Below are 57671 nucleotides of genomic sequence, written 5' to 3' on the forward strand. Positions count from 1 at the left end.
GGCCGCGGGGGTCGCGGAGCTGGTGGACGACCTGCGGCGGGCCGGCGCCGGCGTGTCCGTGGTGGCCTGCGACGTCGCCGACCGCGAGGCCGTCGCGGCGATGCTGGCCCAGATACCGGAGCGGTATCCGCTGCGCGGCGTGGTGCACGCCGCGGGAATCCTCGACGACGGATTGATCGCGTCGCTGACGCCCGCGCGGGTGGCTGCGGTGTTGCGGGCCAAGGTCGACGGGGCGTGGCACCTGCACGAGCTGACGCGGGAGAAGGATCTGTCGGCGTTCGTGGTGTTCTCCTCGATGGCGGGCATCGTCGGCACGCCGGGTCAGGCCAATTACGCGGCGGCCAACAGCTTCCTCGACGGTCTGGTCGAATACCGCCGGGCACATGGGCTTTCGGGGCTGTCGCTGGCCTGGGGGCTCTGGGAGCAGGCTTCGGCGATGACGGCCCACCTCGGCGAGCGCGACAAGGCCCGGATGACCAGGATCGGCATCGCCCCCTTGTCGACCGAGCAGGCGCTGGACAGCTTCGACGCCGGCATGCTCGTCGACGCCCCGGTGTTGATGGCCGCCCGACTGGATCGGGTTGCCCTGTCCGACAACGCCGCCGGGCTGCCGCCGCTGTTGAGCGAGCTGGCCGCCCGCACCATCCGCCGCGTCATCGACGACGCCGATACGACCGCCCTGACGTCCGGTCTCGCCGCACGCCTGCAGGGGTTGACCGCCGAGGCGCGACAGCGCGAGCTGGTCGACCTGGTTCGCGGCAACGCGGCGACCGTGCTGGGGCTGCCCAACCCCGCGGACATCAACGCGGACCGCGCGTTCGGCGACCTCGGCTTCGACTCGCTGACCGCCGTCGAGCTGCGCAACCGGCTCAAAACCGCCACGGGTCTTACGCTTTCGCCCACGCTGATCTTCGACTACCCGACACCGGTCGTGCTGGCCGGGCATCTGGACGGTCAGCTGGCCGGCGCGCCTTCCGGCGACCGGCCCGACCTGATGGCCCGTTTCACCGACATCACCCGCGAATTGCAGGCGCTGCTCGACCAATCCTGGGACGACGGCGAGAAATCGGCGCTGAGGGCCCGCCTGCACGGCCTGCTCGCCACGCTCGGCTCCACCGATCCCCTCGACCCCGAAGGCCTCGACGCCGACCTCGATGCCGCCACCGAAAGCCAATTGTTTGCCATCCTCGACGAAGAACTCGGCCGCTGAGACCGCGATGCCGGACACCACACAGCACGTCGATTACCTGAAACGCCTGACGGCGGACCTCCGTCGGGCGCGCCGGCGCGTCTCGGAGCTGGAGGGCCGGCTGTCCGAACCGATCGCGGTGGTGGGCATGGCCTGCCGCTACGCGGGCGGCGTCGATTCGCCGGAAACCCTGTGGGAACTGGTGAATGACGGCCGCGACACCGTGTCCGACTTCCCGGCGGATCGCGGCTGGGACGTCGAGGGCATGTACGACCCGGACCCCGACGCGGCGGGCAAGATGTACACCCGGCAGGGCAGCTTCCTGCGCGACGCCGGGGACTTCGACGCGGGATTCTTCGGCGTCGGCCCCAGCGAGGCCCTCGCGATGGATCCCCAGCAGCGGTTGATGCTGGAGATCTCCTGGGAAGCGTTGGAGCGGGCTGGAATTGACCCGCTCGCGCTGCGGGGCTCGGCGACCGGCGTGTTCGCCGGGGTCATCCACGCCGGTTACGGCGGGGAGGTGAAGGGCGAGCTGGAGGGCTACGGGCTGACCGGGTCGACCCTGAGTGTGGCCTCGGGCCGGGTGTCGTACGTGTTGGGCCTGGAGGGTCCGGCCGTCTCGGTGGACACGGCCTGTTCGTCGTCGTTGGTGGCCATGCACCTGGCGGCGCAGTCGCTGCGCTCCGGGGAGTGCGACCTCGCGCTGGCCGGCGGCGTGACCGTGATGGCCACCGCCGCCGCGTTCGTCGAGTTCAGCCGGCAGCGGGCGCTGGCCCCGGACGGCCGGTGCAAGGTGTACGCCGGCGCGGCCGACGGGACGTCGTGGTCGGAGGGCGCGGGCGTGCTGGTGCTGGAGCGGCTGGCCGACGCGCGCCGGCTGGGGCATCCCGTCCTCGCGGTGTTCCGGGGTTCGGCGGTCAATCAGGACGGGGCGTCCAACGGTTTGACCGCCCCCAACGGGCCGTCCCAGCAGCGGGTGATCCGGGCGGCGCTGGCCAACGCCGGACTGACCGCGGCGGACGTCGACGCGGTCGAGGGCCACGGCACTGGAACGGTTCTCGGCGATCCCATCGAGGCGCAGGCCCTGCTGGCGACCTACGGGCAGGACCGGCCGGCGGACCGCCCGCTGTGGCTGGGGTCGATCAAATCCAACATCGGCCACACGTCGGCCGCCGCCGGGGTGGCCGGGGTGATCAAGATGATCCAGGCGATGCGGCACGGCGTGCTGCCCAAGACGCTGCACGTGGATGTGCCGTCGCCGCACGTGGATTGGTCGGCGGGCGCGGTGTCGCTGCTGACGGAGCCCCAGCCGTGGCCGGCGCGCGACGGCCAGCGCCGGGCCGGGGTGTCGTCATTCGGGATCAGCGGGACGAACGCCCACGTCATCGTCGAGCAGCCGCCTGCGGAGCCGGAAACCGTGGCAGCGCAAAGTGATTCGCTCGTCAATTCGCTCGCGTGGGTGGTGTCGGCCCGGTCGGCCGTCGCGTTGGCCGCGCAGGCCGGGCGGCTGTCGGCCCACCTGGAGGCGGAGCCGGGCCTGCGCGCCGTGGACGTGGGGTGGTCGCTGGCCACCACCCGGGCGGCGTTGGAACATCGCGCGGTGGTGGTGGGCGCCGATCCCGACACCCTGCTGGCGGGGCTGGCGGCGGTCCGGGCCGGCGAGCCCGCCGCGGGTGTGGCCGTCGGGCGCGCCCGGCCCCTCGGCAAGCGGGTGTTCGTGTTCCCCGGCCAGGGCTCGCAGCGACTCGGCATGGGAAGCGAACTGCACCAACGCTTTCCGGCGTTCGCCGCGGCCTTCGACGAGGCCGTGGCGGCGTTGGACGCCCACGCCCGGCTGCCGCTGCGCGACGTGATGTGGGGCGCCGACCCGGAGTTGTTGCAGAGCACCGAATTCGCCCAGCCCGCGTTGTTCGTGCTCGAGGTCGCCCTGGCGGCGCTGTGGCGCTCGTGGGGCGTGACACCCGACGTGGTGATCGGCCACTCGGTGGGCGAGATCTCCGCGGCCTGCGTGGCCGGGGTGCTGTCGTTGCCGGACGCGGCGCGGATCGTGGCGGCCCGGGGCCGGCTGATGGCGGCGCTGCCGGCGGGCGGGGTGATGGTCGCGGTGACCGCGACCGAGGCCGAGGTCGCGCCGTTGCTGACCGAAGGGGTGGCCCTCGCGGCGGTCAACGGCCCCGACGCGGTGGTGCTGTCGGGGGAGCGGGCCGCGGTGAGCGCGGCGGCGGAGCGGCTGGCCGATTGCGGCAGGCGGGTGCGGCAGCTGGACGTCTCGCACGCCTTCCACTCGCCGCTGATGGAGCCCATGATCGAGGAGTTCTCGGCGGTGGTGGCCGGGGTGTCACCGGCCGCGCCGCGAATCGACCTGGTGTCCAACGTGACCGGGCAATTGGCCGGACCGGGCTACGGGTCCGCCGACTACTGGGTGGAGCACGTGCGCCGCCCGGTGCGGTTCGCCGACGGCGTGCGGCTGGCCGAATCGCTCGGCGCCGGCGCGTTCCTGGAGGTGGGGCCGGGCGCGGCGCTGACGGCCGCGGCGGAACGATCCCTGGAGAGCGAGCCGGTGGTCGCGGCGGTGTCGATGGCCAAGGGCCGTCCGGAGGTCGACTCGGTGCTGCTGGCCGCCGGGCAGCTGTTCGCCTCCGGCGCGGAGTTGGACTGGGCCGCGACGTTCGCCGGCCTCGACGCCCACCGGGTCGACCTGCCCACGTATGCCTTTCAGCGGCGCAGGTTCTGGCTGTCGGCCGAGTCGATGGGCACCCGCGACACCGCCAGCCTCGGGTTGGCCGGCGCCGAGCACGCGCTGCTGGGCGCGGTGGTCGAGCGGCCGGACTCGGGCGGCGTGGTGTTGGCCGGCCGGTTGTCGACGGCCGCCCAGCCGTGGCTGGCCGATCACGCGGTGACCGGGACCGTGCTGTTCCCGGGCGCCGGGTTCGTCGAGCTGGTGCTCCGGGCCGGCGACGAGGTGGGCTGTCCGGTGATCGAGGAGCTGACGCTGTCGGCGCCGCTGCCGCTGCCGGGTGCCGGCGCGGTGCGCGTTCAGGTGGTGGTGGACGGCGCCGGCGAGGGCGGCATCCGGGGCGTCGCGGTGTATTCGCAGGCCGGCCCGGAATGGACGCTGCACGCCCAGGGCGTGCTGAGCGAGGGCTCGCCCGCGCCGGAAGCGGACCTGTCCGTGTGGCCGCCGGTCGGGGCCGCGGCGCTCGACGTGACGGGCGCCTACGACGACCTGGCGGTGCGCGGCTACGGGTATGGCCCGGCCTTCCGCGGCCTGCGCAAGGTGTGGCGGCGGGGCACCGAGACCTTCGCCGAGGTGGAGGCCCCCCAGGATGCCGGTGTGACGGTGGGCGGCTTCGGGATTCACCCGGTGGTGCTGGATGCGGCCCTGCATGCGCTCGGGGTGGCCGACGAGCACGCCGAGACCGTGTTGCCGTTCTCCTGGCAAGGGGTGTGCCTGTACGCGGCCGGCGCATCGCGGGTCCGGGTGCGGCTCGCCCCCGTCGGGACGGGCGCGGTGTCGGTCGAGGTGGCCGACTCCTCGGGCGTGCCGGTGCTGTCCGTGCGCGAGCTGGTGACGCGTCCGGTCTCGGCCGCGCAGCTGTCGGCGGCCGCCGCGGTGCGTTCCGGCGGCGGCGAACTCCTGGAGGCGGTGTGGTCCCCGGTTTCGTTGGCGGACAACGGGATCGGCGTCGAGCCCGAGGTCTGGCGGCCGGCTCCGAACGCCGACGGCGTGGTCGAAGCGGTCTACGCCGCGACCCACGAGGCGTTGAGCGCGTTGCAGGCGCGGGGTGATGGCGACGGGCCGTTGGTGGTGCTGACCCGCGGCGCGGTCGCGCTGCCCGGCGAGGACGTCTCCGACCTCGCCGGCGCGGCCGTGTGGGGGCTGGTGCGGTCGGCGCAGGCCGAACAGCCCGGCCGGGCGGTGCTGGTCGACTCCGATGGCTCAATCGACGTCGGGGCGCTGATCGGCTGCGGTGAACCGCAATTGGCGGTGCGCGACGGCGTCGCCTACGCCCCCCGGCTGAAGCCCATCAAGGCGCACCCGGTGTTGCCGCTGCCCGAGCCGCCTTCGGTGTGGCGGCTGGCGGCAGGCGAGGGCGGGACGCTGGAGGACCTGGCGGTGCAGGCCGGCCCGCCCGCCGAACTGGCCGCCGGCCAGGTGCGGGTGGCGGTGGCCGCGGTCGGGGTGAACTTCCGCGACGTGCTGGTGGCTTTGGGCATGTATCCGGGCGCCGCCCAGTTGGGCGCCGAGGGCGCCGGGGTGGTGACCGAGATCGGCGCGGGTGTGGGGGATTTGGCGGTCGGCGACGCGGTGATGGGCATCGTGGGCCTGACGGGCTCGGAGGCGACCGTCGACCGGCGGCTGGTGACGCCGGTGCCGCCGGGCTGGTCGTTCGCCGAGGCCGCGGGCGTCCCGGTGGTGTTCCTGACCGCCTACTACGGGTTGTCGGTGCTGGGCGGTCTGCGCTCCGGCGAGCGCGTGCTGGTGCACGCCGCCGCCGGTGGGGTGGGCATGGCGGCCGTGCAGCTGGCACGGCATTGGGGCGCCGAGGTTTTCGCGACCGCCAGCCGCGGCAAGTGGGACACCCTGCGCGCCATGGGCTTTGACGACGACCACATCGCGGATTCGCGAACGCTGGACTTCGAGCGGAAGTTCTCCTCGGTTACCGGCGGCGCCGGCATGGACGTCGTGCTGAACTCGCTGGCCGGCGAGTTCACCGACGCGTCGCTGCGGCTGCTGGGCCCCGGCGGGCGCTTCATCGAGATGGGCAAGACCGACCTGCGCGACCCTGCGGCCCACCCCGACATCTACTACCGCGCGTTCGACCTGATGGAGGCCGGGCCGGACCACATCGCCGAGATGTTCGCCGAATTGATGCGGTTGTTCGCCGCGCGGGCGTTGACGCCGTTGCCGGTCAAGGCATTCGACGTGCGGCGCGCCGTGGACGCCTACCGGTTCGTCAGCCAGGCCCGCCATATCGGCAAGGTCGTGCTGACCATGCCCGACGGGCCCGCCGGCCTGTCCGGCGGCACCGCGCTGATCACCGGCGGGACCGGCATGGCGGGGTCGGCGGTGGCGCGCCACCTGGTCGACCGCTACCGGGTGCCGCACCTCATGCTGGTCAGCCGCAGCGGCGAACGGGCCGACGGGATGGCCGATCTGGTGGCCGAGCTGCGCGAGGCCGGGGCCCGGGTGTCCGTGGTGGCCTGCGATGTCGGTGACCGGGACGCCGTGGCGGGATTGCTGGCCCAGGTGCCGGCGCGCTTCCCACTGCGCGGGGTCTTCCACGCGGCGGGCGTGCTGGACGACGCGGTGATCACGTCGCTGACCCCCGAGCGCATCGACACCGTGCTGCGCTCCAAGGTCGACGGGGCGTGGCACCTGCACGAGCTGACCGGCGAGCTGAATCTGGCCGCTTTCGTGGTGTTTTCGTCGATGGCGGGCATCGTGGGCGCCCCCGGGCAGGGTAACTACGCCGCCGCCAACAGCTTCCTGGACGCCCTGGCCGCCTACCGGCGCGCTCACCGCCTGCCGGGCCTGTCGATCGCCTGGGGGATGTGGGAACAGGCCTCGGCGATGACCCGGCACCTCGGCGAGCGCGACAGGGCGCGGATGAGCCGCGCCGGCCTGGCCGCGCTGTCCACCCGGCAGGCGCTCGACCTGCTCGACGCCGCGCTGCTGGCCGAGCCCCCCGTCGTGGTGGCCACCCGCCTCGATGCCACCGCGCTGGCCCACGCCGGCGCCGCGCTGCCGCCGCTGTTGAGCCAGTTGGCCGCCCGGCCCGCGCGACGGGTCCTGGACCCCACCGACATGGTGTCGCTGACGGGCCTGCGCGCGCGCCTGGAGGGCGTCGCCCCCGAACAGCGGCGGCGCGAGCTGGTGGAGCTGGTGTGCACCAACGCCGCCACGGTGTTGGGCCACAGCACCGCGGACGTCGACGCCGACCAGGCCTTCGGAGATCTCGGGTTCGACTCGCTGACCGCCGTGGAGTTGCGCAACCGGCTCAAAATCGCGACGGGGCTGACCCTTTCGCCGACGCTGATCTTCGATCACCCGACGCCGGCGGCGCTGGCCGAGCACCTCGACGCGCAGCTGGCGGGCGGGGCGAGCGCCGAGCCCCCGGACCGGATGGCCCGCTTCAACGACGTCGCCCGCGAAATGCAGGCGCTCGTCGGCCAATCCGACTGGAGCCCCAGCGACCGGGCGCAGTTGGTCACCCGGCTGCAGGGCATGCTGGACGGCCTGACCGGGCCGGCGGACGGCCCCTATCCGGAACACCCCGGCGACCCGTTCGACGACGACATCGCCACCGCCACCGAGAGCCAGCTCTTCGCCATCCTCGACGAAGAGATCGGCCCCTAGCATGCCCGACGTCGCGGTCGTCGGCCTCGCCTGCCGATTCCCCGGCGCGGCCAACCCACGCGAATTCTGGGAGCTCATCCGCGACAGCCGCGAAGCCACACAATTGCCCTGGGACGTCGCGGAGTTCGACGCCGACTTCTTCAACCTGTCGCCGCGCGAGGCATCCGCGATGGACCCCCGCCAGCGGCTGGCGCTCGAACTGGCCTGGGAGGCCTTCGAAGACGCGTTCGTGGTGCCGGAAACGATGCGGGGCGCCGCGGTTTCGGTGTACGTCGGGGCGATGGCCGACGATTACGCCGTCCTCACGCTGCGCGACATCGCCGACAACCTCGACCACCACTCCTTCGCCGGGATCAGCCGCGGGATGATCGCCAACAGGATCTCGTACGCGTTGGGGTTGCGCGGACCCAGCCTGACCGTCGACTCCGGGCAGTCGTCGTCGCTGCTCGCCGTGCACCTCGCCTGCGAGAGCCTGCGCGCCGGCGAGTCGGCGCTCGCGCTCGCCGGCGGCGTCCACCTCAACCTGGCCGACGAAACGGCAATGCTGGAGCGCGAATTCGGCGCGCTGTCGTCGTCGGGCCACACCTACGCGTTCGATCGGCGCGCCGACGGCTACGTGCGCGGCGAGGGCGGGGGCCTGGTGCTGCTGAAGCCGCTGCCGGCCGCCCTGCGCGACGGCGACCGCATCCACGCCGTCATCCGCGCAAGCGCCGCCGGTAACGCCGGGCACAGCGCCGCGGGCCAGACGGTGCCGTCGGTTTCCGGCGAGGCGGACGTGATCCGGCGGGCGCTCGACGCCGCCGGCCTGGGCGCCGGCGACGTCGACTACATCGAGGCGCATGGCACCGGCACGAGAATCGGCGACGAGGTGGAGGCCCGCGCGCTGGGGGAGGTGTTCGCCGAGCGCGGGCAACCGGTGAACGTGGGCTCGGTCAAGACGAACATCGGCCACGCCGGCGCCGCCGCTGGGATCGCGGGGCTGCTGAAGGCCTTACTGGCCGTGCGGAATTCGGTGCTTCCGCCGAGCCTGCACCACGCCGACGCGAATCCCGGGCTCGAGCACTTGCGGGTCAACACCGCCGCGTCGCCCTGGGCTGCAACCGAGCGCCCGCGCCGCGCCGGGGTGTCGTCGTTCGGCATGGGTGGCACGAACGCGCATGTCATCGTGGAACAGGCTCCCGCGCAACCGAATACGACCGCGGGCGCGCGCGACGACGAAGCGGGAGCGGTGTGGGTGCTGTCGGCCCGCTCGGAGCGGGCCCTGGCCAACCAGGCGGCCCGGCTGGCGGAACACCTGGCCGACTCGGGGCCCAGCGCGGCGGACGTCGGGTGGTCGTTGTCGACGACGCGATCGGTGTTCGAGCAGCGGGCGGTGCTGGTGGGCGCGGATCGCGACGCGTTGACGCGCGGCCTGGCCGGCCTGGCTGCGGGGAAGCCGGCGCCCGGCGTGGTGGTCGGCCGGGCCGGGCCGCCGGGGCAGACGGCGTTCGTGTTCACCGGCCAGGGCTCGCAGTGGTTGGGGATGGGACGCCAACTCCACGAACGGTTTCCGGCCTTCGCGCGCGCGTTCGACGAGGCCGCGGCGGCGGTGGACGCCCAGCTGCGGGCGCCGCTGCGCGCGGTGCTGTGGGGCACCGACAGGGAGTCGTTGCAGAACACGGAATTCGCGCAGCCGGCGCTGTTCGTCCTCGAGATCGCCCTGACCGCGCTGTGGCGGTCCCTGGGCGTGACGCCCGACGTGGTGCTGGGCCATTCGGTCGGGGAGATCACCGCCGCGTGTGTCGCGGGCGTGCTGTCGCTGGACGATGCGGCGCGCATCGTGGCGGCCCGGGGTCGGCTGATGGCCGGCTTGCCGTCCGGCGGGGTGATGGTGGCGGTGGGCGCCGGCGAGGCCGAGGTGGCCCCCCTGCTGGGCGGCGGCGCGAGCATCGCGGCGGTCAACGGGCCCAACGCCGTGGTCCTTTCCGGTGAGCGGGCCGCCGTGGGCGCCGTCGTTGACCGGTTGGCGGGCCGGCGCACGCATCCGCTTGCGGTCTCGCACGCGTTTCATTCGGCGCTGATGGAGCCGATGCTCGACGAGTTCGCCCAACAGGTGGCCGGCATTCAACCGAAGCCGGCGCGAATGTGCTTGGTATCCAACGTTTCCGGTGAGCCCACCGGGCCGGGGTACGGGTCCGCCGACTACTGGGTCGAGCACGTGCGCCGCCCCGTGCGCTTCCTCGACGGCGTGCGCGCCGCCGAGGCCCGGGGGGTCACGGCCTTCGTCGAGGTGGGCCCGGGCGGGGGGTTGAGCGCGGCGGTGGACCAATCGCTGATTACCGACCTGCCGATCTCGGCGGTCACCATGACCAAGGACGGTCCCGAGGTCGCGTCGCTGCTGACCGCGGCCGGCCGGCTGTTCACCGCGGGCGTCGCCGTCGATTGGCCGGCCGTGTTCGCCGGCTCGGGGGCGCAGCGGGTCGACCTACCGACGTATGGCTTTGCCCGCCAACGGTTCTGGCTCGGCGATGCGCGGGATGCGCTGCCCGCCAAGCCGACCCGATCGCCGGACCTGGCCGAACAGTTGCACGCCCTGCAGCCGGGTGAGCAGCGCCGGCGGCTGGTCGAGCTGGTCTGCGAGCACGCGGCCGCCGTGTCGGGGCATCCGGACGGCCGGGCCATCGACCGCGATCGCGCCTTCGCCGACCTGGGTTTCGATTCGCTCACCGGCGTTGAACTGCGCAACCGGCTGACCACCGCGACCGGGCTTGCGCTGTCGCGGACCCTGATCTTCGACTACCCCTCTCCCGCGGAGCTGGCCGAGCATCTGCGCCAGCAGCTCTTCCGCGGCGACCTCGGCGAATCCGACGAGGAGAAGCTGTGGTCGGCGCTGCGCAAGATCCCGATCGCGGAGCTGCGACGAACCGGACTGCTCGACAAACTCCTGCTGCTCGCCGGCCAGCCGGAAGACGTTGGCGCCGTGCCGGTCACCGACATGATCGACTCGTTGAGCCCCGAGGCGTTGATCGCGATGGCCCTTGACGCCGGCGATGACGAGGACGCAAAACGATGAAATGCCAACGCAATAAGACACATGTCGAATACGGCGAATTTTTGCCGGATCACCGGGAACCGCCTAGACTTCGAAAATTAGCGAAAGTCCCGTGTGAGCTGGGATGTAAGCAAAAGGGTTGGGCATGAGCGTCATCGCGGGCGTATTCGGGGCGTTGCCGCCGCACCGCTACAGTCAGGCCGAAATCACCGACCAGCTCGTCGAATTCCCCGCGCTGAAGGAGCACGAGGAAATCGTTCGGCGGCTGCACGCCGCCGCCAAGGTCAACAGCCGCCACCTGGTTCTGCCGCTGGAGCGCTACGCGTCGCTCACCGATTTCGGCGAGGCCAACGAGGTCTTCATCGAACACGCCGTCGAACTCGGCTGCCGGGCGTTGCTCGACGCGCTCGACGAGGCGGGCCTGCAGCCGCAGGACATCGACATGATCGCCACCACCACGGTCACCGGCGTGGCGGTGCCGTCGCTGGACGCGCGCATCGCCGGGCGGCTCGGCCTGCGCCCGGACGTGCGCCGGGTGCCGCTGTTCGGGCTAGGCTGCGCGGCCGGCGCGGCGGGGGTGGGCCGGCTGCACGACTACCTGCGCGGCGCGCCGGACGGCGTCGCGGTCCTGGTGTCGGTCGAGCTGTGCTCGCTCACCTTCCCGTCGGTCAAGCCGACAGTGTCGGGCCTGGTGGGCACCGCCATGTTCGGCGACGGGGCCGCGGCCGTGGTCGCCGTCGGCGACCGCCGCGCCGAGCGGCTGAGCCCCAGCGGGCCGGACATCGTCGATTCGCGCAGCCGTCTCTACCCCGAATCGCTGCACATCATGGCCTGGAACGTCGATACGACCGGGCTGCACCTGGTGATGTCGCCGGAGCTGACGAACCTCATCGACCGCCATCTGGCCGACGACGTCAGTCGGCTCCTCGGCGCCCACGGGTTGACGAAGGACGACATCGGCGCCTGGGTGGCGCACCCGGGTGGCCCCAAGGTCATCACCGCGATCGGCAACAGCCTCGAGCTGCCCCCGGAGGCCCTCGAGCTCACCTGGCGCTCGCTGGGCGAGATCGCGAACCTGTCCTCGGCGTCGGTGCTGCACATCCTGCGGGACACCATCGCCAAGCCGCCACCGGGCGGCAGCCCCGGGCTGATGGTCGCGTTGGGGCCCGGGTTCGGCTCCGAGCTCGTCTTATTGCGCTGGCGCTAGACGACTAACCACGTCGACGGTCAGCCCCGGCTTGGGGGACAGGGCCGCAAGGTTGGCCGCGCGGATCCGCTGCTCGGGCATGCGCAGCGTGGTCCGGGCGATCAGGCGGGCCAGCATGACGGTCATCTCGGTGGTGGCCATGGCCGCGCCGATGCAGCGGTGCAGGCCCCCGCTGAACGGGATGAACTCGTGGGGGGCGGGCTTGCGGTAACCCGGGGCGTCGGAATCCCACCGCTGCGGACGGAATTGCGTTGGCTCCGGCCAGATTTCGGCGATCCGATGCGTGACGTACGGGCTGAAGATCAGCAATCGGCCCGCCGGGATGCGGTGGCCGTCGAAGGACAGGTCGCGGATCACCCGGCGCGCCGAGATCACCCCGGGCGGGTACAGCCGCAGGGTTTCGTGGACGACGCCGCCCAGGTAGGTCAGCGCCGTCAGGTCGGCCGCGGCCGGGGGACGTCCGTCGAGCACGCGCGCCACCTCGCCCGCGGCGGTGTCCCACGCGCCCGGCTGGGACAGCAGCGCGTAGATCGCCCACGCCAGCGCGCCGCTGGTGGTCTCGTAGCCGGCGGTGATCAGCGAAATGACGGCGTCGCGGATCTCGTTGTCGCTCAACGCATAACCTTCGTCGCCGCGGCCGTTGATCAGCATCGTCAGCATGTGGTCGTCGGGGGAGGGCTCGGCGCGCGCGGCGGCGATCTGCGCGTCGATCAGGTCGTCGATGCGGCGACGGGCGGCCACCGCCCGCCGCCAGGCCGGGGCGTTGAGTCGTTGTTGTAACGCAACCGCCTGCGGCAGTTGGTGAGTCAGGTCCAGCAGCGGTTGCAGTTGCCGCCCCAGGAAGTCCGAATGGGCGGCCAGGCGCGGCCCGAACAGGCTCTCGGCGGTGCTGCGCCGCACCGCGGAACGGCACTCCCGGTAGATGTCCAGCCGCTGCCCGGGCCGCCAGCCGTCGATCACGGCGTCGATGTTGGACACCATGGTGGCGACGTAGTCCTGGATCTGCCGGTGCCGCAGCCCGGGCGCCACGACGCTGCGCCGGCGCCGGTGGTCGTCGCCGTCGCTGACGATCAGGGCGGTGGGCCCGTCGACGATGGCGAGGTTCTGAAACGTCAACCGCCAGCTGAACGCGTCGGCGTTGGCGAACACGAACTTGTTCGCCTCGGCGCCCAGCAGGTAGGTGTAGCCGTACCGGCCGACCCCGGCGTCGATCACCGCGCCGCGCCGCCGGTACAACGCCAGCAGCGCCTCACCGGGCCGGTAGGTCACCGGTTTCATTCCAGCGCCTCCGACAGATCCAGCCAGCGGCTCTCCGTCGAGGCGACCTCGTCCTCGAGCGCCCGCAATTCCTGGGTGAGCCGGTTGATGCCGACGTGGTCCGACTGATCGTGCTCGGCCAGTTCGTGGTGTTTGTCGGCGATCCGGTCGGCCAGGCGGGCGAGCTGGCGGTCGACGCCGGCCAGCTCCTTCTCCGCGGCCCGGCGCCGGGCCCCGGACATGGCATTCTCAGGAGTCGAATCCCGCTTCGCCGCCGGCGCCGCGGTCCGCTCGGCCGCCAGCCGCAGGTACTCGTCGATCCCGCCGGGGAGGTGCCGCAACCGGCCGTCGAGGATGGCGTACTGCTGATCGGTGATCCGCTCCAGCAGGTAGCGGTCGTGGGAGACGACGATCAGGGTGCCCGGCCACGAGTCGAGCAGGTCCTCGGTGGCGGTCAGCATGTCGGTGTCGACGTCGTTGGTCGGCTCGTCCAGGAGCAACACGTTGGGCTCGGACAGCAGCGTGAGCATCAGCTGCAGCCGCCGCCGCTGGCCGCCGGAGAGCTCGCCGATCCGGGCGGAGAGCTGGCCGCCGGCGAATCCCAGCCGCTCCAGCAGCTGGGCCGGCGTCACCTCGCGCCCCTCGACCTCGTACCCGCCCCGCAGCCGGCCCAGCACGTCGGCGATGCGGTCGTCGGCGAGTCCGGCCAGGGCGTCGCCCTGCTGGTCGAGCACGGCCAGCCGCACCGTCTTGCCGCGCTTGACGCGCCCGGTGTCCGGGGTGATGCTGCCCGCGATCAGCCCCAGCAGCGTCGACTTCCCGGCGCCGTTGGCGCCGACGATGCCGGTGCGTTCGCCCGGGGCGATCCGCCACTCGACGTCGCGCAGCACCGGGCGCCCCGCGAAGGCGACCGACACGTCGAGCAGGTCGATGACGTCCTTGCCGAGCCGGGCCGTCGCCAGCTTGGCCAGCTCGACGGTGTTGCGCAGCGGCGGCACGTCCGCGATCAGCTGGTTGGCCGCCTCGATGCGGAATTTCGGCTTCGACGTCCGCGCCGGCGCGCCGCGGCGCAACCAGGCCAGCTCCTTGCGCATCAGGTTCTGCCGCTTGGCCTCCGCCGTGGCGGCCAGCCGGTCGCGCTCGACACGCTGCAACACGTAGGCCGCGTAGCCGCCCTCGAACGGCTCCACGATCCCGTCGTGCACCTCCCACGTCGTGGTGGCGACCTCGTCGAGGAACCAGCGGTCGTGCGTCACCAGCAGCAGCCCGCCGGTGTTGCGGGCCCAGCGCTGGCGGAGATGCTCGGCCAGCCAGGTGATGCCCTCGATGTCCAGGTGGTTGGTGGGCTCGTCGAGCGCGATGACGTCCCAGTCGCCCACCAGCAGCCGGGCCAGCTGGACCCGCCTGCGCTGGCCGCCGCTGAGCGTGGAGATCTGTGCGTTCCAATCGATGTCGGACGCCAGGCCGCCGACCACGTCGCGGACCCGCGCGTCGCCCGCCCACTGGTGTTCGGCCGCGTCGCCCACCAGCGTCCAGCCCACCGTGCCGGCCGGGTCCAGGGTGTCCGCCTGGCTCAGCGCGCCGACCCGCACGCCGCTGCGCCGGGTCACGCGGCCCGAATCCGGCCGCAGCTCGCCGGTCAGCAGCCGCAGCAGGCTGGACTTGCCGTCGCCGTTGCGCCCGACGATCCCGATGCGCGCGCCGTCGTTCACGCCCAGCGTGACCGATTCGAATACCAGCTGGGTCGGATATTCGAGGCGGATGGCCTCGGCTCCCAATAGGTGCGCCACTGGCCCGACCCTACTGCGGCTATCCCAGGGTCAGCAGCGCCCGGTCGATCGCGCTCTGCGTCTCCGCCGACGCCGTGCTGGCCACCGCGTCCAGGAAGCGGCTGGCGAGGTCGCGCACCTTCAGGTTGGTTTCCTGGGAACGCCACACCAGGATGTCGAACGCCCGCTCCGCGGTGATCCCGTAGGCGGCCATCAGCACGCCCTTCGCCTGTTCGATCCGGGCGCGCGCGTCGGCCACCGCCGACAGGACGTCGGTGATGTCGGAGTGCAAGGAGTCGGTGACGTCGACGTAGAACCCGGACGTGCCGATCACGGTGCCGTGGTCGTCGACCGTCCGGTCGCCCGCGACGACGACGCAGTGGGTGTGCCCGTCGGCGTCGATGATGCGGTGCCGGCTGCTGAACGGCTTGCCCCGCAGCACCCGGTCCAGGACGGCGGCGACGTGCTCGCGGTCGTCGGGGTGCTTGTGCTTCAGGAACAGGTCCGTGGTGGGCTCGACCTGGCCCGGCCGGTACCCGTGCATCCGGGCGACCGCGTCCGACCACTCCCAGCGGTGGTCGGCCAGGAAGAACCGGAAGCGGCCGACGCTCTGCGGGTCGCCGAGGCCCAACACCAGGTCGACCGCGTTGAGGTCTTCCCGTTCGACCGCGTCGGACATGAGCGCCTCGCACGCGCCCGCGTCGCGGGCGGCCTCGCCGTTGCGCCGTTGAATGGCTTCATCTTCAAAGTTCACGTTCATCACGCGTGGCCTTTCAGATGCGTAACTATGTCCTCGGGGTATCAATGCCCACTTTTCCGCGAAGCCATTCATCTATCAGGCTTTTATCAGGCTTTCCGGTACGGCTCGGCGTCGGCGTGTTTGAACTCGAGGCCCAGGCCGGGCCGGCATTGATCCGGACGCAACGCGCCGCCGTCGGGGGCCAGCGCTCCGTCGAACAGCATGTGCTCGATGCGGTGGTGGTCGTGGAAGTACTCCAGGTGCCGCAGGTTGGGGATCGCGGACGCCACGTGCGCGTGCAGGTTCGGGGCGCAGTGCCCCGACACGTCGACGTTGTGGGCGGCCGCCACGGCCGCGGCGCGCAGCCAGTCGGTGATGCCGCCGCACCGCGTCACGTCGATTTGCAGGCAGTCGACCGCGCCCGTGGCGAGCATCCGGTTGAAGTAGGCCAGGTCGTAGCCGTACTCGCCGGCGGCGACGTCCGGCGTCACCTGGTCGCGCACCTCCCGTAACCCGGCGAGGTCGTCGGAGGACACCGGCTCCTCGAACCAGGTGACGTCGTGGTCGGCCATCGCGTGGGCCATCCGGATCGCCTGCTTGCGCCGGTAACCGCCGTTGGCGTCGACGTACAGTTCGACGTCCGACCCGATCGCCTTGCGCGACAGGGCGATTCGATCGAGGTCGCGACGCTCGTCGGAGCCCCACGACTCGCCGATCTTGATCTTGACGCGCGGGATGTTCCACTCGTCGACCCAGCGCTCCAGCTGGGCGCGGGTGGTGCCCTCGTCATAGGTGGTGAAGCCGCCGCTGCCGTAGATCGGCACCGCGTCGTGCGCCATGCCGAGCAGCCGGCACACGGGAAGGCCCAGCAGCTTCCCCTTGAGGTCCCACAGCGCGGCGTCGACGGCCGAGATCGCGCACGACACCAGCCCGGGGCGCCCGTTGTTGCGCATCGCCCGCACCATCGCCTGCCACCGCCCTGGGACGTCGAGGGCGCCATGCCCGGTGATCTCGCCGGCGAGCGGCCCGTTGATCAGGGGTGCGCACGCGCCGTCGGCGTAGGTGTAGCCGATCCCGCGCCGGCCGCCCGCCGCCACCTCGGCCAGCACCAGGGTGGTCGACGACCAGGACAGCGTGCCGTCGGCTTCCGGTGCGTCGGTCGGGATTTCGTAGACCCGCGCGCTGACCTCGTCGATGCGGGCGTCGACGCTCATCGGGTCCACCGGCGCGCCGCGAGCCACGCGCCCAGCCCGGCCGCGCCGAGCGCGCCGGCGCCGCTGACGGCCGGGTGCTGCGACGCCCACAACTGCGGGCTCAGCGCGTGGGAGTTGGCGTCGAACCCGCCGTGGGCGCCGTGGTCGCTGCCCGGCTCTTCGTCTTGCGGCTGCCACAGGTTGTGCGGCCGCCCCGCGCCGACGGGCTGGTCGGTCTGCTGCGAGTCGTATCCGGTGCGGCCCAGGTAGCGGTCCAGCAGCGGCGCGACGAACTTCTGCGCCAGCAGCGTCACCATGGTGCTGTCGCCGACCCAATACTGTTTGCGCCCAGGATGATCGGCGGCGTACAGGACGCCGCGGGCGGCCACCTCGGGCTGATAGATCGGCGGCACGGGCTGGGGGTGGCGCGGCAACCGGGACAGCACCCAGGAGAACTGCGGGGTGTTGACCGCGGGCATCTGGGCCACGGTGATCCGCACCTTCGAACCCTCGTGCAGCAGCTCGCAGCGCACCGATTCGGTGAACCCGTTGATGGCGTGCTTGGCGCCGCAGTAGGCCGACTGCAGCGGGATGGACCGCTGGCTGAGCGCCGAGCCGACCTGCACGATGGTGCCGCGGTTGCGCGGGCGCATCTTGGCCAGCGCCGCCATGGTGCCGTGCACGTAGCCCAGATAGGACACCTCGGTCACGCGTTTGAACTCCTCGGCGCTGATCTCGCTGAACGGTGCGAACACGGACGTGAAGGCGACATTGACCCACACGTCGATGGGGCCGAAGGCGGACTCGGTCTCGTCGGCGGCGGCGACAACGGCCGCGTGGTCGGCCACGTCGGTGGGGATGGTCAGCGCCTTGCCGCCACCGGATTCGACGTCGCGGGCGGCGCCGTCGAGACCGGCGGATCCGCGGGCCAGCAGGGCGACGTTCGCCCCCCGCTGCCCGAACAATTGGGCGGTGGCGCGGCCGATTCCCGCGCTGGCCCCGGTGATAACCACTGTCTGCGTCACTGCAAATCCCCTTTCCGATCAGTCATGGTGGACGCGGTCGTCGGCGAGGGTGGCCGTGCATTCGAGCATCAGCGCGTGCGCGAATGCCTGGGGGAGGTTGCCGCGCAGCTGGCGCTGCCGGACGTCGTATTCCTCGCAGAACAGTCCGGGCGGCCCGCAGGCGGCGCGGTTGCGTTCGAACCAGCGCACCGCGCAATGCGCGTGTCCCAGTTGGTGTTCGGCGAGCGCCATCATGAATCCGCAGAGCAGAAACGCCCCCTCGGCGTCGCCCAGGTCGCGCTCGTCGTGCCGGAAGCGGTACACGAACCCGTCGTCGGTGAGTTGCGTGCGCACGGCGTCCAGGGTCGCGCGGGTGCGCGCGTCGTCGGCGGGCACGGCGCCGCGCACGGGCGCCAGCAGCAGCGACGCGTCGACCCCGGCCAGCCGCGGGCTGCGTTGCCAGTAACCGCCCTGCGGGTGCAGGCCGGTGGCGGCGGTCTCGGCCAGGATGGCGTCGGCCAGCGAGGCGCAGGCGGCCACCTCGTGGCCGCCGCCCGCCACCTTGGCGATGGCGCGCAGCCCGGCCACGCAGGCCAGGCGGGACTGCGTCCAGTGCTCGTCGTCGATCTCCCAGATGCCGGCATCCGGTTCGCGCCAGCGCTTTTCGATCGCCCCGATGGCGGTCTGCGCGGCCCGCCAGCCCTCCGGGTCGAGCCGGCCGGCGTCACCCGCCCGGGCCAGCAGCTGCAGCGCCTCCCCGAACACATCGAGCTGGAATTGCTGATTCACCCAGTTGCCCACCTTGTCGCTGCCGCCCGGGTAGCCGGGCAGGTCGAGGGTTTCCTCGGCCGGCACGCTCTGCCCGGTGACGGTGTACGCGGGCTTGAGGTCGGGCCCGTGTTCGAGCAACCGGGCACCCACGAATCCGACCGCCCCGTCCAGCAATTCGGTCGCCCCGACGGTCGCGGCGGCGACGCCGGCGTAGACCTGGTCCCGGATCCACGCGTAGCGGTAGTCGTAGTTCCGGTTGGAGTGCGCGCGTTCGGGCAGGCTCATCGTGGCCGCGGCGACCATGCCGCCACCACTGCTGGTCAGCCCGCGCAGCACCGCGTAGGAGTGCCGCCCGTCGCGGGGGGCGATGGTGCAGTTCAGCTCCGGCATGCTGCGGTGCCACGCGGCCTCCGTTGCGTCCCAGGCGATGTCGGGGTCCTGCGGCCGCTCGGGCAGCGCGCGCTCGGAGAGCTCCAGCACCAAATCGTGCTGACCGCCCTCGTCGACGGTGATCTCGCAGGTGAGCAGTTCGCCGCGGCCGTGGCCCTTGACCGCGCGCGCGTCGCAACCGCCGAGCCAGCGCCACCGCAACCGTCCCGACTTCCCGCTCCACACCCCGTCGTCGACGCTCAGGTCACCGGCGCCGTGCCGGCCGAACCCCGCGCTCGGCTGCAGCACCACCCGCACGCGAGCGGTCCCGCGGCAGCCCAGCAGGCGGCGCAGCAGCACCACCCGGTCCGGGTCGCCCGGAAAGGCCAGCGCCTCACGGCATTCCACGATGCCGTCGCGGGTGATCCAGCGATTGCGCCAGATCAGGCTGCCCGGCTCGTAATAGCCGCCCCAGACGTGCCGCACGTCGGTCGGCGTGACCGCGTACACCCCGCCGCCACCGATGAGGTTGGAGAAGACGGCGTCGGAATCCCAGCGCGGCGCGCACATCCATGCGACGTCGCCCTGGGGGCCGACCAGGGCGCCGCGCTCGCCGTCGGCGAGCAGCGCGTACTCGCGCAACACCCGGGGCGAGTAGGTCGCCTCCATGTCGATCGTGCGGTCAGCCACGGACCCCGGCCTCCGAGGGCCGCCTCGCCGGGGCGTCGCTGCGGATCTTCCCGGTCGCCATCCGTTCGGCCAGCCGCGAGGCCAACGCCATGATGGTCAACGCGGGGTTCGCCGAGCCCTGCGTCGGGCACACCGAGCCGTCGGCGAGGAACACGTTGGGAACGCCCCACACCCGGTGATCGGCGTCGACCACCGAGTTGTCCGGGCGGGTGCCCATGCGGGCCCCGCCGATCAGGTGGGCGAACCGCTCGATGGTCAGCACGTCCTGGGCGCCGGCCGCGTGCAGGATGTCGCCGATCACCTTGGTGGAGTAGGCCATGTTGGCCTTGTCGTTGTCGCACAGCGTGTAGTCGAATCGCGCCACCGGAAGGCCGTAGTGGTCGGTCTCGTCCGCGAGCGTGACGCGGTTGTCCGGCTGCGGCAACAGCTCGTTCAGCACGCCGATGGTGGCCCAGTGGTTGTAGTCGCGCATGTACTCCCGCAACGCCCGGCCCCAATGCCCGTCGGCGAGAACGTGTTCGGCCCAGCCTATCGGCATCGGGGACACGGTCTGGATGGCGAAGCCGCGGGCGAACCCCCGCGACGCGTCGGTCTCGTAGAACTGCTCCGAGGACACCTCCGGCGGTGGGGCCTTGTACATCCGGACCTCTTCGGACCATCGGCCCGCGGACTGCGTGGCGCCCTGCACCATGACGTAGCGGCCGACCTGATCGTCGTTGTTGCCCAAACCGTTTGGGAACCGCTCGCTGGCCGAGTTGAGCAGCAGGCGCGGGGTCTCGATGGAATACCCGGCGATCGCGACGACCTTGGCCCGCTGCAGCCGTTCGGTGCCGCCGGCCTCGTCGTAGTAGACCACCCCGCGCGCGGCGCCGGTCTCGTCGAGCTCGACCCGGGCGGCCATGCAGTTGGCGCGGATCTCCACCGAGTGCGCCAGCGCATCGGGCAGGTGCGTGACGTACGGGCTGGCCTTGGCGTTGACCTTGCAGCCCTGCAGGCAGTAGCCGCGGTAGATGCAGTGCGGGCGGTTACCGAAGGTGCCGTTGACGATGCCGACGGGCCCGACCCGCATCTCGATGCCGAGCTGCATGGCGCCCCGCCACAGCTTTGCCGCGGCGCCCGAAATCGGATGGGGCGAGAAGGAATACCGATGGGGATAACCCCAGGGCCAGTTCTGCCCGGCCACCGGCAACTCCAGCTCGATGCGCTCGTAGTGCGGGCGGATGTCCTCGTAATCGATCGGCCAATCCGCCCCCACCCCGTCGAGGGTGTAGGTCTGCAGGTCGCTGGGATGGAAGCGCGGGGTGTAGCCCGCGTAGTGGACCATCGAACCGCCCACGCCCCGCCCGGAGTTGTTCTTGCCCAGTTCGATTGGGTCGTCGCCGCCGATGATGCGCTTTTGCGTCCAGTAGAGGGCGTGGGAGCCCGCCTCGTCGGAGACCCAGTCCTCGTCCGGGTGCCAGAACGGGCCCGCTTCGAGGATCACCACCCGCCAGCCCGCGCGCGCCAGCCGTTGGGCGAGCACCGATCCGCCGGCACCCGCGCCGACGACCACCAGGTCGACCTCGTCGTCGTCGGCGTAGCGCCGCATGGTCTTTTCACCCGGCAGGTCGCGCGAATGCACGTCGAGCAGGAACCGCGAATCGTTGTCCTTCGGCTCGACCGCTCCTCTGAGCAGCCCGCGTAGTCGATCGCCCATCACAGCTCACCGCGCTGCACGACGCGAACCGGGTCTTCGTCCGTGGCGCCCCGGGTCTCGAACGGTTCGCGCGCGGCGGCGGGACCGGTCGCGCCGCCGAGGCGCATGAAGCCGCGCGGGTAGGCGGGACCGCCGAACCCGATCTCGTTCCAGGCCCAGGGGTGGGAGTAGAAGCCGGACAACACCATTCGCATGCACACCGACCACGCGCGTTTGACGTTCAGGCGCGCCCAGGCACCGCCGTCCAGGTCGCCGTGGGAGAACTTATCGACGATCTCCTCGCGCGTCTCGGGGTCGGCGTCGGCGAACGACGCCCGGCCGTAGCGGCTGGAGGCGGTCTCGTCGAGACCGCGCAGCACCAGCCGCCACGTGTCGCGGTCGTCGGGCATGTCGGCGTACTGGTAACCGTCGAGCCGCCCGTCGGCGAGCTTGGAGTCGACGGACTCGGGCACCGGCACGCGCGGCTCGCGGTCCTGCGCCAGCGCCGTGTCGCAGAACGCGCGCAGGCACGGCTCCTCTTCGGCGGTGAAGAACCGCAGCGGGCCCGGCGGTTCCAGCCGGGCCAGCACCACCTTCTTGGTGGCTTGGTCCCACGTGTCGATGGTCTCCAGCACGTCGTAATCCGGGTAGCGCCCGATCATCTGGGGCGTGACACCCCGGCGCTGCTTGGGGAGCCAGGACGGGTGCGGGGGTTTGCGATCCGCGCGCAGGTTGGGCAGGTGATCGGGGCGCGACGTGTCGGCCATCGCGCTCAGCCCCGGAACCGTTCGCGCCGCAGGATGGAGGCCAGCAGCCCCATCGCCCCGACCATGCACATCAACCCCGGCGCCACGATCGGTGGGCCCATGGGCACGTTGTAGGACGCGTTCTTCCACCCGCCGGGTTTGCGGGCCACGCCCCGGGCGTGCAGGTATTCGCCCAGCAGGCCGTTGGCGGTGTAGATGCCCGCCGTGATCGGCAGCCAGAGTTTGGCCCAGCGGCGCGAGAAGACCCCGCCGATCCCGGCCACCACGACGGGCGGCGTCACCACGATCGGGCTCCACATCCACTTGTTGCCGAAACTCGCCTTGTAGTGCTCGAAATAGATTTCCGCCGTCGTGACCGCGGCCGCAATGGCCGTCAGCCCGGACAGCGAGCGTTCGAAGCGACCGTGCGCGACGTTGTAGAACGCCCGCTCGGTGAGGTGTTCGGCCTCGCCTGCGCGCCGTCCGCCGTTGCCTAACAACAACATCTGGATTCCTTCCTGACGGGTCAGTTACTGGAGTCGCCGATGACCGTGCGAAATAGGTTGCAAAAGAAGAAGTTTCGGGTGCCGAGCCTGGCGAGTTGCCCTATTGCCCATGCGTCACCTCACGTGGAGAAACGAAACACGCCCGAGCGGCCACCGCGCGATGACGACTCGCGATGACCGGCCCAGAAAGCTGGCACGCCCAGCTGTGTGTTTCAACCGAAGTGGTCCCGACGGCGCGTCGTGACCGAGGCGCACCGGGTGCGTACCCGATCCCCGATGTTGTAAACAGTCCGCTCGGTGTCGGATGGTGGCGTGTTGTCGGGCCGCCCGTGTAGTATCGAACACATGTTCGAACAATGGCAAGCGTCGCGTCCACCGCCGGAGCCGGCGGTCCTACTGGGTCGCATGCGGGACGCCGGGCGGGCGGAGGGGGGGGCGGCCGCGGAACGTTTGGTGGCGGTCGCGGACTTGCTGGTGCTCCGCTGCCGGGAGTCGGGGGAGCGGGCGGACTGGGCGGCCGACGCGTGGGATGCGGTGGCCGCGGAGGTGGGCGCGGCGTTGGGCTGCAGTCTGGCGATGGCGCACAGCTATCTGCGGTATGCGATGGCGATGCGTGAGCGGCTGCCGCAGGTGGGCAAGGCGTTCCAGGCCGGGGACATCGACTATCGGGCGTTTCAGACGATCGTCTTCCGCACCGACCTGGTCACCGATGCCGGGGTGTTGGAGCGGGTGGACGCGCGTGTCGCGGCGCTGCTATCGCGGCGGCCGTCACTGACCCGCGGCGGGTTGGGCGCGGCGGTCGACCGGGTGGTGGCGCTGGTGGACGCCGACGCGGTGCGCCGGGCCAAGGAGGCGATCGACGATCGCTTTGTCGACGTGCAAGCCAATGAGTCGGGGATGGCGTGGCTGACGGGCAGCGTGTTCGGCGCCGACGGGCATGCCCTGGATCGGCGGCTGGACGAGTTGGCCGCCGGCGTGTGTGGCGCCGATCCGCGCACCCAGCGGCAGCGGCGGGCCGATGCGCTCGGGGCGCTGGCCGCCGGTGCGGATCGGTTGGGCTGTCAGTGCGGGACGCCGGGCTGCGACGCCGGTGGGCGCACCGCGACCAATGTGGTGATCCATGTGGTCGCCGAGCAGGCCACGGTCGGTGGCCGCGGCGCGGCCCCGGGTGTGCTGCCCGGCGTTGAGGGGCTCGTGCCGGCCGAGGTGATCGCTGAACTGGCGCGCACGGCCAAACTGGTGCCGCTGAGCGCCCCGGCGCAGGCCGAGCCGCGCTACATTCCCTCGGCCAAGCTGGCCGACTTCGTGCGGTGCCGGGACCTGACCTGCCGGGCGCCCGGATGCGATCGCCCGGCCGTCGACTGCGACATCGACCATACGGTCCCGTACGCCGAGGGTGGGGCGACGCATCCGTCGAACCTGAAATGTCTGTGCCGCCAACATCATTTGCTGAAAACGTTCTGGGGCTGGCGCGATCAGCAGCTGCCCGACGGCACGATGATCTGGCGGTTGCCCGGCGGGCACACCTACGTCACCACCCCGGGCAGCGCGCTGTTGTTCCCCGGCCTGTGCGCGCCAACCGGCGACGCCCCGGTCCACCCGGCCGTAGAGCGCTGCGGCGAGCGCACCGCAATGATGCCGCGGCGCAACCGAACCCGCGCCCAGAACCGCGCCCACCGGGTCGCCGTCGAGCGCCGACACAACCGCGACGCCCGGCTGGCACGAAAAACCAACGCCGCCAGCGGAATTGGACCTGCCCCACCCGACGACGACCCGCCGCCCTTCTAGCCAGAAGCGACGGCGAAAAGCCGCCACTCACCCGGCACGCCCTTGAGCTGGTGCGTACCGCGGTCCTCGAACTGCAGGCCGGAGCCGATCACCAGGTCGCGAAAAGTTGGGGTCTGCGACGCTCGTCAGGCGCCGCAGTAGCGGCTGGGGCCATACTTGCCGCACCAGATGTCACCTGCGTTCGCATCGCTGAGTTGGGCGTCGTTGTCGGCTAGGTGGAGGACGGTGACCCCGTCTGGAGACACGACGAGCTCGGCTTTCCACGCGGTCCGCTCGTTGAGGGTGCCGTTCATTCCGTCGCCCCAGACACCGATGCGCTGGTCCAACTTGATCGCCAGACCTATGCCCTCGCCCTGTGTCCAGCGCATGGTCCACTTCTCGCCGTCGCGGGCGCTGGAGCCGAGCAGGATCGTCCCGGTGCCGTCGGGCGCGATCGTCATCATGCTTTCGTGCCTCTGCCACTTTCCGACGTAGTCGCCGCGCGCGGTCTGCATCGGCGTGTTATCCGCCGGATCGGCGATGGCGACCGCGGCACTCGCAATGAGGGCGGCCGCCGCTGAAATGAGGGCCACGATAGAGCGGCCAGCAATTTTCGGCATGGTGAATGTCCCTTCTGGGGTATTTGCTCGCACCAAGAACGCTACGACAGTTCGATCTGCAAGTAACTTGATCAGCCAACCTGGTAGGTCTCCCGTGACACCAGGAAGAAGTGCCCGGTGCTGGAGTCGGTGCACCTCATGCCTGCGCTCTCGCTATCGCACGTGATCGTGCCGGCAGTGCGCGATGACCGTAGTTGAGCGTCGGTGAGCCGTCGGGAAATTGGTGATCTGAATGCCAGACACCAGCGACCGGTGCACTGCCTGCACCGAGGACGAAGATGTTGCCCCGCCCACCCATCTGGTAGTCCGGGGGGCGCGGAATGAACCATGTGTAGTTCAGGACCTCGCACGAGGCTCCGTGTGTATTCAACGAACAGCCGATGTTCCCCGACGGGGACTGAAAGTCGTAGCTGTCATCTGCATGTGCGGCGCCCGCCATGCCGATGGTTGCCGCAACGGTCGCCGAGGCGATCGCCGCGAGCTTCGTGATTGTCATCGCCCGTTGGAGACACGCAATCGTGGTCATGTAGGTGTCCTTTCCGTATGCACAGCTTTGGGTCTGGGTGCGCCGTGCCAGGAGCGGATGGTTCGGGTGCCCGCCTGTGACGGCCGTTTGTGGAAAGAATCTGGCAGCTGCCTTGCGTCATCCTTGCGCGGTCCTTGCGCCGCCTCGCCAGTACGAGCGGTCGGCGTATCTCGACTGAAGTGTTAGCCAGTCGGCACCAGCATTTGCTGGGGCGGGCGCTTTCTACAGCTGCCCGACGGCACGCCGATCTGGCGGCTGCCCGACGGACGCACCTACGTCGGCGAGCCCCGGTCTAATCGGCCGTTGAGAGCTGCGGCGAGCGCACCGGATGCTGCTGCGGCGCAAGCGAACCCGCACGCACCGCACCGCCGGACGACGCAGGCCGTTCGGGACGAACACGATGTCGCGAGCACCGGGCGGCGACGCGCGATAGGCGACGCGCAAGTCCCCGTTCATCGCGTAGCGCGTCTCCGAGAACATTGCGGAAGTCTAAGCCGGGGAACGTGCCACGGTCAGACGGATTTGGTGACGCCGACGTAGGAGAGCACCACGTCGGATTCGTCCGTCTGCTGAGTCAGGGTGGCGTAGGACCGGATGAACGACTGACCCACGCAGCCATCGATTTTGACGTGGAAGCCGGTGATGATGACCCGGGGATGTGGGCCCTTGAATTCCTTCCTGGTTACCGGCACGACGAGGATCACGCCGGGTTTGAGGCCGACGGTGATCACCCCGTTGAACGGCGTGGTCACCAGCGGGATGAGACCCCCGGCCAACGGGAAGCCGATGCCCGGGTTGATGCCGGCGCTGCCCGCCATGGTGACGCCGTTGGACGTGCTCATGTCGATCCCGCAGCCGATCTCGTAACCCACCTCGAGGACGCCGGCGGGATTTTCGAGCCCTTCCAGCGAAGCGGCGAATGTTCCGCGGGACAGATATTCGCGAGAGGAGACCGCGGTCGTCAGCGGCGCTATCGGAGTCTGCGACTCATCCTTCGCCCCGAGGGCCAAGACCCAGCCCTCGGGCGTCGTGAAGGTCACCGGGTCGGACGAGGGAATCCGCCCTTCATCGGATGTCGTGGCGGAGGTGGCGGCGGCGTCTTCGGCGTCGGGGTCGGCCAGCGTCCGCGGCGCCATGATCGCCGACATGACGACGCACAGCGCGAGGATCGCGGCGCGACGAACGACCACGGCTACCGGCCACACGTCGACACCGTAGGTACGGCCGGACCACGGTCGCGAAATTTGCTGGCCGTCTCACCGAAGTCGTTGTGTGTTCGTGACCGTTATGGGACCGGAAATCCCGCATCCACCCTGTTCGCCGCGCCGGTAGAATCGTCAGTTTGAAGCCAGGGGACGACAGGAGTGCGGCGATGAAAACTCAGGCCTGCGCCCGGGGACTGCTGCTGGCCGCGGCGGTGGGCGTGATGACGCTGATCGGCAACGCCGGCGTCGCGCGCGCGGATTCGGATGTCTTCGGGGCGCCGGGGCCGTCACTCCTCGACCAACTGGTGACCTCGACCCCCGCGCTGACGGTCGATCCGTCCGACGAAGCCAAGCCCTCGAAGGGGTCGAACGCCGTCGGCATGTATTGCGAGAATCGATTCGCGCACTGCCACTAGACCCCGCGCCCGGGCAAATCGCCTGGCCAGGCCCACCATGGTCGCCGGTGTGCCATGATGTCGGAGCTGTCAAGACATAGGGGAGCGGGCCGTGGATCTCAACTTGTCGATCGTTACGCGACCGGTCGAGCGCCTGATCGCTACGGCGCAGAACGGGCTGGAGGTCGTCCGGCTGGGCGGCTTGGAAACAGGTACCGTCCCGTCGCCGTCGCAGATCGTCGAGAGCGTACCGATGTACAAGCTCCGACGTTACTTCCCGCCGGACAGCCGGCCGGACAAACCGCCGGTGGGCCCGCCGGTGCTGATGGTGCACCCGATGATGATGTCGGCGGACATGTGGGACGTCACCCGCGAGGACGGCGCGGTCGGCATCCTGCACGCCAACGGGCTCGATCCGTGGGTGATCGACTTCGGCGAACCCGACAAGGTCGAGGGCGGCATGCGCCGCACCCTGGCCGACCACATCGTCGCGCTCAGTCAGGCCATCGACACGGTCAAGGAGACCACCGGCAGCGACATCCACCTGGTCGGGTACTCGCAGGGCGGCATGTGGTGCTACCAGGTCGCCGCCTACCGGCGGTCGAAGAGCCTGGCCAGCATCGTCACCTTCGGGTCGCCGGTGGACACCCTGGCCGCCCTGCCCATGGGCATCCCGGCGAACTTCGCCGCGCCCGCCGCCAACTTCATGGCCGACCACGTGTTCAGCCGGCTGGCCATCCCCAGCTGGATGGCGCGCACCGGCTTCCAGATGCTGGACCCGCTCAAGACCGCCAAGGCCCGGGTGGACTTCGTGCGCCAGCTGCACGACCGCGAGGCGCTGCTCCCGCGCGAGCAGCAGCGCCGGTTCCTCGAACGCGAGGGATGGATCGCGTGGTCCGGCCCGGCGATCTCCGAACTGCTCAAGCAGTTCATCGCCCACAACCGGATGATGACCGGCGGCTTCGCCGTCAACGGCCAGATGGTCACGCTCACCGACATCACGTGTCCGGTGCTGGCCTTCGTCGGCGAGGTGGATGACATTGGCCAGCCCGCTTCGGTGCGCGGCATCCGGCGGGCCGCACCCGACGCCGAAGTGTACGAAAGGACCATCCGCACAGGCCATTTCGGTCTGGTCGTGGGATCCAAGGCGGCGCAACAGAGTTGGCCCACCGTCGCCGACTGGGTGAAGTGGCTGTCCACCGGCGGCGACAAACCGGACAGCATCGACCTGATGGCCGACCAGCCCGAGGAGCACACCGACAGCGGTGTCGCGTTGAGTTCCCGGCTGGTGCACGGCGTCGGCGAGGTGTCCGAAGCGGCGCTGGGGCTGGTGCGCGGGGCGGCCAACACGGTGGTCGCGGCCAACAAGTCCGTGCGCACCCTGGCCGTCGAAACAGCCCGCACGCTGCCGCGCCTGGTGCGGCTGGGACAGATCAACGACCACACGCGAATCTCGTTGGGCCGCATCATCGAAGAGCAGGCGCACGAGGCCCCGCAGGGCGAGTTCCTGCTGTTCGACGGCCGCGTGCACACCTACGAGGCCGTGAACCGGCGGATCAACAACGTCGTGCGCGGCCTAATCGATGTCGGTGTGCGCCAAGGGGATCGGGTGGGCGTGCTGATGGAGACGCGGCCCAGCGCGCTGGTCGCCATCGCCGCGCTGTCGCGGCTGGGCGCGATCGCGGTGGTGATGCGGCCGGACGCCGACCTGGCCGCGTCGGTCCGGCTCGGCGGAGTGACGGAGCTGCTGACCGACCCGCCCAACCTGGAGGCGGTGCTGGCGGCGGACCGCCAGGGGCTGCGGCAGGTGCTGGTGCTGGGCGGCGGCGAGGCGCGGGATCTGCACCTGCCCGACGACAGCGACGTCATCGACATGGAGCAGATCGACCCCGACGCGGTTGAGCTCCCCGGGTGGTACCGGCCCAACCCCGGCCTGGCGCGTGACCTGGCCTTCATCGCCTTCAGCGCGGCCGGGGGCGAGCTGGTGGCCAAGCAGATCACCAACTACCGGTGGGCGGTGTCCGCCTTCGGGACCGCCTCCACGGCGGCCCTCGACCGCCGCGACACGTTGTACTGCCTGACGCCGCTGCACCACGAGTCGGCGCTGCTGGTCAGCCTGGGTGGCGCGGTGGTCGGCGGCACCCGCATCGCGCTGTCCCGCGGCCTGGACCGCGACCGCTTCGTGCAGGAGGTGCGCCAGTACGGCGTGACGGTGGTGTCCTACACCTGGGCCATGCTCCGCGAGATCGTGGATGATCCGGCGTTCGTGCTGCACGGCAACCATCCGGTGCGGCTGTTCATCGGCTCCGGCATGCCGACGGGGCTGTGGGGACGGGTCGTCGACGCGTTCGCGCCGGCCCACGTCGTCGAGTTCTTCGCCACCACCGACGGGCAGGCCGTGTTGGCCAATGTGTCCGGCGCCAAGGCGGGCAGCAAGGGCCGTCCGCTGCCCGGCGTCGGGCGCATCGAGCTGGGCGCCTACGACGCCAAGCACGACCTGATCCTGGAGAACGACCGCGGCTTCGTCGAGATCGCCGAGCCGAAGCAGGTCGGGGTGCTGCTCGCCGCGTCCAACGGCCCGATCGATCCGGCGGCGTCGGTCAAGCGCGGCGTGTTCGCGGCCGGCGACACCTGGATCTCGACCGAGTACCTGTTCTACCGGGACGACGACGGCGACTACTGGTGGGCGGGCCGGCGCGGCTCGGTGGTGCACACCGCCCGCGGCCTGGTGTATCCCGAGTCCGTCACCGACGTGCTGGGCTGCGTCAACGGTGTCGACCTCGCGGTGACCTACAACGTGCCGGTGGGCGACCGGGAGGTGGCGGTCTCGGCGGTCACGCTGCTTCCCGGGGCCAGCATCACCGCGGCCGACCTGACGGACGCCGTGGCGAAGATCCCCGTCGGCGTGGGCCCGGACATCGTCCAGGTATGCCCGGAGATGTCGTTGAGCGCGACCTACCGTCCGACCGTCAGCGCCCTGCGTGCCGCGGGGATTCCCAAACCGGGCCGCCACGTTTGGTATTTCGACGCCGAAGGCAACTTCTTCCGCAAGCTGACCCCGGGCGTGCGGGCGGCGCTGAGCGGGCGTGCCGATGGTTGACGATTCGCTGCTGAGCATCCTGGTGTGCCCGGCCGACCGCGGACCCCTGCTGTTCGTGGACTCACCCGACGGGGAGTTGCTGTACAACCCGCGGCTGCGGCGCGCCTACCGCATCGAGGACGGAATCCCGGTGCTGCTGATCGACGAGGCCCGCGACGTCGACGACGACGAGCACGCGCGGCTCATGGCACGAGGCCGTCCGGCAGATCACCGGTGAGGTAGCGCTGCAGGTTCGGCGCGATGGTCCGCGCGACCTGTTCGGCCGGCAGCGACGCGAACGGCTCGAACTGCAGGATGTAGCGCGCCAGCACCACGCCGACCAGCTGCGACGCGACGAACTGGACGCGGATGATTCCGCTTCCGGGCGGATCGTCAACGCGCGAACCGACTTCCACCGCGATCACGTCCTCGATGAACGTGCGGAACAGGTTGACCTCCGTGCCGGCCAGGACCGACCGCAGCGTGGCGACGAAGGCCGTGCCGATCTCGGAGTCCCACAGCGGCAACAGCATCGACGGCAGTCGGTAGCCGATTTCCTCGATCGGCATCTCGCGCAGCGGGCCGATGATGTCCATCGGATCGATCGGGATGTGCACGGCCGCGGCGAACAGCTTCTCCTTGGTGCCGAAGTAATGGTGCACCAGCGCCGAATCGACGCCGGCCGCCGCCGCCACCGCGCGGATCGAGGTGTTGCCAATCCCATTGGTGGCGAATAGGTCTCGCGCGCAGGACAGGATCCGTTCGCGGGTGTCGGAGCTGCCGGCCGGCCGCCCGGGCCGCCGGCGCCCGGTCTTGGTGGAACCAGCCACTAGCTGGTCCGCCGCCGCAGCGTCGCGGCCGCCAAACACAGCGCCGCCAGCGCGAACCCCAGCACGACGACGATGTCGCGCACCGCGACGAAGGTCAGCTGCGGGTGCGCGCCCACCTGCTGCAGCGCCTCGAGCGCGTAGCTGGCCGGCATCACGTTGCTGACCCACTGCAGCCAGTGCGGCATCACCGCCCGGGGCACGATGATGCCGGCCAGCAACAGCTGCGGCACCATCACCAGCGGGATGAACTGCACGGCCTGAAACTCGGTGCGGGCGAACGCGCTACACAACAGGCCCAGGCCCACGCCGAGGACGGCGTTGACGATCGCGATCGCGAACACCCACGCCGGGCTGCCGGCGGTGTCGAAGCCGAGCAACCAGAACGACACGATGCACGCCAGAATCGCTTGGGCCGCAGCGGCCGTCGAGAAGGCCGTGCCGTAGGCCATCAGCAGGTCGAACCGGCGCAGGGGAGTGGTCAGGATGCGCTCGAGCGTCCCGGAGGCGCGTTCGCGCTGCATGGTGATCGCCGTGATGATGAACATCACGAACAGCGGGAAGAGGCCCAGCAGGATCAGGCAGGCGTTGTTGAACGGGGCCGGGGTGCCGGGCCGGTGCGGTGCGTTCTGAAACATGAAGTACATCAACGTGATCACCAGCACCGGCACGAACAGGATCATCGCGACGCTGCGGTGGTCGGCCGCCAGCTGGCGCAGGATCCGCGTCGTGGTCGCGGTGTAGCCCTTGAGCCCTATCCGGCTTGGCGCATGGTGTTGCGCCTGATGATGGACAGAAACGCGTCCTCCAGTGACGTGCATCCGGTGTCCTCTCGTAGTTGGGCCGGGGTGGTGTGCGCGAGCAGGTGGCCGTCGCGCATCAACAGCAGGTCGCCGCAATGGTCGGCCTCGTCCATGACGTGGCTGGACACCAGCAGCGTGGTTCCGCCGCGGGCCAGCTCGGTGAACTGCTCCCAGAGGTCGGCGCGCAGGACCGGGTCCAGGCCGACGGTGGGTTCGTCGAGCACGAGCAGCTCGGGCCGGCAGACCAGCGCGCACGCCAGCGACACCCGGGTGCGCTGGCCGCCGGAAAGGTTGCCGCAGTAGGCGCTTCGGTGGTCGGCCAGCCCGACGCGCTCGATCGCGGCGTCCGCGGCGTGGCGGTCGAAACCGTAGAGCGAGGCGAAGTAGCGGACGTTGTCGACGATCCGCAGGTCGTTGTAGATGGTGGGGTCCTGGGGCAGGTAGCCGACGCGGCGGTGCAGCGGCGCCGACCCGGCCGGGTGCCCGAGCACCGTGACGGTGCCCGAGGTCACGATCTGGGTGCCGACGATGCAGCGCATCAGGGTGGTCTTGCCGCAGCCCGACGGGCCGAGCAGGCCGGTGATGCTGCCGCGCCCGATCTGCACCGAGAAGTCGTGCAGGGCGGGCCGCTTACCGCGGATCACGCGCAGGTGATCGATGCGGACGGCCTGGTCGCCGATTAATTCATCACGCGATGAAGTCATCATGTGATGAATATCGTCCTCCGGGGAGGCGTTGTCAAGGGTTGGTGCGGTCGTCCAATCCGGGGCGGCGCAGCGGCAGGTGCCCGTGCACGCCCTCGGCGTACGCGGTCTCGGCGTGCTGGGTGAGGTCGACGCCGGTCGTCTCGTCTTCGGCGCTGAGCCGGAAGCCCATCAGCCGGTCGATCACCTTGGCCAGCACGAACGACACGGTGAACGCATAGAGCCCGACGACGACGATCGCGAGCGACTGCTTGCCCAGCTGGCCCAGGCCGCCCCCGTAGAAAAGCCCCCGCGGCCCCGACGTCATGACCGCGGTGGCCAGCAGGCCGATCAGCGACACGCCGACCACGCCGCCCACGAAGTGCACGCCCACCACGTCGAGCGAATCGTCGTAGTTGAAGCGGAATTTCGCGCTGACCGCGAACGAGCACACGACGCCGGCCGCGAGGCCGACGACCGCCGCGCCGAGCGTGTTCACGGTTCCGCACGACGGCGTGATGGCGACCAGCCCGGCCACCACCCCGGACGCCGCGCCGAACGTGGTGGGCCGGCCGTCGCGGATCTGTTCGACCGACAGCCAGCCGAGCATGCCGAGGCAGCCGGCGACGAGGGTGTTGAGGAAGATGGCCGCCGCGGTCCCGTTGGCGGCCAGCGCGGAACCGGCGTTGAACCCGAACCAGCCGAACCACAGCAGGCCGACGCCGAGCAACACCAGCGGCAGGTTGTGCGGGCGCATCGCGTCCTTCTTGAAGCCGATGCGCGGCCCGAGCACCAGCGCCAGGGCCAGGGCCGAGGAGCCGGACACGATCTCGACGACCAGGCCGCCCGCGTAGTCGAGCACTCCGAGCTTGGCCAGCCAGCCGCCGGGCCCCCACACCCAGTGCGCCACAACCGAATACACGACGACCGCCCACACCGGGACGAACACCATCCAGGCGGCGAACTTGGCGCGGTCGGCGATGGCGCCGCTCACCAGCGCGGCCGTGATGATGGCGAACGTCACCTCGAAGGTGGCGAACAGCAATTCGGGAACCGCGCCGTGGGCGGTGTCCGGGTTGATGCCGAGCATCCCGATGTGGCGAAGGTTGCCGACGAAGCCGCTCGCCCCGTCTTCGGAGAACGCGATGGTGTAGCCCACCAGCAGCCACGCCACCGTCACCAGCGGGATGGAGATGAAGCTCATCATGATCATGTTGAGCACCCCGGTGGTGCGCACCATGCCGCCGTAGAAGATGGCCAGGCCGGGAGTCATCAGCAGGACCAGCGCGGTGCTGGCCAGCAGCCACGCGGTGGCGGCGGGGTCGATCGAATGCATGGCGTCGGCTCCTTCTCGGGGCCTGGGGGTCCCCGCGACACCGGGATATTGCCATGGCGGCGGTGCCGGTAGGTTCGGTGGGTGGCCGCACGCGAGCTGCTCGTCGACCCCGTCGCGGCCGCGCATCGGCTGCTCGGCGCCACCCTCACCGGGCGCGGCGTCACCGCCGTCATCGTCGAAGTCGAGGCCTACGGCGGCGTTCCCGACGGCCCCTGGCCCGACGCCGCGGCCCACTCCTACCGGGGCATGTCCGGCCGCAACGCGGTGATGTTCGGCCCGCCCGGGCGGCTCTACACCTACCGCAGCCACGGGATCCACGTCTGCGCCAACGTCTCCTGCGGGCCCGACGGCACCGCCGCGGCCGTCCTGCTGCGGGCCGCCGCGCTGGAGGATGGCACCGACGTCGCCCGCGCCCGGCGCGGCGAGCTGGTCCGCGCGGCCGCGCTCGCCCGCGGCCCCGGCAACCTGTGCTCGGCCCTGGGAATCACCATGGCGGACAACGGCATTGACCTGTTCGACCCGAACAGTGCGGTAACGCTGGAACTGAACGAGCCGCTGACCCCCGCGTGCGGGCCGCGCGTCGGCGTCAGCAAGGCCGCCGATCGGCCGTGGCGGCTGTGGCTCCCGGGCCGCCCGGAGGTCTCGGCGTACCGGCGCAGCCCGCGGGCGCCGGCCCCGGGCACCAGCGATTAAGCGTCGGCCAGCGCCGCCGCCCGGAACGCGGGGTCCACGCGACGCGCGAGGAACACGAACGTCAGGGCCATCAGGGGCGCGACGGCGCTGTATAGCGCGGCCGGCGTGGCCATTTCGACGCTGTTGAGCAACTGGGGGCTCAACGCCACGCCCATCGCCACCACGGCGTTGTGCATGCCGACCTCCAGGCTGACCGCAACGGCCTGCCGGGGAGCCAGGCGCATCAGCCGCGGCGCCAGGTAGCCGACCGTCAGGCTGACCGAGCAGAAGGTCGCGACGGCCCCGCTCAGCGCGCCGAAGTTGTGCCACAGCGTCTTGCGTCCTCCGGCGACGGCCCCGAGGACGGCCAGCACCAGCAGCACAAGGGCGGCGATCCGGACCGGCTTCTGCAGCCGCCGGGCCGCCTCGGGAAAGCGGTGCCGGAAGGCCACCCCGATGGCGATCGGGACGAGCACCATGCCGAACACCGCGAAGAACTTGTCCAGTTGCAGGGGCAGAAACCGCCCCTCGCCCATGAACCAGGTCATCGCCACCGCCAGGATCGCGGGCAGGGCGACGATTGACAGCACGGCGTTGATCGCGGTCAGCGTGAGGTTCAGCGCCAGGTCGCCGTTGAACAAGTGGCTGAGGATGCTCGACATGGTCCCGCCGGGGGTGGCGGCCATCAGCATCAGCCCGACGGCCAGCGGCGGCGCGAGGCGGAAGGCCTCGGCGATCACCAGGCACAGGGCCGGCAGCAGCAGCGCCTGGCAGATCAGCGCCACCGCCAGGGGTTTGCGCAGCGTGGCGGCGCGCTTGAAGTCGTCGATCGTGAGCGTCAGCCCGAGGGCAAGCATCACCGCGATGACCACGATCGGCCAGTATCGGTTGTCCATCACGCTCCGCGTCGTCGGCGCGCCCACGTCGATGGCGCGACGGTGGTTAGCTTGCCTTATCGCGCCGCGCGGCGGCGAATCGTGGCCCCGGGAGCGACTAAAGTCGTGCGCGATGTCTTCCGGGATCCTTGACGAGCTGGGCTGGCGCGGCCTGATCGCGCAGTCCACCGACCTCGCCGCGCTGGCCGCCGAGCGCGGGCCGCTGACCGTGTACGCGGGTTTCGATCCCACCGCGCCCAGCCTGCACGCGGGGCACCTGGTGCCGCTGCTGGCGCTGCGGCGGTTTCAGCGGGCCGGGCATCGCCCGATCGTGCTCGCCGGCGGGGCCACCGGCATGATCGGCGACCCGCGCGACGTCGGCGAGCGCACCCTCAACGAGGCGGACACCGTCGCGGAATGGACCGGGCGCATCCGCGGGCAGCTGGAGCGCTTCGTCGATTTCGACCAATCCCCGACGGGCGCGGTCGTCGTCAACAACCTGGACTGGACCCAAGGCCTCTCGGCCATCGAGTTCCTGCGTGACCTCGGCAAGCACTTCTCGGTCAACGTCATGCTGGATCGCGACACCATCCGGCGGCGGCTGGAGGGCGAGGGCATCTCCTACACGGAGTTCAGCTACATGCTGTTGCAGGCCAACGACTACGTGGAGCTGTATCGGCGGTACGGCTGCACGCTGCAGATCGGCGGCTCCGACCAGTGGGGCAACATCATCGCCGGCGTCCGGCTGGTCCGCCAGAAGCTGGGCGCGACGGTGCACGCGCTGACCGTTCCGCTGGTCACCGCGGCCGACGGCACCAAGTTCGGCAAGTCCACCGGCGGCGGCAGCCTGTGGCTGGACCCGGCGATGACCACCCCGTACGCGTGGTACCAGTACTTCTTCAACACCGCCGACGCCGACGTGATCCGGTACCTGCGGTGGTTCACCTTCCTGTCCGCCGACGAGCTGGCCGAGCTGGAGCACGCCACCCAGGAGCGCCCGCAGCAGCGCGCCGCCCAGCGCCGGCTGGCCCGCGAACTGACCGTGCTCGTCCACGGCGAGGCGGCCACCGAGGCCGTCGAGCACGCCAGCCGGGCGCTGTTCGGTCAGGGCGAGCTGGACCGGCTGGACGAGGCGACGCTGGCGGCCGCGCTGCGCGAGGCCTCGGTGGCCGAGCTCAAACCCGGCGCCCCCGACGGGATCGTCGACCTGTTGGTGGCCAGCGGCCTGTCGGAGAGCAGGAAGGCCGCCCGCCGCACCATCGGCGAGGGCGGGGTGTCGGTCAACAACGCCCGGATCGACAGCGAGGAGTGGACGCCGCAGCCCTCGGACTTCCTGCACGGCCGGTGGCTGGTGCTGCGCCGCGGCAAGCGCACGATCGCCGGGATCGAAAAGGTCATCGAAAAGGTATAGAACGCACCCGCAACACACGTTGGTGCGCAAATCTTTACCGTTCCGTGTTGCGGCTGTGACCCGGATTGGCCAGGGTGGTCACGATGACATCCCTGCGGCGCGTCCGGTGGGCCCTGCTGCGCGTCCTGGGGGTGGGCGCCTGCGTGGCGGGCCTGGCCGCGCCACTGGCCGCCCCCGTGCGCGCCGACATGCGCGGGAACGCCTTCCTGATGGCCCTGTCCAACGCCGGGATCACCTATCCCCACCCCGCCAGCGCGCTGGCGCTGGGCCAGTCGGTGTGCCCCATGCTGGTCATGCCGGGCCAGTCCTTCGACACGGTGGCCGCCGAGATGGCCAGGCGCAGCGGCCTCGGTTACGACTCGGCCGGGCTGTTCACCATCGTCGCCATCGCGAACTTCTGCCCGGCGGTGATCGCGCCGCTGCTGCAGAACCGGCTCACGGCGTACTAGCCCCGCGGCCCCCGTATCCTCGGCTGCGTGGTCGACGACAGGCAGCGGCAGCGGGGTGAACGGCGCCCGCGTTCGTCCGGCGCCTGGTCGGGGACGGGCCGCGCGCGACCGGCCCAGCCGCAGAAGCCCGACGCCCGCCGCGAGCCCGACGCCGGGCCGCCGATACCGCCCGGCGTGGACGCCCGGCAGCTGGCGCCCGAGATCCGCGGCGAGCTGAGCACGCTGGACCGCGCCACCGCCGACGCGGTCGCGCGGCACCTGGTCGCCGCCGGCGAGTTGCTCGACGAGGACCCGGAGGCCGCGCTGCGCCGACCACGCGCCGCCCGGGCCCGGTCCAGCAGGATCGCCGCGATCCGTGAGGCGGTCGGAATCGCCGCCTATCACTGCGGCGACTGGGCCCAGGCGCTGGCCGAACTGCGCGCAGCCCGCAGGATGGGCAGCAAGTCCAACCTGCTCGCCCTCATCGCGGATTGCGAACGGGGACTTGGCCGCCCGGAACGCGCGATCGAACTCGCGCGCGGGCCGGAGGCCGCGCAGCTCGACGGTGACGACGCCGACGAGCTGCGCATTGTCGCGGCTGGCGCGCGCGCGGATCTCGGCCAGCTGGAGCAGGCGCTGACCCTCTTGTCCACGCCGCAATTGGACCCGGGCCGCCAGGGCCCGACGGCGGCGCGGTTGTTCTACGCCTACGCCGACACGCTATTGGCCCTGGGCCGCAAAGACGAAGCGCTGCAATGGTTCCTGCGCTCGGCGGCGGCCGACGTCGACGGCGTCACCGACGCCGAAGACCGGGTCAGCGAGCTGGGCTGAGATGACAAGCGTTGCGCGCCAATACGATTGCCTGTTGCTCGATCTTGATGGCACCTTGTTTCGCGGCCGCCAGCCCACCGACGGCGCGGTGCAGGCCCTGGCCGAGGTGCGCAGCCGCGCGTTCTTCATCACCAACAACGCGTCGCGCAGCGCCGCCGAGGTGGCCGCGCACCTGACCGAGCTCGGCTTCACCGCCACCGCCGACGACGTCGCCACCAGCGCGCAGAGCGCCGCCCGGCTGCTGGCCGATCGGCTGCCGGCCGGGTCGCCGGTGTTGATCGTGGGCACCGACGCGCTGGCCGACGAGGTCGCGGACGTGTGGCTGCGGCCGGTGCGCCGCTTCGACGACGAGCCGGTCGCCGTCGTACAGGGCCTGTCGATGACCATCGGCTGGCCCGACCTGGCCGAGGCCGCGCTGGCCATTCGCTCCGGCGCGCTCTGGGTGGCGGCCAACATCGATCCGACCCTGCCGACCGAGCGGGGCCTGTTGCCGGGGAACGGGTCCATGGTCGCCGCGCTGCGGGCCGCGACCGGCGCCGAGCCGCAGGTCGCGGGCAAACCCGCGCCCGGCCTGCTCACGGACGCGGTGGCCCGGGGCGAATTTCGCGCGCCGCTGGTGGTCGGCGACCGGCTGGACACCGACATCGAGGGCGCGAACGCTGCCAAGCTGCCCAGCCTGATGGTCCTCACCGGGGTCAGCTCCGCGCGGGACGCGGTGTACGCCGAACCCGAGCGGCGGCCGACCTACATCGGCCACGACCTGCGAGCGCTGCACTCCGACGGCGACCAGCTCGCGGTCGGCCCCCAGCCGGCCTGGGCGGTCGACGTCGGCGACGGGGCGGTGACCGTCAGTGGCGCCGGGCCCGACGACGGCGACGGGCTGTCGATCGTGCGGGCGGTCGCCAGCGCCGTCTGGGGCGCGCGGTCCGACGGGCACCCGCTCGGCATCCACGCCGCCGACGACCGCGCCCGCGACGCGCTGCAGCGCTGGTCGTTGGTGCACAGCGACTGACGGGTGACTAGCGTAAGAGCGCAATGACTACCGATCCCGAACAGATCCGTGCCGAAATCGACGCCCTGCTGGCCCGGCTGCCCGAGCCCGGTGCGCCGGACAATCCCCACAACGCGCCGTCGCTAACGGAGCTCGAAGACATTGCGCGCCGCCTTTCCGAGGCGCACGACGTGCTGCTGGCCGCGCTGGAGTCGGCGGAGAAGGGCTGAGTGCCCGCATGTCCCGCCGCGCCCGCGTCGACGCCGAGCTGGTTCGGCGCGGCCTGGCGCGATCGCGCCAGCAGGCCGCCGAGTTGATCGGCGCCGGGCGGGTCAGCATCGACGGGCTGCCGGCCCGCAAGCCGGGCACGGCCGTCGCCGTCACCGCGGCCCTGACCGTCGCCGACGACGGCGAGCGGGGCTGGGTGTCGCGGGGCGCGCACAAACTGATCGGCGCCCTGGACGCCTTCGGCATCCCGGTGGCGGGCCGGCGCTGCCTGGACGCCGGGGCGTCGACGGGCGGGTTCACCGAGGTGCTGCTGGACCGCGGCGCCGCCGGAATCGTGGCGGTGGACGTCGGATACGGCCAGCTGGCGTGGTCGCTGCGCTGCGACCCGCGGGTCGTCGTCGTCGAGCGGACGAACGCGCGTGACCTGTCTCGCGAGGCGATCGGCGGCCCGGTCGACCTCATCGTGGCCGACCTGTCCTTCATTTCGCTGTCCACCGTGTTGCCCGCGCTGGCTGGATGTGCTTCGGCCACTGCGGATATCGTTCCCATGGTGAAGCCGCAGTTCGAGGTGGGCAGGGGCCAGGTGGGTGCCGGCGGGGTCGTGCACGACCCGGGCCTGCGTGCCGGCGCCGTGCTGGCGGTGGCGCGGCGCGCCGGCGAACTGGGCTGGCACACCGCCGGGGTCACTCCCAGCCCGCTGCCGGGCCCCTCGGGCAACGTCGAATACTTCTTGTGGTTGCGCGCCGAAACGGGATTGGCGGATGACGAGTTGGCGGCGGCGGTTGAGCACGCCGTAGAACGGGGCCCGCAATGACCGAGCAGCGCACGGTGCTGATGGTGGTGCACACCGGCCGCGAGGAAGCCACCGACACCGCGGCCCGGGTGCAGAAGGTGTTGGGCGACAACGACATCGGGCTCCGGGTGCTGTCCGCCGAGGCGGTCGACCGGGGTTCGCTGCATGTGGCGCCCGACGACATCCGCGCGATGGGCGTCGAGATCGAGGTCGTCGACGCCGACCCGCAGGCCGCCGACGGCTGCGAGCTGGTGCTGGTGCTCGGCGGGGACGGCACGTTCCTGCGCGCGGCCGAACTGGCCCGCAACGCCGGTATCCCGGTGCTGGGCGTCAACCTGGGCCGGATCGGCTTCCTGGCCGAGGCCGAGGCCGAGGCCATCGACCGGGTGCTCGAGCACGTCGTCGCCCGGGACTACCGGGTGGAGAACCGCCTCACCCTGGACGTGCTGGTGCGCACGGGCGGCCGGGAGATCGCGCACGGCTGGGCGCTCAACGAGGTCAGCCTGGAAAAGGGCCCGCGGCTGGGCGTGCTCGGGGTGGTCGTCGAGATCGACGGCCGGCCGGTGTCGGCGTTCGGGTGCGACGGCGTGCTGGTGTCGACGCCCACCGGCTCCACCGCCTACGCGTTCTCCGCGGGCGGCCCCGTGCTGTGGCCGGACCTCGAGGCAATCCTGGTGGTGCCCAACAACGCTCACGCGCTGTTCGGCCGGCCGATGGTCACCAGCCCCGACGCCACCATCGCGATCGAGATCGAGGCGGACGGCCACGACGCCCTGGTGTTCTGCGACGGCCGGCGCGAAATGCTGATCCCGGCCGGCAGCCGGATCGAGGTGAGCCGTTGTGACACGCCGGTGAAGTGGGCGCGGCTGGACAGCGCGCCGTTCACCGACCGGTTGGTGCGCAAGTTCCGGCTGCCGGTGACGGGTTGGCGCGGGAAGTAACGGCGGGTGCTCACCGAAATCCGCATCGAGTCGCTCGGTGCGATCAGCGCCGCGGTCGGGGAGTTCGACCGCGGCCTGACCGTGCTGACGGGGGAGACCGGCACCGGCAAGACCATGGTGGTAACCGGGCTGCACCTGCTCGGCGGGGCCCGCGCCGACGCTACCCGGGTGCGCTCGGGGGCCGACCGCGCCGTCGTCGAAGGGCGTTTCACCACAACCGATCTCGAGGATGCGGTGGTGGCGCAGCTGGACGGGATGCTGGACGCGTCGGGCGCGGAGCGCGACGAGGACGGCAGCGTGATCGCGCTGCGCTCGGTCAGCCGCGACGGGCCCTCGCGGGCCTACCTCGGCGGTCGCAGCGTGCCCGCCAAGTCGCTGGGCGATTTCACCGCCGAGCTGCTCACCCTGCACGGGCAGAACGACCAGCTGCGCCTGATGCGGCCCGAGGAGCAGCGCGGCGCGCTGGACCGGTTCGCCAAGGCCGGCCCCGCGCTCGAGCGGTATCGCAAGCTGCGCGACGCCTGGCTCACCGCGCGGCACGACCTCATCGACCGGCGGAACCGGATGCGCGAACTCGCGCTGGAGTCCGACCGATTGACGTTCGCGCTCAACGAGATTGACGCCGTCGACCCGCAACCGGGCGAAGACGACGCGCTGGTCGCCGACATCGTGCGGCTCTCCGAGCTGGACACCCTGCGCGAGGCCGCGGTCACCGCGCACGCGGCGCTTTCCGGGGCCCCCGACGACGCCGACGCGGGACACAGCGCCGCCGACGGCCTGGGGCGGGCGCGGGCGGCCCTGGAGTCGACCGACGACGCGAAGCTGCGGGCGCTGGCCGCCCAGGTCGGCGAGGCGCTCACGGTGGTGGCCGACGCGGCCGGCGAACTCAGCGCCTACCTAGACGAGCTGCCGGTCGATGCCAGCGCGCTGGAAGCCAAGCTGGCCCGGCAGGCCGAACTGCGCACACTGACCCGCAAGTACGCCGCGGACGTCGACGGGGTGCTGCGGTGGGCCCAGGAGTCGCGGCAGCGGCTGGCCCAGCTCGACGTCTCCGAGGAGGGCCTGACGGCGCTGGCGGCCCGCGTCGAGGAGCTGGCACGCGAATTGGCGGACGCCGCAGGCGATCTCAGCGGCATCCGGCGCAAGGCCGCCAAGCGGCTCGCCAAGGAGGTCACCGCCGAGCTGTCCGGCCTGGCGATGGCCGACGCCCAGTTCAGCATCGAGGTGAGCAACGATCTCGCCGCCGAGAGGGACGATCCGGCCGCGCTCATGCTGGCGTCGGGCGAGCTGGCCCGGGCCGGGGCCGACGGCGTCGACCAGGTGGAGTTCGGTTTCGCGGCGCACCGCGGGATGGACCAGCTGCCGCTGGCGAAGAGCGCTTCCGGCGGCGAGCTGTCCCGGGTGATGCTGGCGCTGGAAGTGGTGCTGGCGGCCTCCGCGGCGGGCACCACGATGGTGTTCGACGAGGTGGACGCCGGCGTCGGCGGCCGCGCGGCGGTGCAGATCGGCCGGCGGCTGGCCCGGCTGGCGCGCACGCATCAGGTCATCGTGGTCACGCACCTGCCGCAGGTGGCGGCGTACGCCGACGTGCACCTGGTGGTGCACAGCGCCGGACCCAAGGGCACCAGCGTCGTGCGGCGGGTCACCGGCGACGAGCGCGTCGCCGAACTGGCCCGGATGCTGGCCGGGCTGGGCGAGTCCGACAGCGGCCGCGCGCACGCCCGCGAACTGCTAGACGCCGCGCAGAAGGACGAGATTTAAAGGTCCCCGTGCCGCGACGGGCCATCGTGTACCCGCGCGCGACCAAGCCGTTAGCCGCTTGTGACTAATGGGACTCTAGTCAACTTCTGAGGCTGATGTTACGGCGCGCCTCCACGCCTCCTCCACGCATCACCGACAGAATCGCCCCCATGAAGATGTCAGGCCTGCTTACCCGTAACACCACCCGGCCGGGCCTCGTCGGCACCGCCCGCGTGGACCGGAACATCGACCGATTGCTGCGCAGGGTGTGCCCCGGCGACATCGTGGTGCTCGACGTCCTCGACCTGGACCGCATCACGGCGGACGCGCTGGTGGAGGCCGATATCGCCGCGGTCGTCAACGCCTCGCCGTCGGTGTCGGGCCGCTACCCCAACATGGGCCCGGAGGTGCTGGTCAACAACGGGGTCACCCTGATCGACGAGACGGGACCCGACATCTTCAAGAAGGTCAAGGACGGCGCCAAGATCCGCCTGCACGAGGGCGGCGTCTACTCCGGGGACCGCCGGCTGGTGCGCGGCACCGAGCGCACCGATCACGACATCGCCGACCTGATGCGGGAGGCCAAGAGCGGCCTGTCCGCGCACCTGGAGGCGTTCGCCGGCAACACCATCGAGTTCATCAAGAGCGAGAGCCCGTTGTTGATCGACGGCATCGGGATCCCCGACATCGACGTCGACCTGCGCCGCCGGCACGTGGTGATCGTCGCCGACGAGCCCAGCGCCGAGGAGGACCTGAAGTCCCTCAAGCCGTTCATCAAGGAGTACCAGCCGGTGCTCTTCGGCGTGGGCAGCGGCGCGGATGTGTTGCGCAAGGCCGGTTATCGGCCCCAGGTGATCGTCGGCGACCCCGACCAGATCAGCACCGACGCCCTCAAGTGCGGCGCCCAGGTCGTCCTGCCCGCCGACGCCGACGGCCATGCCCCCGGCCTGGAGCGCATCCAGGATCTCGGCGTCGGGGCGATGACCTTCCCGGCCGCGGGTTCGGCGATCGACCTGGCCCTGCTGCTGGCCGATCATCACGGCGCCGCGCTGCTGGTGACCGCGGGCCACACCGCCAACATCGAGACGTTCTTCGACCGCACCCGCGCGCACAGCAACCCGTCGACCTTCCTCACCCGGCTTCGGGTGGGGGAGAAGGTGGTGGACGCCAAGGCCGTGGCCACGCTGTACCGCAACCACATCTCGGCGGGCGCGATCGCGCTGCTGGCGCTGACGATGCTGATCGCCATCATCGTGGCCCTGTGGGTGTCGCGCACCGACGGCCTGGTGCTGCACTGGGTCACCGATTACTGGAACCACTTTTCCCTCTGGGTCCAGCACCTGGTGAGCTAGGCCCGCGATGATCTCGCTACGCCAACACGCGCTGTCGCTGGCCGCCGTCTTCCTGGCGCTCGCGGTCGGAGTGGTGCTCGGTTCCGGCTTCCTGTCCGACACCCTGCTGTCCAGCCTGCGCGACGAGAAGCGGGATCTGCACACCCAGATCAACGGGCTCAACGACCAGAAGAACGTGCTGAATGAAAAGCTCAGCGCGGCAAACAACTTCGACACCCAGCTGGGCGGCCGGATGGTGCACGACGCGCTCGGCGGCAAGTCGGTCGTGGTGTTCCGCACGCCCGACGCCAAAGACGACGACGTCGCCGCGGTGGCGAAGATCATCGGCCAGGCCGGCGGCGCGGTGACCGGAACCGTGGCGCTCACGCAGGAATTCGTCGAGGCCAACTCCGCGGAGAAACTGCAGACCGTGGTCAACTCGTCGATCCTGCCGGCCGGCCAGCAGCTGAGCACCAAGCTGGTCGACCAGGGCTCGCAGGCCGGCGACCTGATGGGCATCGCCCTGCTGATCAACGCCAATCCCGCGGTCCCGCCCGTCGACGAGACCCAGCGGGCCACCGTGCTGGCCGCGCTGCGCGACACCGGCTTCGTCACCTACCAGCCGAACGACCACATGGGCGCGGCGAATGCCGCGCTGGTGATCACCGGCGGCGCGCTGCCCCAGGACGCCGGCAACCAGGGCGCCAGCGTCGCCCGGTTCGCCGCCGCGCTGGCGCCGCACGGCTCGGGCACGCTGCTGGCCGGGCGGGACGGTTCGTCGACCGGGGGCGCGGCCGTGGCCGTGACCCGCGCCGACGCTCAGATGAACTCCGCGATCAGCACCGTCGACGACGTCGACACCGCGCCCGGCCGGATCACCGCCGTGCTCGGCCTGCACGACCTGATCAGCGGCGGTCACCCGGGTCAGTACGGCACCGGTCACGGCGCGACCTCCATCACGGTGCCCCAGTAGCGGGCGTGTTCGCCGCGACACTTCGGTCGCGGATGTTAGGGTGGATTTCCGTGGGTCGGCAGGCCCAACTAGTTATTCGCTAGCAAAATTTTGACGCCCTGCCCGTCTTCACGGAGGTCGCCTGTGCGAAAGCATTCGCAATCCGCAACCAAGCACCTCTTCGTCAGCGGGGGCGTCGCGTCCTCGTTGGGCAAGGGCCTCACCGCCAGCAGCCTCGGTCAGCTGCTGACGGCCCGCGGGTTGCACGTGACGATGCAAAAGCTCGACCCGTACCTCAACGTCGACCCCGGCACGATGAACCCGTTCCAGCATGGCGAGGTGTTCGTCACCGAGGACGGCGCCGAGACCGACCTCGACGTCGGGCACTACGAGCGGTTCCTCGATCGCGACCTGTCCGGTTCGGCGAATGTCACGACGGGCCAAGTGTATTCGACCGTCATCGCCAAGGAACGGCGCGGCGAATACCTCGGCGACACCGTGCAGGTGATCCCGCACATCACCGACGAGATCAAGAGCCGGATCATGGCGATGGCCCAGCCGGACGCCGAGGGCAACCGGCCGGACGTGGTCATCACCGAAATCGGCGGCACCGTCGGCGATATCGAGTCGCAGCCGTTCCTGGAGGCGGCCCGCCAGGTCCGCCACGACCTGGGCCGGGAGAACGTTTTCTTCCTGCACGTCTCGCTGGTGCCCTACCTGGCGCCGTCGGGCGAACTCAAGACCAAGCCCACCCAGCACTCGGTGGCCGCGCTGCGCAGCATCGGTATCACCCCGGACGCGCTGATCCTGCGCTGCGACCGGGACGTCCCCGAAGCGCTGAAGAACAAGATCGCGCTGATGTGTGACGTCGACATCGACGGCGTCATCTCCACCCCGGACGCGCCGTCGATCTACGACATCCCCAAGCGCCTGCACCGCGAGGAACTCGACGCGTACGTGGTGCGCCGGCTCAACCTGCCGTTCCGCGACGTCGACTGGACCGAGTGGGACGACCTGCTGCGCCGCGTGCACGAGCCGCACGAGACCGTCCGAATCGCCTTGGTGGGCAAGTACATCGAGCTTTCCGACGCCTACCTGTCGGTGACCGAAGCGCTGCGCGCCGGCGGCTTCAAGCACCACGCCAAGGTGGAGATGCAGTGGGTGCCCTCCGACGACTGCGAGACGGCGGCGGGCGCGGCGGCGGCGCTGGGCGACGTGCACGGCGTGCTCATTCCCGGCGGCTTCGGCATCCGCGGGATCGAGGGCAAGATCGGCGCCATCCGCTACGCACGCACGCGGGGGCTGCCGGTGCTGGGCCTGTGCCTCGGGTTGCAGTGCATCGTGATCGAGGCCGCGCGCTCCGCCGGGCTGACCGAGGCCAACTCGGCCGAATTCGACCCGGCCACACCGGATCCCGTCATCTCCACGATGGCCGACCAGGTCGACGCCGTGGCGGGCCAGGCCGATCTGGGCGGCACCATGCGGCGGGGTGCCTATCCCGCCGTGCTGCAACCGGATTCGATCGTGGCCCAGGCCTACGGCGGCACGCAGGTGTCCGAGCGGCACCGGCACCGCTACGAGGTCAACAACGCCTACCGCGACAAGATCGCCGAGAGCGGCCTGCGGTTCTCCGGGACCTCGCCCGACGGACACCTGGTCGAGTTCGTCGAATACCCGCCCGAGGTGCACCCGTTCATCGTCGGCACCCAGGCCCACCCGGAGCTGAAGAGCCGGCCCACCCGGCCGCACCCGCTGTTCGTCGCATTCGTCGGGGCCGCCCTCGACTACCAGTCGGGCGAGTTGCTTCCGGTGGAGATCCCCGAGCAATCGCCCAACGGCAACCAGCAGCGGGACAGCGTCGGCCAGTCGCTACCTGAGCCCGCGACCCGTGGCTGAGCACAACTTCGAGACGGCGTCATCCGAAACGCTGTACACGGGAAAGATTTTCGCGCTGCGCCGGGACGAGGTCCGGATGCCCGGCGGCAGCACCACGATCCGGGAGGTCGTCGAGCACTTCGGCGCGGTGGCCGTGGTCGCCATGGACGACGACGGCAACATCGCGATGGTCTATCAGTACCGCCACGCGTTCGGGCGGCGGCTGTGGGAGCTGCCCGCCGGGCTGCTCGACGTCGGCGGCGAGGAGCCCCAGCTGACCGCGGCGCGGGAGTTGCACGAGGAAGCGGGATTGCAGGCCGACACCTGGCGGGTGCTCGTCGACCTCGATTCCACTCCCGGCTTCAGCGACGAATCCGTGCGCGTCTATCTCGCCACCGGGCTCACCGAGTTGGACCGGCCCGAGGCGCACGACGAAGAGGCCGACCTGACGCTGCGGTGGTATCCGCTCGCCGACGCCACCGAGATGGTGCTTCGCGGCGAGATCGTCAATGCCATTGCGGTAGCGGGCATTCTGGCCGCCCGGGTCGTCAGTACCGGGTCCACCCCGGCCCGCCCGGTGGACAGCCCGTGGCGCGACAAGCCTTCCGCCTTCGCCGCGCGCAAGGCCGCGCGATGACAACGGTGGCCCTGGACAGCCAGCTGCAGGGCTACCTCGACCACCTCACGATCGAGCGGGGCGTCGCAGCGAACACCCTCAGCTCCTATCGCCGCGATTTGCGCCGCTACACCAAGCACTTGTCGGACCGCGGGATTCACGACCTGGCCAAGGTCGGCGAGGACGACGTGAGCGAGTTCCTGGTGGCGTTGCGCCGCGGCGACCCGGACTCTGGGACCGCCGCGCTGTCCGCGGTGTCGGCGGCGCGGGCGCTGATCGCGGTGCGCGGCCTGCACCGGTTCGCCGCCGCCGAGGGGCTCGCCGAACTGGACGTGGCGCGCGCCGTCCGCCCGCCGACCCCCGGCCGCCGGCTCCCCAAGAGCCTGACCATCGACCAGGTGCTGGCGCTGCTGGAGGCCGCCGGGGGCGACAGCGCGTCCGACGGCCCGCTCACGCTGCGCAACCGGGCGCTGCTGGAACTGCTGTACTCGACCGGGGCGCGCATCTCCGAGGCCGTCGGCCTCGACGTCGACGACATCGATACCAAGGCCCGCTCGGTGTTGTTGCGCGGCAAGGGCGGAAAGCAGCGGCTGGTCCCGATCGGCAGGCCGGCCGTGCAGGCGCTGGACGCCTACCTGGTGCGCGGCCGCCCGGAGCTGGCCCGCCGCGGCCGCGGGACGCCGGCGATCTTCCTCAACGTGCGCGGCGGGCGGCTGTCGCGCCAAAGCGCGTGGCAGGTGCTGCAGGACGCCGCCGAGCGCGCCGGCATCACGTCGGGCGTCTCGCCGCACATGCTGCGGCACTCGTTCGCGACCCACCTGCTCGAGGGCGGCGCCGACGTCCGGGTGGTCCAGGAGCTGTTGGGGCACGCGTCGGTGACGACGACGCAGATCTACACGATGGTCACCGTGCACGCGCTGCGCGAGGTGTGGGCCGAAGCCCACCCGCGCGCGCAGTAATCGCCGGGCCTAGCCCAGGTACTCGGACTCCAGCACCAGGTCCGAGACCAGCGACTGGTATTCGAGGTGCGTCTTGTGCTCGACGGTGTTCCACTGCTTGCCCTGCTGCCGGCGCATGTACTCGCGGTACTTCGGGGAGCCCGGCACCCGGACGTTGTCGGCGACGACGATGGCGCCCGGGCTCAGCCAGCCGCGCGCCATGATGCTCTGCAGGTCCTTCAGGTAGGCGTCCTTGTCGTGATCGAGGAAGACGAACTCGAGGGTGCCGTCGGTGAATCCGTGCTCGGCGGCCAGCGCGTCCAGGGTGCGCCCGCCGTCGCCGATGGTGCCGACGACGCACGTGACCCGGTCGGCGACCCCGGCGTGGGCCCAGATCCGCCGGGCGTTGGCGGCGTTGGGTTCGGCGAGCTCGACGGAAAAGACCTTGGCGTTCGGGGCGGCCCTGGCGATGCGCAGCGCGCCGTACCCGACGTAGGTGCCCAGCTCCAGCGCCAGCGCCGGGTTGGCCCGGCGCACCGCGGCGTCGAGCAGTTGGCCCTTCTCGTCGCCGACGTTGATCAGCATCGACTTCTCGTAGGCGAACTTGTCGACGGTGGCCAGCACGTCGTCGATGTCGCCGGCCTTGGCGTTGCGCAGCACGTAGTCCACCGCCGCGGCTTCCCGCCCGTCACCGATCTGGCCCGTCGTCGTGATGTTGCGCGCTCCCGTCGCCATCCGCCACACCGACCATCGCAGCAGGGGAATGCGTCGATTGAGGTCCATAGGAACCCACGATAGGCCCCGACCCATGGTGCTGGTGAGGCTGGTGTGACGGGGCGTGTAAATGTTTCTCTGACAAGGACTTTCCGCGCATATTGGCTGGTAAGTTGCCTGCGGGTCGCCCGGGTTCTGCGCGCGAACCCGTTAGACTTTCGGTCGATGTTCACCTCCCGAACACCCTCGCCATGACCGAGCAGCCGGACAGCGGCGTCGAGCTCGGTCTGACCGGGCGGCCGCCGCGGGCGATCCCGGAACCGCAGCCGCGCACCTCGCACGGCCCGGCGAAGGTCGTCGCGATGTGCAACCAGAAGGGCGGCGTCGGGAAGACCACGTCGACCATCAACCTGGGCGCCGCGCTCGCCGAATACGGACGGCGGGTGCTGCTGGTGGACATGGACCCGCAGGGCGCGCTGTCCGCGGGGCTCGGCGTCCCGCACTACGAGCTGGAGAAGACCATTCACAACGTGCTGGTCGAGCCGCGGGTGTCGATCGACGACGTGCTGCTGCAGACCCGCGTCAAGCACATGGACCTGGTGCCCAGCAACATCGACCTGTCCGCCGCCGAGATCCAGCTGGTCAACGAGGTGGGCCGCGAGCAGACGCTGGGCCGGGCCCTGCACCCGGTGCTGGACCGCTACGACTATGTCCTGATCGACTGCCAGCCGTCGCTGGGGCTGCTGACCGTCAACGGGCTGGCGTGCGCCGACGGCGTGGTGATCCCCACCGAATGCGAATTCTTCTCGCTGCGCGGGCTGGCGCTGCTGACCGACACCGTCGACAAGGTGCGCGACCGGCTCAACCCGAAGCTGGAGATCAGCGGGATCCTGCTCACCCGGTACGACCCGCGCACGGTCAACTCGCGCGAGGTGATGGCCCGCGTGGTGGAGCGGTTCGGCGACTTGGTGTTCGACACCGTCATCACCCGCACCGTCCGCTTCCCGGAGACCAGCGTGGCCGGCGAGCCCATCACCACCTGGGCCCCGCGCTCGACGGGCGCCGTCGCGTACCGCGCGCTGGCCCGCGAGTTCATCGACCGATTCGGCGCGTGACGGCCAGCGCGAACGGTGAGGCGCCACCCAAGAACGGCTTTCAGGTCCGCCTGACCAACTTCGAGGGGCCGTTCGATCTGCTGCTCCAGTTGATCTTCGCCCACCGCCTGGACGTCACCGAGGTGGCGCTGCACCAGGTCACCGACGACTTCATCGCCTACACCCGCGAGATCGGCTCGCAGCTGGACCTGGAGGAGACCACCGCGTTTTTGGTGGTCGCCGCGACGCTGCTCGACCTCAAGGCCGCCCGGCTGCTGCCCGCCGGGCAGGTCGACGACGCCGAGGACCTGGCCCTGCTGGAGGTGCGCGACTTGCTGTTCGCCCGGCTGCTGCAGTACCGGGCGTTCAAGCACGTCGCGGAGATGTTCGCCGAGCTGGAGGCGACCGCGCTGCGCAGCTACCCGCGCGCGGTGTCGCTGGAGGAGCGGTTCACCGAGCTGCTGCCCGAGGTGATGCTGGGCGTCGACGCCGAGCGGTTCGCCCAGATCGCCGCGATCGCGTTCAGCCCGCGTCCGGTGCCGACGGTGGCGATCGGCCACCTGCATGAGGTGTCGGTCTCGGTGCCCGAGCAGGCCAAGAAGTTGCTGGCGATCCTGGAATCGCGCGGCAGCGGCCGATGGGCCACGTTCTCCGAGCTGGTCGCCGACTGCGAGGCGCCGATGGAGGTGGTCGGGCGCTTCCTGGCGCTGCTCGAGCTGTACCGCAGCCGGGCGGTAGCATTCGACCAGTCGGAGCCGCTCGGCGTGCTCCAGATTTCATGGACCGGGGAACGTCCGGTCAACGAAGCCTTGGTAGAAGTGCGGGACGAATAAGTGAGCGAAGAGCTGCCGGACGTCGATCTCGACGACGCGGGCATCCCCGACATCGCCGAGGTGGCGCCGATGGAGCCCGAGGAGCTCGGCTCCGTGCTGGAGGCGCTGCTGCTGGTCGTCGACACTCCCGTCAGCGCCGAGGCGCTGGCCGCGGCCACCCAACAGCCCGTCTACCGGGTCGCCTCGCGGCTGCAGCAGATGGCCGAGGAACTCACCGAGCGCGACAGCGGCATCGACCTGCGCCAGAACAGCGAGGGCTGGCGGATGTACACCCGCGCCCGGTTCGCGCCGTACGTGGAGAAGCTGCTGCTGGACGGCGCGCGGTCCAAGCTGACCCGGGCCGCGCTGGAAACCCTTGCAGTGGTGGCCTACCGCCAGCCGGTGACGCGCGCGCGGGTGAGCGCGGTCCGCGGCGTCAACGTCGACGCCGTCATGCGCACGCTGTTGGCGCGCGGCCTGATCACCGAGGCCGGGGTGGACGACGACACCGGCGCCACGACGTTCGCCACCACCGACCTGTTCCTGGAGCGGTTGGGGTTGACGTCGCTGGCCGACCTGCCCGACATCGCCCCGCTGCTGCCCGACGTCGACACGATCGAGGACCTGAGCGAATCCCTGGACAGCGAGCCGCGTTTCATCAAGCTCGCGGGCGGCCAGGCGCCCGATCAGGCGCTGACGTTCGACGTGGACCAGGATTGATGGTCGAGACCGAAGGGATCCGCCTGCAAAAGGTGTTGTCCCAGGCCGGAATTGCGTCGCGGCGCGCCGCCGAGAAATTGATCATCGACGGCCGCGTCGAGGTCGACGGTCGGGTGGTGACCGAGCTGGGCACCCGGGTGGATCCCGACGCCTCGGTGATCCGCGTCGACGGCGCCCGGGTCGTGCTCGACGAGTCGATGGTGTACCTGGCTCTGAACAAGCCGCGGGGCATGCACTCGACCATGTCGGACGACCGCGGCCGACCCTGCGTCGGCGACCTGGTGGAACGCCGGGTTCGCGGCAACAAGAACCTGTTTCACGTCGGGCGCCTGGACGCCGACACCGAGGGGCTGATCCTGCTGACCAACGACGGCGAGCTGGCGCACCGGTTGATGCACCCCTCCCACGAGGTGCCCAAGACGTACCTGGCGACGGTGACGGGCTCGGTGCCGCGCGGGCTGGGCAAGCGGCTCAAGGCCGGCATCGACTTGGACGACGGCCCCGCGCGGGTCGACGACTTCGCGGTGGTGGACGCGATTCCGGGCAAGACGCTGGTGCGGGTGGTGCTGCACGAGGGCCGCAACCGCATCGTGCGGCGGCTGTTGGGCGCCGCCGGCTTTCCGGTGGAGTCGCTGGTGCGCACCGACATCGGGCCCGTGTCGCTGGGCAAGCAGCGGCCCGGCAGCATCCGGGCCCTGGGGCATCACGAGGTCGGGCAGCTGTATCAGGCGGTGGGCCTGTGACCTCCGATGTGGTGGTGGCCATCGACGGGCCCGCCGGGACCGGGAAGTCCTCGGTGTCAAGGGGATTGGCACAGGCTTTGGGGGCCCGCTACCTGGACACCGGGGCGATGTACCGGATGGTGACGCTGGCCGTGCTGCGTGCGGGTGTCGACCCCGCCGACGGCGAGGCCGTCGCGCGGATCGGAACGACCGCCCGGCTGTCGGTGGACGGCGACCGGTATTTCCTTGCCGGAGAGGACGTTTCGATAGAGATCCGCGGCGACGAGGTGACCCGCGCCGTCTCGGCGGTGTCGTCGGTGCCAGCCGTGCGCGCCCGCCTGGTGGGCCTGCAGCGCGAGATGGCCGAGGGCCCCGGCAGCGTCGTCGTGGAGGGCCGCGACATCGGGACCGTCGTCCTGCCCGACGCCCCGGTGAAGATTTTCCTGACCGCGTCGGCCGAGACCCGCGCGCGGCGCCGCAACGACCAGAACGTCGCGGGCGGCCTGGCCGACGACTACGACGCGGTGCTGGCCGACGTGCGGCGGCGCGACCATCTGGATTCCACCCGGGCGGTGTCGCCGCTGCGCGCCGCGGCGGACGCGGTGGTCGTCGACACCAGCGAGATGACCGAGCCGCAGGTGATCGACCACCTGCTCGAGCTGGTCCAGCAGCGAAACGGGGCGGTGCGGTGACGTCCGACGGCACGTGGTCCGACGAAAGCGATTGGGATTCGGTCGGTTTCGACGTCGATGAGGCGACGGAGCCCGGCCCCGCTCCCGTCGTCGCGGTGGTCGGTCGGCCCAATGTCGGCAAGTCGACGCTGGTGAACCGGATCCTGGGCCGGCGCGAGGCGGTGGTGCAGGACATTCCCGGCGTGACCCGCGACCGGGTGTCCTACGACGCGCTCTGGACCGGCCGCCGATTCGTCGTTCAGGACACCGGCGGATGGGAGCCCGACGCCAAGGGCCTGCAGCAACTGGTGGCCGAGCAGGCGTCGGTGGCCATGCGCACCGCCGACGTGGTGATCCTGGTGGTCGACGCGACCGTCGGCGCCACCGCGGCCGACGAGGCGGCCGCCCGGATCCTGCTGCGCTCAGGGAAGCCGGTTTTCCTGGCCGCCAACAAGGTTGACAGCGAGAAAGGCGAGGCGGACGCGGCCGCGTTGTGGTCGCTGGGCCTCGGCGAGCCGCACGCGGTCAGCGCGATCCACGGCCGCGGCGTCGCCGACCTGCTCGACGAGGTGCTGGCCGCGCTGCCCGAGGTGTCCGAGGCGGCGCCGGGGCCGGGCGGCCCGCGACGCGTGGCGCTGGTCGGCAAGCCCAACGTGGGCAAGAGCTCGCTGCTGAACAAGCTTGCGGGAGACGAACGTTCGGTGGTGCACGACGTCGCGGGCACGACCGTCGACCCGGTGGACTCGCTGATCGAGTTGGGCGGCAAGGTGTGGCGGTTCGTCGACACCGCGGGGCTGCGGCGCAAGGTCGGCCAGGCCAGCGGACACGAGTTCTACGCATCGGTGCGCACCCACTCCGCGATCGACTCGGCCGAGGTGGTGGTCGTGCTGATCGACGCCTCCGAGCCGCTGACCGAACAGGACCAGCGGGTGCTGTCGATGGTGATCGAGGCCGGCCGGGCGCTGGTGCTGGCCTTCAACAAGTGGGACCTGGTGGACGAGGACCGGCGCGAGCTGCTGGAGCGCGAGATCGACCGCGAGCTGGTGCAGCTGCGGTGGGCGCAGCGGGTCAACATCTCCGCCCGGACGGGCCGAGCCGTGCAGAAGCTGGTGCCCGCGATTGAGACGGCCTTGGCCTCGTGGGACACCCGCATCCCGACCGGGCCGCTCAACGCCTGGCTCAAGGAGGTGGTGGCCGCGACGCCGCCGCCCGTGCGCGGGGGCAAGCAGCCGCGGATCCTGTTCGCCACCCAGGCCACCGCCCGCCCGCCGACGTTCGTGCTGTTCACCACCGGATTCCTGGAGGCCGGCTACCGGCGTTTCCTGGAGCGGCGGCTGCGGGAGGCGTTCGGGTTCGAGGGTTCGCCGATCCGGATCAACGTGCGGGTGCGCGAGAAGCGGGGAGCCAGGCGGCGCTGAGCTGTCGGGCTCTCCGGCGGCCAATTCTGGCTTCCCGGAATGATTTTCATCGCCCTGAGTCGGCCGCCTAGCTGCTCCGGGCGTCGATCTTCTTGTCTACACCGTCCACGAACTGTGGCACCGCCGACCCCGACACGTTCCGTCCGCAGAGATCAAGGTCGATGACGACGTTGTTCCGGACGCTGAGGACGCGCTGACAGTTCCAGCCCTGAGCCTCCTGAACCATGTCCATCGCGAGGATGCCGCCGGCCCGCGACACCGATCCCGTCTTCCACAACACGTTGCGGGGATCATCCATATTGACGTTCCGGGTGTTCAGCTCGCGATTGGCGCATCTCTGCCACTCCGTCGCGGCATTGCCAACGAAGTTGTTCGCCGATTGCGCGTCCGGGAAGGACACGACCGCTTGAATCAACCGCCATCCCTTGGCATCACCATCGCCAAGCTCCTGCGTCCGAACTGCAGTCCACCCGGTCGTTCCATACGCCTTCTGCTCGGCCGCTTTCAACACACCCACGCAGTCCTCGTCGACAATGGGTGTGTCGGCCAGCTTGTCTTGAACCGCTTCGCCGGACAACGTTCCGGCGCCCACAGCATGGGCGGCTTCCTCGGCGCTCAGCAGAACATCCGGGAGTGCGGAGGCGGCCACGGTGCCGCCGCCCGAGTGGGCCGGCTGGTACAGGATGACCGCGATCAACAGCCCGACCGTCAGCGTCGCGGCGGCGCCCGTCAGCCACCACCACCGCGCGAGCGACTCACCGGAACGGCCCGGGGTCGGCGCCTGGTTCGGCCAGAAGGCGGGGCCGGGCGGGGGCGCGCCCTGGTAACCGAACGGTGGCGCATTTAACGGCCCTGCCGGTGGCCTGCCTCCCGGGCCGCTGCCCCAGTCGCCTGGAGCGCTCATGGCTTACCTCCTGGGCTGTTCACGAGGTGGGGATCCGGGAGGCGACTTTGTTGACGAGTTCGGGGGCTTGATTGCTGCCGCCGTAGTCGCACACCCGCATGTCGATCACGACATTGCTGCGCGGCATTAAGGCACGCTGGCAACCCCACCCTGTTCCGCCGGTTTTGTCCCAGGAGACCAGCAGCACGTTGTCGACGACCCGAGGGTCGCCGACGGCGATGGTTCCGCCCTCGTGGCGGTTCACCAAAACCTCGGTTCGAGCGCAGTGATCCCACTTCCTCGTGAGGTCCTCGAAGACGGTGCCGGCGTCTTTGGCAGTCGGGAAGGCCACCAGCGACTGCAGGGTCAACTTCACGTACACGTCGCCCGGGCCGTGAAGTTCGGCCGACTGCGCGTCGATGAAGCGTGTGTCGCGATAGACCTGCGCCATGCCCGGAGCCCAGATGCCGGCACAGTCGGGCGGGTCGGCGGTATCCATGAATAGGCCGTTGTTGCTTTGGTACAGAGCCATTCCCGGCACCTGCAGAATGTCGCCGGCCTCGGCCGGGCTCAACAGAAGGTTCTTCAGGTCTTCCGGGTGGACCAACCCCGGCGTCGTGGGCACCGACAGCCCTGGCGGTTCTCGGTGTGATGACGCCGATGCATCCGAGGTCATCACACGGCTGATGAGGATCACGCCCAACACGGTCGAGACGACCGCGAGAATTGCGGTCGTGACGATCAACCATCGTTTGGTGGGTGGGGCTGGCCCCGGCCCCGGCGGCCCCGGAGGCAGCGCGCCGGCCGGGCCCGGCTGGTAGCCGCTCCAGGCAATCGGCTGTCCCGGCGCATATGGAGCGCCGGGTGGGGCGAGGTGGTAGCCGCCGGGGGGCGGGACATTGCCCTGATTCGCCGGCGGTTCACCACTGCCACGCGCCGGACCGTTCGCCATCATTGCGGTTGTCCCCCGAGGTTTGTTGGCGAGCACAGCAACCCGCCTGCGTTCGTGAGCAGGATTCTAGTTGGCGTCGAGGTTTGGGGTTTGCGGTTTGTCTGCCTGCAGGTTCGTCGGGTTGGTCGGAGGCCGCTTCGCTGCGTTCCGGGGTGTCTGCGGTAGGCTTTCGACCTGCTGCCGCCGATTCGGGCGGCATCCGGGCTGTGGCGCAGTTTGGTAGCGCACTTGACTGGGGGTCAAGTGGTCGCAGGTTCAAATCCTGTCAGCCCGACCAGCGTGACGTCTCGGGACATCGTTGGCGCACTCCCCCATACGTGTGCAGGCGCGGCGTAATTCGGTTGGGACCACCACATAATCGCAACAGCGCTCTTACTCGCCGGCGCACTAGAGTTTGTCGAGACAAATCAGCGTGTCGAGAAGGACGGCGACTCCGTCGACTAGCGCCTGATCCGGTGTCGTTTCGTCGGGGTTATGACTGATTCCCTTTTCGCTGGGCACGAAGATCATGCCCACAGGCCCCAGACCGACCAGGTTGGCGCAGTCGTGGCCGGCTCCACTGGCCACCCTGGCGGTCGACAGTTTGCGGGCTCGCGCAACTTCGGTGATTAGCTCCTGCAAATTTTTGTCGGTGGCCGCCGCAGGCTTGACTGGTAGCGCCCTGACCTCGAGCACGCACCCCGTAACGCGTCCGATGTTCGCGAGACGGTCGTGGAGCTGCGCCATCGCGTCCGCGGCTTTGGCATCGTCGATGGCCCGCACATCGAAGCTCAGCTCACAATGCCCCGGAACAACGTTGGTGGCACCAGGGCTGGCAGTGATGCGACCAACCGTTGCGACATCGGCCGGTCCGTTGGTGGCGAGCTCCTGGACAGCAAGCACAACTTGTGCCCCGGCGACGAGGGCGTCGTGGCGGAAACCCATAGGCGTCGTACCGGCGTGATTAGCCTCGCCAGTAATGGAGATCGTCCCCCAACGCTGAGATGTGATGGCGGTGACGACTCCGATCGCCGTCCCACCGTGCTCGAGCACCGGACCCTGCTCAATGTGTAGTTCCAACATGGCGGCGATCGGGTGCCATGCAGCCGCAGCGGCTTGCCCCGGATCGCAGCCGATGGCTCGAAGCCGTGCGGCCAGGGTCAATGCGTCGGCACTGGGTTCTTCAAGTTCGTGAGGCTGCAGCTTTCCCGCGACAGCCCGGCTCCCCGTAAATGGGGGCGCCACTACCCCTTCCTCGTTGGCGAAGGCGCAAACCCGCAACGGATGGCGCGTTTCGAGCCGAGCGTCGTGGAGGCACGCCAAGACTTCGATCCCG

At 70.7% G+C, this 57671-nt stretch carries 49 protein-coding genes and 1 tRNA gene (2 of these 50 cut by a window edge); 29 read left to right on the forward strand and 21 right to left on the reverse strand.

The genetic code is table 11. The annotated features are described in order from the left end of the window. From A5730_RS15590 to A5730_RS15605, 4 genes are all read left to right on the forward strand, one after another. Nucleotides 1-1210 carry the final stretch of a type I polyketide synthase gene (locus tag A5730_RS15590; RefSeq protein WP_067901974.1) on the forward strand. The gene continues 5150 nt to the left of window position 1, outside the view, so only the last 1210 of its 6360 coding nucleotides appear in the window; its start codon lies beyond the left edge, outside the window; its stop codon occupies nucleotides 1208-1210. Further along, nucleotides 1155-7550 (forward strand): SDR family NAD(P)-dependent oxidoreductase, encoded by a 6396-nt coding sequence (locus A5730_RS15595; RefSeq protein ID WP_369829886.1) that lies wholly within the window; start codon nucleotides 1155-1157, stop codon nucleotides 7548-7550. Before A5730_RS15590 ends, A5730_RS15595 begins: the two co-directional genes overlap by 56 nt. A gap of 1 nt (nucleotide 7551) precedes the next feature. Continuing rightward, complete coding sequence (locus tag A5730_RS15600; RefSeq protein ID WP_067901977.1) at nucleotides 7552-10602, forward strand: type I polyketide synthase; 3051 nt, start codon at nucleotides 7552-7554, stop codon at nucleotides 10600-10602. Between the two features lie 124 nt (nucleotides 10603-10726). After that, the gene (locus A5730_RS15605; protein WP_067823268.1) at nucleotides 10727-11788 is read left to right on the forward strand and encodes a type III polyketide synthase; all 1062 of its coding nucleotides are present in this window, start codon (nucleotides 10727-10729) and stop codon (nucleotides 11786-11788) included. On the opposite strand, the gene A5730_RS15610 is transcribed toward A5730_RS15605, so the two are convergent. The 9 genes from A5730_RS15610 to A5730_RS15650 form a co-directional block, all read right to left on the reverse strand. Beyond that, nucleotides 11771-13057, reverse strand: coding sequence for a cytochrome P450 (locus tag A5730_RS15610; RefSeq protein WP_156745830.1), 1287 nt, complete (start codon nucleotides 13055-13057; stop codon nucleotides 11771-11773). The two genes, A5730_RS15605 and A5730_RS15610, sit on opposite strands and share 18 nt — an antisense overlap. Nucleotides 13058-13062: 5 nt before the next feature. Further along, on the reverse strand, nucleotides 13063-14835 hold the full coding sequence (locus A5730_RS15615) for an ABC-F family ATP-binding cassette domain-containing protein (protein WP_067901982.1): 1773 nt from the start codon (nucleotides 14833-14835) through the stop codon (nucleotides 13063-13065). 19 nt (nucleotides 14836-14854) lie between these two features. Then, on the reverse strand, nucleotides 14855-15574 hold the full coding sequence (locus tag A5730_RS15620) for a PAS and ANTAR domain-containing protein (RefSeq protein WP_067901989.1): 720 nt from the start codon (nucleotides 15572-15574) through the stop codon (nucleotides 14855-14857). 86 nt (nucleotides 15575-15660) lie between these two features. Continuing rightward, nucleotides 15661-16767: an enolase C-terminal domain-like protein gene (locus A5730_RS15625; RefSeq protein ID WP_067902174.1), complete on the reverse strand. Its 1107-nt coding sequence runs from the start codon at nucleotides 16765-16767 to the stop codon at nucleotides 15661-15663. Then, the gene (locus A5730_RS15630; RefSeq protein ID WP_197506272.1) at nucleotides 16764-17771 is read right to left on the reverse strand and encodes an SDR family oxidoreductase; all 1008 of its coding nucleotides are present in this window, start codon (nucleotides 17769-17771) and stop codon (nucleotides 16764-16766) included. Before A5730_RS15630 ends, A5730_RS15625 begins: the two co-directional genes overlap by 4 nt. Nucleotides 17772-17789: 18 nt before the next feature. Next, the gene (locus A5730_RS15635) at nucleotides 17790-19559 is read right to left on the reverse strand and encodes a glycoside hydrolase family 15 protein (protein WP_369829888.1); all 1770 of its coding nucleotides are present in this window, start codon (nucleotides 19557-19559) and stop codon (nucleotides 17790-17792) included. Nucleotides 19560-19572: 13 nt separating this feature from the next. After that, nucleotides 19573-21276, reverse strand: coding sequence for a GMC family oxidoreductase (locus tag A5730_RS15640; RefSeq protein WP_067902003.1), 1704 nt, complete (start codon nucleotides 21274-21276; stop codon nucleotides 19573-19575). Then, complete coding sequence (locus tag A5730_RS15645; protein WP_067902005.1) at nucleotides 21276-22022, reverse strand: gluconate 2-dehydrogenase subunit 3 family protein; 747 nt, start codon at nucleotides 22020-22022, stop codon at nucleotides 21276-21278. Before A5730_RS15645 ends, A5730_RS15640 begins: the two co-directional genes overlap by 1 nt. 5 nt (nucleotides 22023-22027) lie before the next feature. Beyond that, complete coding sequence (locus tag A5730_RS15650; protein ID WP_067902007.1) at nucleotides 22028-22507, reverse strand: hypothetical protein; 480 nt, start codon at nucleotides 22505-22507, stop codon at nucleotides 22028-22030. A 345-nt stretch (nucleotides 22508-22852) separates the two neighbouring features. Between A5730_RS15650 and A5730_RS15655 the strand changes: the two genes are divergently transcribed. Beyond that, nucleotides 22853-24295 carry an HNH endonuclease signature motif containing protein gene (locus A5730_RS15655; protein ID WP_067902009.1) on the forward strand — a complete coding sequence of 481 codons (1443 nt, stop codon included), beginning with the start codon at nucleotides 22853-22855 and terminating at the stop codon, nucleotides 24293-24295. Nucleotides 24296-24420: 125 nt separating this feature from the next. Here A5730_RS15655 and A5730_RS15660 read toward each other — a convergent pair whose 3' ends face one another. The 3 genes from A5730_RS15660 to A5730_RS15665 form a co-directional block, all read right to left on the reverse strand. Further along, on the reverse strand, nucleotides 24421-24894 hold the full coding sequence (locus A5730_RS15660; protein WP_156745825.1) for a hypothetical protein: 474 nt from the start codon (nucleotides 24892-24894) through the stop codon (nucleotides 24421-24423). 136 nt (nucleotides 24895-25030) lie between these two features. Next, nucleotides 25031-25420: a hypothetical protein gene (locus tag A5730_RS24765; RefSeq protein ID WP_156745826.1), complete on the reverse strand. Its 390-nt coding sequence runs from the start codon at nucleotides 25418-25420 to the stop codon at nucleotides 25031-25033. Between the two features lie 512 nt (nucleotides 25421-25932). Beyond that, the gene (locus A5730_RS15665; protein WP_231994694.1) at nucleotides 25933-26610 is read right to left on the reverse strand and encodes an MspA family porin; all 678 of its coding nucleotides are present in this window, start codon (nucleotides 26608-26610) and stop codon (nucleotides 25933-25935) included. Between the two features lie 182 nt (nucleotides 26611-26792). On the opposite strand from A5730_RS15665, the gene A5730_RS15670 reads away from it, so the two are divergent. The 3 genes from A5730_RS15670 (at nucleotide 26793) to A5730_RS15680 (ending at nucleotide 30337) form a co-directional block, all read left to right on the forward strand. Next, nucleotides 26793-27041: a hypothetical protein gene (locus tag A5730_RS15670; protein ID WP_067902013.1), complete on the forward strand. Its 249-nt coding sequence runs from the start codon at nucleotides 26793-26795 to the stop codon at nucleotides 27039-27041. A gap of 91 nt (nucleotides 27042-27132) precedes the next feature. Then, nucleotides 27133-30120 carry an acyl-CoA synthetase gene (locus A5730_RS15675; protein ID WP_067902015.1) on the forward strand — a complete coding sequence of 996 codons (2988 nt, stop codon included), beginning with the start codon at nucleotides 27133-27135 and terminating at the stop codon, nucleotides 30118-30120. After that, nucleotides 30113-30337 carry a Trm112 family protein gene (locus A5730_RS15680; protein ID WP_067902178.1) on the forward strand — a complete coding sequence of 75 codons (225 nt, stop codon included), beginning with the start codon at nucleotides 30113-30115 and terminating at the stop codon, nucleotides 30335-30337. Before A5730_RS15675 ends, A5730_RS15680 begins: the two co-directional genes overlap by 8 nt. Here the strand turns inward: A5730_RS15680 and A5730_RS15685 are convergent. The 4 genes from A5730_RS15685 to A5730_RS15700 are packed head-to-tail and all read right to left on the reverse strand — an operon-like array spanning nucleotide 30303 to nucleotide 33748. Further along, the gene (locus A5730_RS15685; RefSeq protein ID WP_067902186.1) at nucleotides 30303-30929 is read right to left on the reverse strand and encodes a TetR/AcrR family transcriptional regulator; all 627 of its coding nucleotides are present in this window, start codon (nucleotides 30927-30929) and stop codon (nucleotides 30303-30305) included. The two genes, A5730_RS15680 and A5730_RS15685, sit on opposite strands and share 35 nt — an antisense overlap. Further along, nucleotides 30929-31747: an ABC transporter permease gene (locus A5730_RS15690; RefSeq protein WP_082946852.1), complete on the reverse strand. Its 819-nt coding sequence runs from the start codon at nucleotides 31745-31747 to the stop codon at nucleotides 30929-30931. The genes A5730_RS15685 and A5730_RS15690 overlap by 1 nt, the downstream gene beginning before the upstream one ends. Then, nucleotides 31681-32436 (reverse strand): ABC transporter ATP-binding protein, encoded by a 756-nt coding sequence (locus A5730_RS15695; RefSeq protein WP_055404402.1) that lies wholly within the window; start codon nucleotides 32434-32436, stop codon nucleotides 31681-31683. Before A5730_RS15695 ends, A5730_RS15690 begins: the two co-directional genes overlap by 67 nt. 31 nt (nucleotides 32437-32467) lie before the next feature. Next, the gene (locus A5730_RS15700; RefSeq protein WP_067823233.1) at nucleotides 32468-33748 is read right to left on the reverse strand and encodes an ammonium transporter; all 1281 of its coding nucleotides are present in this window, start codon (nucleotides 33746-33748) and stop codon (nucleotides 32468-32470) included. 81 nt (nucleotides 33749-33829) lie between these two features. Here A5730_RS15700 and A5730_RS15705 point away from each other — a divergent pair, with 81 nt between their 5' ends. After that, complete coding sequence (locus A5730_RS15705) at nucleotides 33830-34441, forward strand: DNA-3-methyladenine glycosylase (RefSeq protein ID WP_067902040.1); 612 nt, start codon at nucleotides 33830-33832, stop codon at nucleotides 34439-34441. On the opposite strand, the gene A5730_RS15710 is transcribed toward A5730_RS15705, so the two are convergent. Further along, nucleotides 34438-35316 carry a bile acid:sodium symporter family protein gene (locus tag A5730_RS15710; protein ID WP_067902049.1) on the reverse strand — a complete coding sequence of 293 codons (879 nt, stop codon included), beginning with the start codon at nucleotides 35314-35316 and terminating at the stop codon, nucleotides 34438-34440. The two genes, A5730_RS15705 and A5730_RS15710, sit on opposite strands and share 4 nt — an antisense overlap. Nucleotides 35317-35428: 112 nt before the next feature. On the opposite strand from A5730_RS15710, the gene tyrS reads away from it, so the two are divergent. The 13 genes from tyrS to xerD all read left to right on the forward strand — a co-directional run bounded on the left by tyrS (nucleotide 35429) and on the right by xerD (nucleotide 48391). Further along, complete coding sequence (tyrS, locus tag A5730_RS15715) at nucleotides 35429-36706, forward strand: tyrosine--tRNA ligase (protein ID WP_067902052.1); 1278 nt, start codon at nucleotides 35429-35431, stop codon at nucleotides 36704-36706. 83 nt (nucleotides 36707-36789) lie between these two features. Further along, the gene (locus A5730_RS15720; RefSeq protein ID WP_067902188.1) at nucleotides 36790-37155 is read left to right on the forward strand and encodes a DUF732 domain-containing protein; all 366 of its coding nucleotides are present in this window, start codon (nucleotides 36790-36792) and stop codon (nucleotides 37153-37155) included. A gap of 27 nt (nucleotides 37156-37182) precedes the next feature. Beyond that, entirely contained in the window at nucleotides 37183-37965 is a 783-nt protein-coding gene (locus A5730_RS15725) for a tetratricopeptide repeat protein (protein WP_082946853.1), read from the forward strand. Between the two features lies 1 nt (nucleotide 37966). Continuing rightward, nucleotides 37967-38977: an HAD hydrolase-like protein gene (locus A5730_RS15730; protein ID WP_067902055.1), complete on the forward strand. Its 1011-nt coding sequence runs from the start codon at nucleotides 37967-37969 to the stop codon at nucleotides 38975-38977. A gap of 23 nt (nucleotides 38978-39000) precedes the next feature. After that, nucleotides 39001-39186, forward strand: a complete 186-nt coding sequence (locus A5730_RS15735) for a hypothetical protein (protein WP_067902058.1) — start codon at nucleotides 39001-39003, stop codon at nucleotides 39184-39186. A gap of 8 nt (nucleotides 39187-39194) precedes the next feature. Beyond that, entirely contained in the window at nucleotides 39195-39998 is an 804-nt protein-coding gene (locus tag A5730_RS15740) for a TlyA family RNA methyltransferase (RefSeq protein ID WP_067902062.1), read from the forward strand. After that, the gene (locus A5730_RS15745; protein ID WP_067902065.1) at nucleotides 39995-40918 is read left to right on the forward strand and encodes an NAD kinase; all 924 of its coding nucleotides are present in this window, start codon (nucleotides 39995-39997) and stop codon (nucleotides 40916-40918) included. The genes A5730_RS15740 and A5730_RS15745 overlap by 4 nt, the downstream gene beginning before the upstream one ends. Before the next feature lie 6 nt (nucleotides 40919-40924). Next, nucleotides 40925-42679, forward strand: a complete 1755-nt coding sequence (gene recN / locus A5730_RS15750; protein ID WP_067902068.1) for a DNA repair protein RecN — start codon at nucleotides 40925-40927, stop codon at nucleotides 42677-42679. A 149-nt stretch (nucleotides 42680-42828) separates the two neighbouring features. Continuing rightward, the gene (gene steA / locus A5730_RS15755) at nucleotides 42829-44010 is read left to right on the forward strand and encodes a putative cytokinetic ring protein SteA (protein ID WP_067902070.1); all 1182 of its coding nucleotides are present in this window, start codon (nucleotides 42829-42831) and stop codon (nucleotides 44008-44010) included. A 7-nt stretch (nucleotides 44011-44017) separates the two neighbouring features. Continuing rightward, the gene (locus A5730_RS15760; RefSeq protein WP_067902072.1) at nucleotides 44018-44962 is read left to right on the forward strand and encodes a copper transporter; all 945 of its coding nucleotides are present in this window, start codon (nucleotides 44018-44020) and stop codon (nucleotides 44960-44962) included. Between the two features lie 123 nt (nucleotides 44963-45085). Further along, nucleotides 45086-46837, forward strand: a complete 1752-nt coding sequence (locus tag A5730_RS15765; protein ID WP_067902082.1) for a CTP synthase — start codon at nucleotides 45086-45088, stop codon at nucleotides 46835-46837. After that, nucleotides 46830-47453 (forward strand): NUDIX hydrolase, encoded by a 624-nt coding sequence (locus A5730_RS15770; protein ID WP_067902085.1) that lies wholly within the window; start codon nucleotides 46830-46832, stop codon nucleotides 47451-47453. The genes A5730_RS15765 and A5730_RS15770 overlap by 8 nt, the downstream gene beginning before the upstream one ends. Beyond that, on the forward strand, nucleotides 47450-48391 hold the full coding sequence (gene xerD / locus A5730_RS15775; protein ID WP_067823199.1) for a site-specific tyrosine recombinase XerD: 942 nt from the start codon (nucleotides 47450-47452) through the stop codon (nucleotides 48389-48391). The genes A5730_RS15770 and xerD overlap by 4 nt, the downstream gene beginning before the upstream one ends. 9 nt (nucleotides 48392-48400) lie before the next feature. Here the strand turns inward: xerD and A5730_RS15780 are convergent, their stop codons facing one another. After that, nucleotides 48401-49153 carry an O-methyltransferase gene (locus A5730_RS15780; protein ID WP_067902086.1) on the reverse strand — a complete coding sequence of 251 codons (753 nt, stop codon included), beginning with the start codon at nucleotides 49151-49153 and terminating at the stop codon, nucleotides 48401-48403. A 182-nt stretch (nucleotides 49154-49335) separates the two neighbouring features. Here A5730_RS15780 and A5730_RS15785 point away from each other — a divergent pair, with 182 nt between their 5' ends. Genes A5730_RS15785 through der form a run of 6 tightly spaced genes read left to right on the forward strand, consistent with a single transcriptional unit; the run spans nucleotide 49336 to nucleotide 54521 of the window. Further along, nucleotides 49336-50199 (forward strand): ParA family protein, encoded by an 864-nt coding sequence (locus A5730_RS15785; protein WP_055404433.1) that lies wholly within the window; start codon nucleotides 49336-49338, stop codon nucleotides 50197-50199. Next, a complete protein-coding gene (locus A5730_RS15790) occupies nucleotides 50196-51011 on the forward strand; it encodes a segregation/condensation protein A (RefSeq protein ID WP_067902089.1) in 816 nt (271 codons plus the stop codon). The genes A5730_RS15785 and A5730_RS15790 overlap by 4 nt, the downstream gene beginning before the upstream one ends. Then, nucleotides 51012-51710, forward strand: coding sequence for an SMC-Scp complex subunit ScpB (scpB, locus tag A5730_RS15795; RefSeq protein WP_067902091.1), 699 nt, complete (start codon nucleotides 51012-51014; stop codon nucleotides 51708-51710). Further along, on the forward strand, nucleotides 51710-52453 hold the full coding sequence (locus tag A5730_RS15800; protein ID WP_067902099.1) for a pseudouridine synthase: 744 nt from the start codon (nucleotides 51710-51712) through the stop codon (nucleotides 52451-52453). Before scpB ends, A5730_RS15800 begins: the two co-directional genes overlap by 1 nt. Next, nucleotides 52450-53124 (forward strand): (d)CMP kinase, encoded by a 675-nt coding sequence (gene cmk, locus A5730_RS15805; RefSeq protein ID WP_067902101.1) that lies wholly within the window; start codon nucleotides 52450-52452, stop codon nucleotides 53122-53124. Before A5730_RS15800 ends, cmk begins: the two co-directional genes overlap by 4 nt. Next, nucleotides 53121-54521, forward strand: coding sequence for a ribosome biogenesis GTPase Der (der, locus tag A5730_RS15810; RefSeq protein WP_067902103.1), 1401 nt, complete (start codon nucleotides 53121-53123; stop codon nucleotides 54519-54521). The genes cmk and der overlap by 4 nt, the downstream gene beginning before the upstream one ends. Nucleotides 54522-54588: 67 nt before the next feature. Here der and A5730_RS15815 read toward each other — a convergent pair whose 3' ends face one another. Both A5730_RS15815 and A5730_RS15820 read right to left on the reverse strand, forming a co-directional pair. Then, nucleotides 54589-55425, reverse strand: a complete 837-nt coding sequence (locus A5730_RS15815) for a sensor domain-containing protein (protein ID WP_082946854.1) — start codon at nucleotides 55423-55425, stop codon at nucleotides 54589-54591. 19 nt (nucleotides 55426-55444) lie between these two features. Further along, on the reverse strand, nucleotides 55445-56149 hold the full coding sequence (locus A5730_RS15820) for a sensor domain-containing protein (protein ID WP_067902116.1): 705 nt from the start codon (nucleotides 56147-56149) through the stop codon (nucleotides 55445-55447). Between the two features lie 407 nt (nucleotides 56150-56556). Here A5730_RS15820 and A5730_RS15825 point away from each other — a divergent pair. Further along, nucleotides 56557-56633, forward strand: a tRNA-Pro gene (locus A5730_RS15825). Nucleotides 56634-56743: 110 nt separating this feature from the next. Here the strand turns inward: A5730_RS15825 and A5730_RS15830 are convergent. Beyond that, nucleotides 56744-57671: the 3' portion of a M20 family metallo-hydrolase gene (locus A5730_RS15830; protein ID WP_067902118.1), read on the reverse strand. It continues 308 nt past the right edge of the window; 928 of the gene's 1236 nt are visible here — the last part of the coding sequence; the start codon falls outside the window, past its right edge — the gene reads right to left on this strand; the stop codon is at nucleotides 56744-56746.

This window comes from Mycobacterium sp. ACS4054, from assembly GCF_001667275.1.
GTDB lineage: Bacteria > Actinomycetota > Actinomycetes > Mycobacteriales > Mycobacteriaceae > Mycobacterium.

What these genes read in the sequence shown, in the direction of transcription:
- A5730_RS15595 (WP_369829886.1), top strand. Translation starts at nt 1,155, where the DNA reads ATGCCGCCACCGAAAGCCAATTGTTTGCCATCCTCGACGAAGAACTCG.
- A5730_RS15600 (WP_067901977.1), top strand. Translation starts at nt 7,552, where the DNA reads ATGCCCGACGTCGCGGTCGTCGGCCTCGCCTGCCGATTCCCCGGCGCG.
- A5730_RS15605 (WP_067823268.1), top strand. Translation starts at nt 10,727, where the DNA reads ATGAGCGTCATCGCGGGCGTATTCGGGGCGTTGCCGCCGCACCGCTAC.
- A5730_RS15620 (WP_067901989.1), bottom strand. Translation starts at nt 15,574, where the DNA reads ATGAACGTGAACTTTGAAGATGAAGCCATTCAACGGCGCAACGGCGAG.
- A5730_RS15625 (WP_067902174.1), bottom strand. Translation starts at nt 16,767, where the DNA reads ATGAGCGTCGACGCCCGCATCGACGAGGTCAGCGCGCGGGTCTACGAA.
- A5730_RS15635 (WP_369829888.1), bottom strand. Translation starts at nt 19,559, where the DNA reads ATGGAGGCGACCTACTCGCCCCGGGTGTTGCGCGAGTACGCGCTGCTC.
- A5730_RS15640 (WP_067902003.1), bottom strand. Translation starts at nt 21,276, where the DNA reads ATGGGCGATCGACTACGCGGGCTGCTCAGAGGAGCGGTCGAGCCGAAG.
- A5730_RS15645 (WP_067902005.1), bottom strand. Translation starts at nt 22,022, where the DNA reads ATGGCCGACACGTCGCGCCCCGATCACCTGCCCAACCTGCGCGCGGAT.
- A5730_RS15650 (WP_067902007.1), bottom strand. Translation starts at nt 22,507, where the DNA reads ATGTTGTTGTTAGGCAACGGCGGACGGCGCGCAGGCGAGGCCGAACAC.
- A5730_RS15655 (WP_067902009.1), top strand. Translation starts at nt 22,853, where the DNA reads ATGTTCGAACAATGGCAAGCGTCGCGTCCACCGCCGGAGCCGGCGGTC.
- A5730_RS15660 (WP_156745825.1), bottom strand. Translation starts at nt 24,894, where the DNA reads ATGCCGAAAATTGCTGGCCGCTCTATCGTGGCCCTCATTTCAGCGGCG.
- A5730_RS24765 (WP_156745826.1), bottom strand. Translation starts at nt 25,420, where the DNA reads ATGACCACGATTGCGTGTCTCCAACGGGCGATGACAATCACGAAGCTC.
- A5730_RS15670 (WP_067902013.1), top strand. Translation starts at nt 26,793, where the DNA reads ATGAAAACTCAGGCCTGCGCCCGGGGACTGCTGCTGGCCGCGGCGGTG.
- A5730_RS15680 (WP_067902178.1), top strand. Translation starts at nt 30,113, where the DNA reads ATGGTTGACGATTCGCTGCTGAGCATCCTGGTGTGCCCGGCCGACCGC.
- A5730_RS15690 (WP_082946852.1), bottom strand. Translation starts at nt 31,747, where the DNA reads ATGCACGTCACTGGAGGACGCGTTTCTGTCCATCATCAGGCGCAACAC.
- A5730_RS15695 (WP_055404402.1), bottom strand. Translation starts at nt 32,436, where the DNA reads ATGATGACTTCATCGCGTGATGAATTAATCGGCGACCAGGCCGTCCGC.
- A5730_RS15700 (WP_067823233.1), bottom strand. Translation starts at nt 33,748, where the DNA reads ATGCATTCGATCGACCCCGCCGCCACCGCGTGGCTGCTGGCCAGCACC.
- A5730_RS15710 (WP_067902049.1), bottom strand. Translation starts at nt 35,316, where the DNA reads ATGGACAACCGATACTGGCCGATCGTGGTCATCGCGGTGATGCTTGCC.
- tyrS (WP_067902052.1), top strand. Translation starts at nt 35,429, where the DNA reads ATGTCTTCCGGGATCCTTGACGAGCTGGGCTGGCGCGGCCTGATCGCG.
- A5730_RS15720 (WP_067902188.1), top strand. Translation starts at nt 36,790, where the DNA reads ATGACATCCCTGCGGCGCGTCCGGTGGGCCCTGCTGCGCGTCCTGGGG.
- A5730_RS15730 (WP_067902055.1), top strand. Translation starts at nt 37,967, where the DNA reads ATGACAAGCGTTGCGCGCCAATACGATTGCCTGTTGCTCGATCTTGAT.
- A5730_RS15735 (WP_067902058.1), top strand. Translation starts at nt 39,001, where the DNA reads ATGACTACCGATCCCGAACAGATCCGTGCCGAAATCGACGCCCTGCTG.
- A5730_RS15740 (WP_067902062.1), top strand. Translation starts at nt 39,195, where the DNA reads ATGTCCCGCCGCGCCCGCGTCGACGCCGAGCTGGTTCGGCGCGGCCTG.
- A5730_RS15745 (WP_067902065.1), top strand. Translation starts at nt 39,995, where the DNA reads ATGACCGAGCAGCGCACGGTGCTGATGGTGGTGCACACCGGCCGCGAG.
- steA (WP_067902070.1), top strand. Translation starts at nt 42,829, where the DNA reads ATGAAGATGTCAGGCCTGCTTACCCGTAACACCACCCGGCCGGGCCTC.
- A5730_RS15760 (WP_067902072.1), top strand. Translation starts at nt 44,018, where the DNA reads ATGATCTCGCTACGCCAACACGCGCTGTCGCTGGCCGCCGTCTTCCTG.
- xerD (WP_067823199.1), top strand. Translation starts at nt 47,450, where the DNA reads ATGACAACGGTGGCCCTGGACAGCCAGCTGCAGGGCTACCTCGACCAC.
- A5730_RS15780 (WP_067902086.1), bottom strand. Translation starts at nt 49,153, where the DNA reads ATGGACCTCAATCGACGCATTCCCCTGCTGCGATGGTCGGTGTGGCGG.
- A5730_RS15785 (WP_055404433.1), top strand. Translation starts at nt 49,336, where the DNA reads ATGACCGAGCAGCCGGACAGCGGCGTCGAGCTCGGTCTGACCGGGCGG.
- A5730_RS15800 (WP_067902099.1), top strand. Translation starts at nt 51,710, where the DNA reads ATGGTCGAGACCGAAGGGATCCGCCTGCAAAAGGTGTTGTCCCAGGCC.
- A5730_RS15815 (WP_082946854.1), bottom strand. Translation starts at nt 55,425, where the DNA reads ATGAGCGCTCCAGGCGACTGGGGCAGCGGCCCGGGAGGCAGGCCACCG.